The sequence below is a fragment of the Priestia sp. 3CA3 genome, from assembly GCF_056836725.1.
The window spans coordinates 55393-113063 of record NZ_JBXENJ010000007.1; the positions used below are offsets into that span (position 1 = coordinate 55393).

Here is a 57671-nt window from a genome sequence, read left to right on the forward strand (position 1 = left end):
ATACCTGCTACAAATGTTTCAATAATTGAAATAAGCGACGTTAACCCTGCTAATGTTAAGGAAGCAAAGAATAACATGCTAAACAGCTGTTTAAAGGCTGGAAATTCATTAATAATTTGCGGGAAAACAACAAAGGCTAGTCCTACGCCTCCCTGAACCACCTTATCGATTGGGATACCTTGCTGAGTAGCCATAAAACCAAGTGCGCTAAACACACCGATTCCTGCTAGTAATTCAAAAGCGGAATTACCGAATCCAGTAATAAACGCATTATTAGTTAAATCAGATTTTTTTGGAAGGTAACTGGAATAAGTGATCATAATAGCAAAACCAACAGATAAACTAAAGAAAATTTGACCATATGCTGCAATCCAAACCTTTCCATCTCCAATTGCGCTCCAGTTTGGTTTAAAAAAAGCGTGCAGACCTTCCATCGCTCCGTCCAATGTTACTGCTCGAATGACAATGATTAAAAATAGAACAATTAGTGTTGGTAAAAAGATTTTATTTGCCGCTTCAATTCCTTTTTTGATTCCTTTTAATAACACACCTAACGTCACAATCCATACAAGTACAAGCGGAATTAAAACATGTAATACGATGCTTCCTGTTTGTCCTGGTGCTTCGGCTAACTTTAAGTAATCTCCATATAAAAACGCTTCCGTATCCTTTCCCCAGCTTAACTTAAATGAAAAGATAAAATACGACATCGCCCATGCGATAATAACGGAATAGTAAACTGAAATAAAAAAGGAAATAGCTACTTGCCACCAGCCTAGCCACTCAGCCTTTGGACTTAGTCTCGCTAATGATAAAGGAGAAGAACCTTTATATTTATGACCTATAGCAAACTCCATGATTAAAATAGGAATCCCTGCCGTCAACAAAGCAAATAAATAGGGAAGAAAAAATGCTCCTCCTCCGTTTTCATATGCAGTAGCTGGAAACCTCCATATATTCCCTAGTCCAATTGCTGAACCTGCTGCTGCTAAAATAAACCCTGCTCTTGATCCCCACTGCGGCCTATTTTCCACCGTAATTCCCCCTCTTGTTCTCTCCCTACTCTCTTTTTATCGCAGATCAACGAGAATTTTTATAATTTTTAGATTATTCTTTCTATAACTTCCTATCTCAAATTATAGAAGGGAGAAGATAGTATGTCAAAATATTTTTTATAGAAAATTCAGACAAATTAACCAATGAATAAAAGCAGGTATGAAAGTCTTTTTGAACTTCCGTACCTGCTTTTTCAATAATACTTTATCACGTTAATATAATATTGTTAATTTTTCTTCGGAAGTTCAATCGCCGGAGAAGACGAGTTTCCACCGTTAAAATAGTCAGGAACATTTCCAGGAATAACGGTGCCTCCGACTGGGATTGTAGCCGTAACGGTTGTTTTTTTAGTTGCAAATGGGATAATGATTTGCATGTTTACTTTCACTTTGATAGATACTTCAAGAAACGCATTATTTATTCCATACTCCTCGATTTTTCGCACTACGTCTGTTTGAACGTCACCAATAGCATGAAATTTAACCGGAATCAGCGGACCCAGATTTCCAAGCAGCGCATTATTAGTCGCTTGCCCAAGCGGAACTTGGTAGACAATTCCTTGATTCCGCAACTTTTCATTTTTTTCAATACGAATATCTGTTGGAAGTTCAAGTGCATCTAAATTCCCTTTCTCTGCTTCTTTTAAGTTAGCCTGGACAAATGACGTAGTTTGAGCTCTAACTCGGTTCACAAGCGCTGTGTCAATTTTGGCTACTTGACCGTTAGGTGTAGATTCCACTTTAATGACATCTACGTCGAGCTGATCGAGTACCTGTTTATTCACCGCTTTATTAATAACTAAAGTTGCAATCTCTTTTGTTTGTGCTTCAGCATATTTCATCAACGTTGGTTCAATCCCTCTATTAATTAGCCATAATCCTACCCCTGTGGAAAGCATAAAAAAAAGAAAGGTGAGCAACAGAACGTAACGAAAAGGAAGCGGGCCTTTTCTTGTTAATTTCCGACGAAGTTTAACCAAAAAAAATCCCTCCTTACAAGCTATATGTATGCATGTATAAGGAGGTTCACGCTTCTTTTAAAAAGTTTTATCTTAAATTCTCGACTATATTAAAGCATTTTCAATAAAGCATCTTTGCCAATTGTGCCTTTAAAAATCCCTCTTTTTTCAGCTTCAAGCGTTACAGATTCAAGCGGCGCTTCAAGAAGCTGCTCAATTGTACGTACACCTACAGCTCTTCCAGCTATTATTTGACGATCAGCTAATTTATCATTTAATAGACCTACGTCTAGTGCTCCGCACATAATGTAGCCTTTATCTGATGAAATGGTTAACAAAGTTGTTTTTGGCAGCAATACGGTAACTGCATTAAACGTATGACCTTCAATTACGATAGGCGCTAAGGTAATCATAGTAGCTCACTCCTTTCTTAATCAATTTATGATTTTGAAAGAAAAAAGTGAGGTTTTACATATACTTTTCTACCTATTTAACGTTTAGAGTAATCCTTATACATTTTATAGACCTCGGTGCTAAAATTCGTTAAAAAAATCTAGTTGCTTAGGAGCTAAATTCTCATATTCAATATTTAATAAGCTCATGAGCTGTTTGGCATTATGTACAGCATCTCCGCCGGAGTTATTATTAAATAACAGGTAAATGTCCTTCGTTTGTTTTTGCAGCTTTTCAAGACGTTCTTTCCACTCTAGAAGCTCTTTTTCATTGTAACGATACAAAAACCTTACCGCTCGCCAATTGCCTTCTGCGGGCTTATTCCAACCGTGTACGTTTCGTCCATGAAAACGTATAAGTGTTTTCTGTTTATCTGTAGCATGAATCACAATGGGAATAGATCCTTCTCCTGCCTGCGGTTCATCACAAATACCATGAATCCACTTCTCTTGTTCCATAAACGTTAACGTTTTATCATAGAAAAATGGTTTAAACCAAGATTGATTTCGAAACTCCAGTGCTACTGGCAAATCTCCAAACTTCTCACGGCTATACCTCAAATAGGCTACGTTTTCTTTTGTACAGTCAAACCAAGGCGGCATTTGAAATAAAATCATACCAAGCTTATTTGAACTTACGTACGGCTTCACTGATTCTAAAAATGCATGAAACATTTCTTCTTTGCTATCAAACGGATTTCCTTCTCTCATATGCCCCGTCATGCCTTGATAGGCTTTTACCACAAAACGAAAAGATTCCGGCGTATCATTCATCCACTTTTCTACATTTGACTTAGGTTGAATGGCGTAAAAAGATGAATCGACTTCAACAATTGGAAAATGGCCTGCGTATACGGCAAGCTTGTCTCTTGATGAAACACCCGCTTCATATAATGAATCATGATCTCCCCAGCCTGTAACTCCAATATAAATCATGCCATTCCTCCTCTATTTTCTTAGATTGCTTTTCTTTATTTTAATACAAACGATACAAAAAAACTCGTTTGCTTAAACAGCAAACGAGTTTTTATCTATTATTAACCGATTGAACCTTCCATTTCAAATTTGATTAGACGGTTCATCTCTACTGCATATTCCATTGGAAGCTCTTTTGTAAATGGTTCAATAAAGCCCATTACAATCATTTCTGTCGCTTCTTCTTCAGAAATACCGCGGCTCATTAGATAGAATAATTGTTCTTCAGATACTTTTGATACTTTCGCTTCGTGTTCAAGTGAGATGTTGTCATTTAAAATCTCATTGTACGGAATTGTATCAGAAGTTGATTGGTTATCCATAATTAGCGTATCACACTCAATGTTCGCACGTGCACCTTCTGCTTTACGGCCAAAGTGTACGATACCGCGGTATGTTACTTTACCGCCTTGTTTTGAAATTGATTTTGATACGATCGTTGAAGATGTGTTTGGTGCTAAGTGAATCATTTTTGCACCAGCATCTTGGTGCTGTCCTTTACCAGCGAGGGCAATAGATAATGTCATACCGCGTGCGCCTTCGCCTTTTAAGATAACAGCTGGATATTTCATTGTTAACTTAGAACCGATGTTTCCATCAATCCATTCCATTGTTGCGTTTGCTTCACAAACTGCACGTTTTGTTACAAGGTTGTATACGTTGTTCGCCCAGTTTTGAATTGTTGTATAGCGGCAATACGCGTCTTTTTTGATGATGATTTCTACAACGGCACTGTGAAGAGAGTTTGTTGTATAAACAGGTGCTGTACAGCCCTCTACATAGTGGACGTGTGAGCCTTCATCAGCAATAATTAACGTACGCTCAAACTGTCCCATATTTTCAGAGTTAATACGGAAATAAGCTTGTAATGGTGTATCTACTTTTACGCCTTTTGGTACGTAAATGAATGATCCACCAGACCAAACCGCTGAGTTAAGAGCAGAGAATTTGTTATCCGTTGGCGGGATAACTTTTCCAAAATGCTCGCGGAAAATATCTTCGTTTTCTTTTAGCGCCGTATCTGTATCTTTAAATACGATACCTTGCGCTTCAAGATCTTCTTTCATATTGTGATAAACAACTTCAGATTCGTACTGAGCTGATACACCCGCAAGATATTTTTGCTCTGCTTCAGGAATACCAAGTTTATCAAACGTTTGTTTAATTTCTTCAGGAACTTCATCCCAAGAGCGTTCAGACTTCTCAGATGGTTTTACGTAGTACGTAATTTCATCAAAGTCTAAGCTTGCCATGTCTCCGCCCCACTGTGGCATTGGCATGTTGTAGAAGTGCTCTAGAGATTTCAAACGGAAGTCAAGCATCCATTGTGGTTCCTCTTTCATACGAGAAATTTCTTCTACGATTTCTTTTGTTAAACCGCGTTTAGAGCGGAAAATTGATACGTCTTTATCGGAAAATCCATATTTATAATCGCCGATTTCTGGCATTTTTTTAGCCATCTTTTATTACCCCCTACTTGATAGGATTGGGAATGAATGAAGGTCTTATTTTTGTTCGTTAAGACCTTTTTCCATCGCTTTCCACGCTAGTGTTGCACATTTAATACGCGCAGGAAATTTTGCTACACCTTGAAGTGCTTCAATATCTCCTAAATCTATACTATCATCATACTCTTTACCTTGCATCATGTCAGAGAAGATATGGGCCATTTTAAACGCTTTGTCTACTTCTTGACCTTTAATTGCTTGTGTCATCATTGAAGCTGATGACATTGAAATTGAACATCCTTCACCTTCGAACTTTGCATCCACCACTTTGCCGTCCTCTACTTTTAAAGAAAGTTCAATGCGGTCTCCGCACGTCGGGTTATTCATATGAATGTTCACAGTATCTTCATTCAATGTTCCACGATTACGCGGGTTTTTATAATGGTCCATAATTACTTGACGATAGAGAGTATCTAAATTATTAAAAGCCATTTGTAAAATACTCCTTCGTTTTTATTAATGATGACACCAATTTATCTACTTCTTCTTCCGTGTTATACAGATAGAAGCTTGCACGTGCAGTAGACGATACGTTTAAATATTTCATCAGCGGCTGCGCACAGTGATGACCTGCACGAATCGCAATTCCATCAGCGTCTACTACTGTTGCAACGTCGTGCGGATGCACATCTTCAATATTAAACGTCACAACACCCGCTCGCTCTTTCGGTCCGTAAATCGTAATTCCATCTACTTGCGATAAGCGATCCAGTGCATATTGTGCTAGCTTGTGCTCATGTGCTTGAATGTTATCTAAACCAACTTCTTCTAAGAAATCAATCGCTGCACCTAAACCAATTGCACCTGCAATGATTGGCGTACCTCCTTCAAATTTCCAAGGAAGCTCTTTCCACGTTGATTCGTATAAGTTTACGAAGTCAATCATTTCGCCGCCAAACTCGATTGGTTCCATTTTTTCAAGAAGCTCTTTCTTTCCATAAAGAGCGCCGATTCCAGTCGGTCCGCCCATTTTATGTCCAGAGAAAGCAAAGAAATCACAGTCTAAATCTTGTACATCCACCTTCATGTGAGGCGTACTTTGCGCACCATCCACAACCATTACTGCACCGTTAGCGTGTGCAATTTCTGCAATTTCTTTTACTGGGTTAATTGTACCCAATACGTTAGATACTTGCATAATCGATACAATTTTTGTGTTAGATGTAATCGTGCTTTTTACCTCTTCTAGTGAAAGTGCATGATCTTCTGTTAATGAAATATATTTTAACGTTGCACCTGTTTCCTTGGCAACTTGCTGCCAAGGAATGATGTTACTGTGATGTTCCATATAAGTAATCACAATTTCATCACCAGGTTTAAGATTCGCACGGCCATAGCTTGCAGCTACTGTATTAAGAGCTGTCGTTGTACCGCGCGTAAAGATAATCTCTTCCGTTGATTTTGCATTAATAAACTTACGAACCTTTTCACGAGCGCCTTCGTATCCGTCTGTTGCTCTTGTACCAAGCGTGTGAACACCTCGGTGTACGTTTGAGTTATATTCTTTGTAATACTTCTCAATTGCTTCAATTACAGCAAGCGGCTTTTGTGAAGTTGCTGCACTGTCTAAATAAACGAGTGGGCTGCCATTTACCTCTTGGTCTAAAATAGGAAATTGTTTACGAATATCAGAGATATTCATTATCGAACTTTCCTTTCAATTAAATCCGTTAATTGTTTTTTAACCGTTTCGATTGGCAACTCGTTTACCACTGGTGCTAAGAACCCGTGAATAACTAGACGTTCTGCTTCTGTTTGCGGAATACCGCGGCTCATTAAGTAGTAAAGCTGAATTGGATCTACGCGCCCAACAGATGCAGCGTGTCCTGCTGTTACATCATCTTCATCAATTAGAAGAATTGGGTTTGCGTCTCCACGTGCTTTTTCACTTAACATTAACACACGGGATTCTTGCTCAGCGTTTGATTTAGATGCACCGTGTTCAATTTTACCGATACCGTTAAAGATTGAAGACGCGCTTTCTTTCATAACGCCGTGTTTTAAAATGTAGCCTTCAGAATGTTTTCCGAAGTGTACGATACTTGTTGTTAAGTTTTGAGACTGCTCTCCACGTCCAACTGTTACCGTTTTTGTATCTCCATATGAACCGTCGCCCATTAGATACGTTGTATTTTCTGAAACTGTATTTCCTTCACTCATTAAGCCTAAAGCCCACTCAATGCGACCATCTTTGCCCGCTACGCCGCGGCGGTTCACATAAGTAGTTGTACCTTTAGCTAAGTAGTCAACAGCTCCAAACGTTACTTTTGCATTGCTGTTAGCGAATACTTCCGTCACGATATTGACAACACCGCGTGACTCTTCAGCAGTAGCAATGTAGTTTTCTACATATGTTACTGAGCTGTTGTCTTCAGCTACAACAATAACATGGTTGAATAAAGCTGCTTCTTCATCTTCACGGACAAATACAGCTTGAAGAGGCTCTTGTACTTCTACATTTTTAGGAACGTATACAAATACACCCCCGTTTAATAACGCTGCGTTTAATGCAGTTAAACGGTGCTCATCTACTTTAACTCCGTCTTTCATGAAGTACTTCTCAACAAGGTCGCTATGCTCTTTAGCAGCTGTTTGAATATCTGTAAAGATAACGCCTTGAGATTTTAGCTCTTCTGTTAACGTTGAGTATGCAGCTGTTTGGTCACGCTGAACATATAGATTTTTAACCGCTTCTGTATCAATCAGTGCTTTAACCACTTCTGGAAGCTCGTCTACAGATGAGATTGTGCTTGCCTGTGAAGTGTGCTTGTCAAAAGCAGTAAAGTTCCATTTCGAAATGTTTGTTTTATCTGGCTTTGGAAGTGCAAGATCTTCTGCTTTCGCAAGAGCTTGTAAGCGAAGATCTAGCAGCCAACTTGGTTCATTAGCTTCTTTTGAAAAGCTGCTGATGTACTCTTGATCAAATGGTAATTTCGTATCAATAGTCATAGAGATCCTCCTAACTCTTAAGCTTCTTGCTCTACAGTTTCGTCTTCAATACCTAATTCTTGTTTGATCCAGTCATAACCTTCTGCTTCTAGACGCTGCGCTAATTCTGGTCCGCCTGATTTTACAACACGACCTTGCATCATAACGTGAACTTTATCTGGTGTAATGTAGTTTAATAAACGTTGGTAGTGAGTGATCATTAAGCAACCAAACTCGCTGCCGCGCAGTTCATTAATACCTTTTGATACAACTTTTAACGCATCGATATCTAAACCAGAGTCGATTTCATCTAAAATTGCAATTCCTGGTTGAAGCATCATTAATTGAAGAATTTCGTTACGCTTCTTCTCACCGCCAGAGAAACCTTCGTTTAGGTAACGCTGAGCCATGTCTTGATCCATTTCTAAGAAATCCATGTTTTTGTCTAATTGACGGATGAATTTCATTAGTGAAATTTCTTCGCCTTCTTCACGACGAGCATTAATTGCTGAACGTAGGAAGTCTGCGTTTGTTACCCCGCTGATTTCACTTGGATATTGCATCGCTAGGAATAGACCTGCACGAGCGCGCTCATCTACTTCCATCTCAAGTACATCTTCGCCGTCTAGCGTGATGCTTCCTTGTGTAACCTCGTATTTAGGATGTCCCATGATTGCTGAAGATAATGTTGATTTACCAGTACCGTTTGGTCCCATGATTGCATGGATTTCGCCGCCCTTAACTTCTAAATTAACACCTTTTAAAATTTCTTTACCTTCAATTGCAACATGAAGATCTTTAATTGTTAAAGTTGACCCTGCCATATTAAAACCTCCAGTTATAGACGTATATAGTAAAAAACGATATACCTATATCTTTTTAATTATTCTCATTTTATTCTCATTACAATCTTATAACAAATGAAAACTTATAGCAACCTTTTGACCCAAAAGGTTTTAAACCATTATGTACGTTTTTTAAGACTAAATCCACTCATAAAAAAGTTGCCTTAAAAGACTCGATAGAGCCTTCTAAGACAAGCTTTTTACCCACTTTATTTACTTAGTGCGTGTGGCTAGTCAGTTCTGAAACACACTCTTGGACAAGCGTAACGGACTGACTCATCGCTGCGCCTCCGCCAAATGCCGCTGATACTCCGCATGCTTCTAAAATTTCTTGCTCAGTTGCACCTTGATCAATGCAGCCTTTTGTATGATAAATCATACAGTACTCGTCTTGAGCTACTACGCTGATTCCTAGCGCGATTAACTGCTTTTCTTTTTTAGAAAGAGAACCTTCTCCAAAACATGCTTCAGTAAACGCATTAAACGTTTTTGTTACTTCCGGCAATTTTTCGCTAAATTTCCCAACACCCATTTTATAATCATGAAGTGCTTGCTCAGTTGAATGACGTGCTTCTTGCTGCATAACGTCAGCTCCCATCATCAGTAAAGTTTTCACGGTTAGTATGCGTGAGAAAAATAAGAGTTATTCGTTTTGATGCATACAAAAAAGCACTTGCCCAGAGTGGGCAAGCGCTTTTCTTCTATTATTTATTTACCGGCAATACTCCGCCTTTGTATTTTTCTTTAATGTAGTCTTGAATTTCTTTAGAGTGAAGAACTTTTACTAAAGCTTTCACTGTATCTTTATTTTCGTCACCTTTGTGAACCGTAATGATGTTTGCATATGGGTTGTTTTCTTTGCTTTCCACTGCGATTGGATCTTTTACTGGATCTAAACCAGCATCGATAGCATAGTTAGCATTGATAACAACAGCGTCACCTTCATTGTTTTTGTACATTTGAGGTAACAATCCGCCTTCAACATCGGCTTTAAATTTTAAATTCTTAGGGTTTTCTACAATATCTTTAATTTGTGCGTCTGTTTTCTTTACGCCTGGTTTTAATTTGATCACGCCAGCTTTTTCAAAAATCGATAAAATACGTCCTTGCTCTGCTACTGCATCACGCATAATAACTGTGCCGTTTTTCGGAAGATCTTTTAAGCTTTTGTATTTTTTAGAGTAGATACCAATTGGTTCAATGTGAATGGCACCGGCACTTACGAAATCATACCCTTTTTCACCTTTATGATCTTTTAGCACTGAATTCATATAAGGAACGTGCTGGAAGTAGTTGGCATCAATTTCATTGTTTGCAAGAGCTGTGTTCGGTAAGATGTAATCTTGGAATTTTTTAATCTCTAAATCAATTCCTTGTTTTTCCAAAATAGGTTTTGCTTGTTCTAAAATTTCAGCATGAGGCGTATTAGATGCACCCACGACAATTTTCTTTTCATCTTTTGATCCATTGTTAGATCCACACGCCGCTAATCCTACTACTAGCGCAGATGTTAATGCTAAAGCTGAAAGCCATTTTTTCATAATAAATAATCCTCCCTTTATCTTTTATCAATTTTTGCAGTAATCGCATCTCCAATAAGTTGGATAATAAATACAATAATCAAAATTAAGATCGTAGCGGCTAGCGTTACGTCATTATGACTGCGCTGGAATCCTTCTAAATATGCAAGGTTTCCAAGACCTCCAGCTCCAATCACACCCGCCATTGCCGTATAGCCGACTAACGCAATGGTTGTTACTGTCAAACCGGAAATCAAAGCTGGCAGCGATTCAGGTAACAGCACTTTAAAGATAATAGTGCTTGTTGTGGCTCCCATTGATTTAGCAGCTTCAATAACACCTTTATCAATTTCACGCAGACCAATTTCTACAAGACGCGCATAAAATGGTGCTGCTCCAACAATTAAAGCCGGTAACGCTGCATTAGCGCCTAAAATACTTCCTACCAATGCTTTGGTAAATGGAATCAGTAAAACAATTAAAATAATGAATGGAATGGAACGAAAGATATTTACAACCGCCGACACAATGGCATATAAAGGTTTGTTTTGCCAAAGCTGTCCTTTGGACGTTAAAAATAAAAGCAAGCCCAATAAAATACCTAGAACAAATGTGGCTACAACTGAAATAGCCGTCATATATAGTGTTTCATTTGTCGCTTGAATAAAATCATCTAAAATAACGTTTGGAAATAGTTTCTCAAGCATTTGTCATTACCTCCACTTCTACCTGCTGCTCATGAATGTATGCAATGACTTTTTCAACTTCTGTTAATTCTCCGTCTAAATGAACGAACAACGTCCCGTATGAACCTGTTTGTGTATGAGAAATCTTTCCTTGCAAAATATTAATCGTTACATCAAACTGTTTTAAAATCGTTGTAATGAGCGGTTGCTCTGCTTTTCCGCCAACAAACGTCAGCTGAATAATTTGCCCGCTTGGATACAGCTCTTTTACTTGTTCAATCGTTTCAAACGTTTCCTCTGGTTCAGAAATCTGTTGAACGAATCGTTTTGTAATCGGCTGCTTAGGTTTTCTGAATACTTCTAGCACTTGTCCTTCTTCTACTACTGCCCCATTTTCCATAACGGCTACTCGATGACAAATTTTACGAATGACGTGCATTTCATGAGTAATTAATACAATGGTTAACCCTAGCTTCTCATTAATATCTACTAACAAATCTAAAATAGAATCTGTCGTTTGAGGATCAAGCGCTGATGTTGCTTCATCACAAAGCAATACTTTTGGATTGTTCGCTAGCGCTCGAGCAATCCCAACACGCTGCTTTTGTCCGCCGCTAAGCTGTGATGGATAAGCATCTTCACGCCCTTCAAGCCCGACTAGCTTAATAAGTTCGTCTACTCGTTTCATTCTTTTTTCTTTTGAAATCCCTGCTATTTCTAACGGAAAGGCAATATTTTCTCGTACCGTACGCGACCACAAGATATTAAAGTGCTGAAATACCATACTAATTTCTTGTCTAGCTTTTCTGAGTTTTCCGCCTTTAATTTTTCCAATATCATTACCTGCTACTTCGACCGTTCCTGTCGTTGGTGTTTCTAATCCGTTTAGCAAGCGAATCAAAGAACTTTTCCCCGCTCCGCTATAACCAATAATTCCGTAAATTTCACCTTGGTTAACGGTTAGATTCACATTATCAACAGCTGTTACTTGACCGCTTTTGGCCTGATAAATTTTTGTAACGTCTGTTAATGTAATCATATTTCTTCACCTTCTTTAATAAAAACTTAATTATGTTAGGTTGCCCTATAGGATGAAAAAGCCGTAAAACAATTTTCCCCATTAAAAAAGCCTCTCTGCGCATGACAGAAAGGCTCGATATTTAATCCTTTCTCTCATCTTTCAAAGCGCATAGCTTTGCAGGAATTGGCACCATTTCAGTTAGTCTGACGGTTGCCGGGTTTCACAGGGCTCAGTCCCTCCACCTCTCTTGATAAGAGTTCGCAACAATTATTTTGTTTTTGGGAAATATTCATTCATTTATGAACATTCATGAGTGTGATTTTAGCATGTGTCAGATAGGCTGTCAACAGATTTTGTTCTTGGGATAATATCCCAAGATTTCAACAGCCCCAACGGTTCGCTCTCTTTCCACTTCTTCATTTTAAACAAACGTTTGATTATCGAAGCTCCTCGAGTACGTGCTCGATGGAATGAAACGCGTAGAGTTTTTTTACCATTTCACCATTTTCCACTTCAATCAAACAAGGTACGCTTTCAATAGAAAATAATTCTGCTTTTGAAGGCATATAATTTAAATTGCTCATTCCGATGGTTACATCCGGCAGCATCGCTTCTGCCACGGTTAACATTTTTTTTGCCAGCTGACATGTCCCGCAAAAAGGCGTATGGAAAAAGATAAAGGCTCTTTCTCCTTCTTTTAACTGATCATCCAGCTGTTTTTCGCTCCATTCTTGCATGTTGCTCATTCCTTTTATGTTAAAAATTCTGCATTAACATCGATATTGGCACTCAGCAATACTGTTGCTATGTGATGTCTAGGGGCGGCAGCAACTTCTCGGTACATTTTATCAATATATAGATGCTCTGCTTCCGGAAGCTCTCGTTTAAATTGTTTTCTCAGCTTATTCCCTGAATCATCAGAGTCAACGAGTATGTATACCTCTTTGTTAAACGTACAGTCAATAATTTCATCCAGCTTTGATAAACTAATCGTACCGTTTGTACAAATAATTTCAATTGGTTCTCGAATGATATCTTGAATACGCTTTTTATCTGACTTTCCTTCGACAATAATTACTTTTTCAATTTCAATTAGCCCCATTTTCATCACCCATAATCGTCAGTTGTATAGTAACATCATTTCTTTATGCTATACAATATTCGTTAATGTATCACAGTTCACCTGTTTTTTAAAAGAAATTTGCAAGAAAGAACTCTTTTAAAAGGCAGTTTAGGCCATATTATCTCTATAAAACAAGAAAAACAGCGGCAGTTGCCACTGTTTAGCACCATCCTGCTTCTTCATCGCAGTCTGTATATTTTTGCGTTTCACCTTGTTTTTGTACGTCCGCGTATTGATAGAACTTATTATTTTCTTGCGAATATCCTTCTTCAAAGCGGTATTCATTGCCGCTTGTTCCGTAGCTAACTTCACCAATTGGCTGCTTATCAACGTATAATTTCATACCGCCGTCATGAAATTTAGCTGTAACGCGATCTGTAACGTCCATTTTTTGTTTTTCAAACATAAAAAGACACTCCTTTAGCTTGTTTACTAATAGAGTGTCCAGTCAAAAACTTTTCATAAAGACAATTTATGGAGGAATATTATCCTTCGTTTGTCATTTCTTCGTATTGCTCTGCTGTCATCAGCTTGTCTACTTGAGAAGCATCAGATGGTTTGATTGTAATCATCCATGCTTCTTCGTATGGAGATTCATTAACAAGTTCAGGACTATCGCCTAAGTTGTCGTTTACTGCTACAACTTCACCGCTAATTGGTGCGTAAAGCTCAGAAACTGTTTTTACTGATTCAACGCTACCAAACGGTTCGTCAGCTTCTACTGTTGCTCCTACTTCTGGCAGTTCAACGAATACGATGTCTCCAAGCTCAGCTTGAGCGAAATGTGTAATACCTACGCGGACAACGTCTCCTTCTGTTTTTACCCATTCATGCTCTTCAGAATAACGCAAATCTTTTGGTGTACTCATCTTAATCCCTCCAAAATATGTATCGTAATTTGTTTATATAAAAAGCGCCTTCAACGTGGAGAACACTTTCTACAACCTAAAATAACTTCCTATTAACAGTGTAACGTAAAAGGTAAAAATTTTCTATTTGAAAACTTACTTCCACACGTCCTCAAACTGCTCTTCTTTGAAACCAAGCGTTACTTTTTGTCCATCTGTTAGCAGCGGACGCTTAATTAACATGCCATCTGACGCAAGAATAGACAGAAGTTCGTCTTCACTCGCACTGCTTACTTTATCTTTAAGACCTAACTCGCGATATTTTTTACCGCTTGTATTAAAGAATTTTTTTAATTCTAGGCCGCTGTTCTGATAGTAAGCTTGCAGCTGCTCTTTTGTTGGCGGATTTTCTACAATATGAATTTCTTCATATGCTACTCCGTTATCATCGAGCCACTTCTTTGCTTTTCGGCACGTACCGCACTTTGGATATGAATAAAAAAATAATGACATTTCGTCAACCACCCTTTATTTTAAGCTTTTTTCGTATTTTAACACATCCTTTATCATTTACCTAGATAGAGGCTTCTTAAACAAAAAGGAGCTCGCAAAACGAGCTCCTTTTTCCTTAAACTGTGAACTTCTCTACTTCTAGAAGCGTTTTTGCAACCTCGCGCTTTACGCTAATTACATTGATTGGTGTATAGCGAGTTAATTTGCGAAGAGACGAAAGCATGACTCTAAGCGTATCACCTTGTTCAACGCCAATTAACGTTTCTTTTGCATCTGCTTCGATTCGATTAAATGCTTCTTGGCAGAATACTTGCGTGTATTTTAATTTTAAGCTGTTTTGATCTACTCCTGTTTTGGAAATGGCTTTTTCAGTACGTAAAACAGTAGATTCCATTGCATATACGTTACTAATCATATCAGAAATATTAACGAGAATTTCTTGTTCTTTTTCTAATTCTTTGCCATACTTTTGTGCAGCTAATCCCAAAAGCAAGAGCGCAATTTTCTTCCCGTTTTGCACAAGCATTTTTTCTTGATCTAAGGGCTCATTTCCTACTTCCTGCGGCATAAGCATCATCAATTCTTCTTGAAGCGTTTGTGCTTTTTGAAGCAGTGGAAGCTCTCCTTTTAACGCTTTGCGTAAATATGTGCCTGGTACTAAAAGACGGTTAATCTCATTTGTTCCCTCAAAAATACGATTAATGCGAGAATCGCGATACAGACGCTCAATTTCATACTCGCTCATAAAACCGTAGCCTCCATGAAGCTGCACGCCTTCATCTACAATGTAGTCAAGAGCTTCCGTGGCAAACACTTTATTTAATGAACATTCGATAGCATATTCAGCAATAGAAGCAGCAATTTGTTTTCCGTCTTTTTGCTGTTCTTCTGAAAGCTGGCCCATATGGTCTTCAAAAAGTCCTACCGTACGATATACGGAGCTTTCAGTTGCATACAATTTAGAAGCCATTGTGGCTAACTTTTCTTGTGTTAATGAGAATTTAGCAATTGGCGTTTTAAACTGCTGACGCTGGTTAACGTATTGAGACGTAATTTCTAACGCACGTTTCCCTGCTCCAACTGCTCCAACTCCAAGCTTATAGCGCCCAATATTTAAAATGTTAAAGGCAATCACATGGCCTTTTCCAATTTCACCTAGCACGTTTTCTTTTGGAACAAGCGCATCTTCAAGAATCAACGTTCTGGTTGATGAGCTTTTGATTCCCATTTTCTTCTCTTCCGGGCCAACCGAAACGCCTGGAAATTCGCGCTCAACGATAAAAGCAGAAAATTTATCGCCGTCAATTTTTGCGTACACCACGAATACATCAGCAAATCCAGCATTCGTAATCCACTGCTTTTCTCCATTTAACACATAGTGTGTACCTTCTGCGTTAAGGCGAGCTGTTGTTCGAGCACCGAGAGCATCCGAACCAGAACCCGGTTCAGTCAGCGCATAAGCCGCTATTTTTTCCCCTACCGCTAAAGCAGGTAAATATGCTTGTTTTTGCTCTTCTGTTCCAAATAAGACGATTGGCAATGACCCAATTCCTACATGAGCACCATGAGTGATGGAAAATCCGCCTGCTCGAGACATTTTTTCAGCAATTAAAGCCGAGGTAATCTTATCTAAACCAAGCCCACCGTATTCTTCCGGTACATCTGCACCAAGCAAGCCTAATTCACCAGCTTGTTTTAATAGCTTTACAGAACGGTCAAATTCATGCTTTTCTAAATATTCCACTTGCGGAAGGACTTCATTTTCTACAAATTCATCTGTCGTCTTGGCAATCATCTTTTGTTCAGATGTATAATCCTCCGGCGTGTAGACGCGGCTTGCATCGCCTTCTTCAATTAAAAAACTTCCACCTTTAATCATTTGTTTTGTTTTATTTGACATGTTCATATCCCCCTTTGAAATGATTATGCTAACAATTCAAATACACCAGCAGCTCCCATTCCTCCACCAATACACATGGTGACAATTCCAAACTGCTCATTTCGACGCTGCATTTCGTGCATTAAGCTAAGAGTCAGCTTAGCTCCAGTACAGCCTAATGGATGACCTAAGGCAATAGCGCCTCCGTTTACATTTACTTTATCTTCATTAATATTTAATTCACGAATAACGCCAAGTGCTTGAGAAGCAAATGCTTCATTTAATTCAAACAATCCGATATCAGAAAGCTCCAGCCCTGCTAGTTTAAGAGCTTTAGGGATGGCAGCTACCGGGCCAATCCCCATTACTTCAGGCGGAACTCCTCCAACTGCAAATGAGCGAAACTTAAGCAAAGGCTTTAAGCCTTCTGCTTCAGCTTGTTCTTTATCCATTAGAAAAACGGATGCAGCTCCGTCACTTGTCTGCGAAGAGTTTCCAGCTGTGACGGATCCTTTAATCGAAAAGGCTGGACGAAGTTTACCTAATACGTCCGCAGTTGTGCCAGGACGAACTCCTTCATCTTGAGAGAACATCAGCTTTTGTTCACGTAGCTTATTGTTTTCATCGATTTTCCGAAGCGTCACTTCCACGGGAACAATTTCGTCGTTAAACTTCCCTTCTTGAAGTGCTTTTGCTGCTTTTTGATGGCTGCGTACGGCAAATGCATCCTGGTCTTCACGTGAAATGCCGTATTTCATCGCCACTTGTTCTGCTGTATGTCCCATGCCCATATAATACTCCGGCGCATTTTCAACCAGCTGAACATTCGGACGCGCTACGTTTCCAAACATCGGAACAAAACTCATTGATTCTGCTCCTCCAGCTAACACTGCTTTGGCTTGCCCTAGCATAATTCGTTCTGCACCGTAGGCAATACTTTGCAAACCTGATGAACAATAACGATTAATCGTTATTGCTGGCACCGTATAAGGCAAACCTGCAAGAGCGCCAATATTTCGAGCCATATTCAAACCTTGTTCTGCCTCAGGCATCGCACAACCAATAATTAAATCATCAATCGGCCCTTCGTATCCGCCTGCTCGGCGAAGAGTTTCTTTAACCGCAATAGCTCCCAAATCATCAGGTCTAACACTTGCCAATGAACCTTTTTTTGCTTTTCCGACCGGTGTCCTAGCACCTGCTACAATAACTGCTTCTCTCATTTTTTCTCCCCCTTAATTGCGCAGTGGCTTTCCTTTAACTAACATGTGCTGCATACGTTCTTGAGACTTCGCTTCTCCAACAAGGCTTAAAAATGCTTCTCTCTCTAAATCAAGCAAATACTCTTCATCCACTTCGGAACCAAACGCTACGCGTCCTCCAGCTAATACAAATGCTAACTTACTAGCAATTTTGTAATCATGTTCTGATATATATCCTGAATATTTCATGGATTGAGCTCCTAGCAGTAACGTTGCATATCCTGTTTCTCCAACGACAGGAACTTTAGTTTTTACAGGCGGTTTATAGCCCGTGTCGTGTAAAGCAAGGACTGAGTTCTTTGCATCATTCAGCAAGTGATCTCCGTTTACACTGATAGCATCATGGCGGTTTAAAAAGTTTAGCTGCCTAGCTTCTGCAGCAGAAGTAGATACTTTTGCAGTAGCAATTGTTTCAAATGTTTTATTGGCAATTTGCTGAAGATCGAGCGTTACACCGTTCGGTAAACCATTTAGCTGTTTGATATAAAGCTCCTTGTTACCTCCTCCGCCAGGAATTAACCCGACTCCTACTTCTACAAGGCCCATGTAAGTTTCAGCAGAAGCTTGGATTTTAGCTGACGGTAAGCAAATTTCTGCTCCGCCTCCAAGAGTCATCGCAAATGGAGCTGCAACAACCGGCTTTTCGTTATATTTCACCTTCATCATTGCCTGTTGAAATTGTTTAATGACAAGCTCAACTTCAAAATAATTGTCATCTTGTGCTTCCATCAAAATCATAGCTAAGTTAGCGCCAACGCAGAAATTTTTTCCTTGGTTTCCTATGACCAGCCCCTTATAATTCTTGTTCACTTCTTCAAGAGACTGATTCAATAAGCTGATAATATCTAGCCCAATCGCATTGTTAGGAGAAGTAAACTGCAGGCATGCCACATCATCTCCTAAATCAATTAAGCTCGCTCCGCTGTTTTCTAAAATGACATTATTTTGAGAGCGTAAAGATGACAGGTGGATCACCTTTTTATTTTCTTTTACTGCTTTATACTCATCCTCTTCGTAGTAAAGCGTTTGACCTTCCATTTCTTTATAAAAGCTTGTAAATCCATTTTCCTGCATTTGTTTTACCCACTGCGGGATGGCTAAGCCAGACTGCTCCATCTTCTCAATTGATTTTTCTAAACCAATTGCATCCCACGTCTCAAAAGGACCCATTTTCCAGCCAAATCCCCACTTCATAGCTTGATCAATGGCGACGATATCGTCGGCGATTTCATTTTTCAACTGTGCTGCATACACAAGAACGGGGCTGATAATGTTCCAAAGAAGCTGTCCAGCACGATCATCAGAATATATAAGCGCTTTCATTTTGTTTTGCAGCCCTTTTGCCTGCTTACTTAATTCGGTAGAAGCTGTTTTTAACTTCTTTCTTTCGACGTATTGAAGTGTATTAGGATCAAGTTCTAAAATTTCCTTGCCTTTCTTTAAAAAGAAGCCTTGCCCCGACTTGCTTCCCAGCCAGCCATTTTCCTGCATTTGTTTCATAAATAAAGGCACGTCGAATACCTCTTTTTCTTTGCCTTCCACTTTGTCAAACACATTGTTGGCCACATGAATAAATGTGTCTAGTCCCACTACGTCTAACGTTCGAAACGTTGCGCTTTTTGGTCTTCCAATTAAGGGACCCGTCACAGAGTCAACTTCTCCCACGCTGTAATTACCTTTTAACATTTCTTGAACGGTCACAAGTAAACCGTACGTACCGATACGGTTGGCGATAAAGTTAGGCGTATCTTTTGCAATAACTACTCCTTTACCCAATACATCTTCACCAAACGTTTTCATATATTCAACAATTTCTGATTTTGTGTCATGAGTTGGAATAATTTCTAATAACTTTAAATAACGAGGTGGATTAAAAAAGTGCGTTCCTAAGAAATGCGCTTTAAAATCTTCTGAGCGTCCTTTAGCCATTTCGTGGATCGATATTCCTGAAGTATTTGAACTTACAATACTTCCTTTTTTTCGTACGCCGTCAATTTTTTCAAACAACTGCTGTTTAATATCAAGACGTTCCACTACTACTTCAATGATCCAATCGCAGTCGCTTAACTGCTGTAAATGATCTTCAAGGTTTCCCGGCGTAATTAACGATAGTGACGACTTCGACGTTAAAGGTGCCGGTTTTTGCTTCGTTAATTTAGCTAAAGCAGTTGTGCTCAACCGATTTCTGACTTGCCTATCTTCAAGCGTTAGCTGTTTTTTTTCCTCGTCTGGTGTTAATGAAGCTGGAACCACATCTAGCAAAAGCGTTGGAATTCCTACATTCGCTAAATGAGCTGCAATTCCAGAGCCCATAACTCCTGAACCTAAAACGGCGGCTTTTTTTATGTTCATAATTATCCCCACATCCCCTTTGATATATTGAATGAATGGTCATTCATTTTATGTGTAAAAAAAGAGAGTCACTGTTAATCTCTGTTTTTACTATAAAGCATTTTTTAAATTTTCGCAATATATTCATAATATTATCTCTAACTATTTTTAATGTGTTTGGTTATCTTAATACACAGGAGGTGATTTTGTGAGTAAATTAAAGAAAGATCCATCTTCAGCAGGCGTAAGCGCAGCAAGCGTTAAAGGAAATGCTGGACCGGTTAATGAACCGCACGGACGCGGCAAAAAGACATCTCAAAACCAGCAGTACACAAAGCATAATACACAAGGACATTAACCTCAAAATCGAACATGAGTAATCGAATCATGTTCGATTTTTGACTATTTCTTATTCTGTCATCACGACCATTTCATGGTTATTTTTTTACGATTCCTTTTAAGACAAATGCGACATTTGCAGGTCTTTCTGCAAGGCGCCTCATAAAGTACCCATACCAGTCCGTTCCATAAGGAACGTACACTCTCATTTGATATTGTTCTGCTACGAGCTGAACCTGCCTTTCTGGTCGAATACCGTATAGCATCTGGAATTCAAACTGATTCATTGAAATTCCATGCTTTTTAACAAACTCTTTTGTATACTGAATGATTCGTTCATCATGAGTAGCAACTGCTGTGTAGTGACCGTTTAATAAATGAAGTCCAATTATGTTTTTGAAGTTTTCGTCTACGTCTTCTTTATCAGGAAAAGCCACGTCTGCCGCTTCTTTGTACGCTCCTTTTACTAACCTTAATTTAGGGGCATAAGCATCTAATTCGCGAACGTCACTTTCTGTTCGATATAAGTATGCCTGAAGTACCGTCCCTACGTGGTCATACTCACTTTTTAATTGTTTAAACAGCTTAATCGTCTTGCTGCATCGCTTATAATCTTCCATATCAATCGTCACGAACACGCTATATTTTTCCGCTTCATTTAGAATATGACGCATATGATGAAGCGCCAGATCTTCAGAAATATCAAGTCCCATAGACGTTAATTTCAAAGAAATTTCTGAATCTAACCTTTCTTTGTGTATAAGATGGATGGCCTTTATGCATTGAGCCACAGCATTATTGACTTCAGCTTCACTTTCCACAAACTCTCCGAGATAATCAATCGTTACTTTTAATCCCTGTTCATTTAGCTTTTTTATCACACTAACAGCTTCATCGATAGTTTCCCCTGCAACAAACCTTGCTGCCCCAAAACGTAAACCATAGCGCTTAGCCAGCTTTGTTAACTTTTTGCTTTTTGATAACAATAAAAAAAAGTTTCTTATCGTTTGTTCCAAAGCAACCCCCCGCCTTCACTTGTCATGCACCTCACAAATTTTATCTAATTATCATTAATTTTACCATTTTATCAACCAGATAGATAGGCACCCTTCATTAACATATGCACACTAGATCAAAAAGCTACCTGGAGCTTTTTTGATAAAAAAACATTCATCAGCTTCGTGATGAATGTTTTTATTCTGGTTTTCGCTGTGACGCTCGATGCGCTTCATTCAGCTCTTTTATTTCCTTCACAATTTCAATCATTTCCGCTTTTGCGTCTGGATATAATTGATTCCAATGCTTTGTTAAAGGCGGCATAGATTTTGAGATATGGTTGTAAAGTGCCCACATTTTCACTTTTTCCTGCAGCTGTTCATCACTTTCTCCAACCATTAGTTCCGTATACTTTTCAATCAAACCGTCGAATTGCTCTTGAAAGGTTTTACTCATGCGCAGTCACTCCTTTCTTTGGTTTACAAATAACCGGACACGTTCGACAATAAGTCTCTTTGGCTCCTGTTTGGTAGGACAAACAGCACGTTTTTCGTACTCTTATCTCCTGCTTTTGTTTCTCTATATATTGAGGAGGTGAACTGTACCGAGCAAGCGGATTGTTATGATATGAACCAAAGTGACGTCCCTCAGCTTCTTCTAACACGTATCGTAAATTCTTTTGCACTTTCACATTGTCTATTTCTTCGTTTGCTAAAAGCAAATCATAAAGCCAGTGAATATAAACAGCTACGTTTTCCCACAGCGTCAGCTTTGAGATTTTTGTCACTTTACGCAGTACTGACCACATCGGCTCAATTTGATGAGCAAACAATTCATCAAGAAGTTCATCAAGAAGAATTTCGCGATTATCCTCTGTTACTTCTGTCGTCTCAATTTCTGAGATAAACACTTTTGGAAGCCACATCGTTTCAACTTGTTCGGTATGCAAAGATACATTTTTAGTCGATGCATTTATCTTTTTTTGAAACACAATAAATGAATACAAAGCCGCAACCACAACAAAACTATACCGCTTTGCTAACATTGAAGCAGCTGCTCTCAAACTAGCGGCCTCCATCGTCTCTTGAATCCATAATAGCTGCACCTTCACCTTATTTTCATCCATGCAGCTGGCAGGAGAAAACCTGTACAGCGAGTTATCTTTAAACGTACAGCGGAATTTTTCTGCTAACTCGCTTTGCTCATTCCTACTGAGCATGCTGCGTTTCAACTCGCAGCTTATTCACAATACATCGTCCGCGCCCATGGGGAATACAAAGAGGCGTTCCAAATAACGGATCAACCGTCACTTCACAGTTCATATTAAAGACTCGCTGTACTAAATCGCAGTTAATGACTTCTTCTGGTCTTCCCTGTGCATAGATTTTTTTATCTTGAAGCGCCACAATATGATGAGCATAGCGGCAAGCTAAGTTTAAATCATGCAGCACCATTACGATGGTACGATTTTCTTTTTCATTCAGTTCAAACAACAAGTCCAAGATCTCAATTTGATGCGTCATATCTAAATATGTTGTCGGTTCATCAAGTAAAATAATATCTGTATCTTGCGCTAGTGTCATGGCAATCCATGCGCGCTGACGCTGTCCCCCAGAAAGCGAATCAACTTGACGATCTGCCAAGTCTGCTAAGCCTGTTGCTTCCAGTGCATTTTGCACTTTTTCTTCATCCTCTTGAGACCACTGGCGGAACCAGTTTTGATACGGATAGCGCCCTTGTTTAACAAGCTGCAGCACAGTCAGACCTTCAGGTGCAACAGGACCTTGAGGAAGGATTGCTAGCTGCTTTGCAATTTCCTTGGTAGGAAGAGAAGAAATCTTAGAACCTTCTAGTAAAATAGAGCCTGCATGTGGCTTCAATAACCTTGCCAGTGAACGCAGCAGCGTAGATTTTCCGCATCCATTACTGCCGATAAAAACCGTAATCTCACCCTTTGGGATGGTAACGTCAAGCTCATCTATAATCATCGCTTCTCCATATGATAATGTTAGCGACTTTGTTTCTAACGAATGCATGCGAATCGCTCCTTCTACAAAGAATGCTATACGTTTCTTTGTTTGTATAGTAAATAAATGAAGTATGGTGCGCCAATTGCAGCTGTAAATACACCTGCTGGCACTTCGATTGGCAAGAAGAATGTTCGGCCAATTAAATCTGCTGCTGTGATTAAAATCGCTCCGATTAGTGCCGATAGCGGTATTAAAGCGCCGAATGACGAACCTACAAGCTTTCGGGCAATATGTGGAGCAAGTAACCCTACAAAGCTAATTCCACCGGCAAATGCAACGGCGCTCCCGGTTAAAGCTGTGCTCATCAGCAATAGTGCCAATCGATTTTTTTGAACGCGACTTCCAACGTTAGTCGCAATTTCTTCACCTAATTCTTGAACATTTAAATTTCGAATCATTAAAATCGTAATTATAACCAGCCCTGCAGTAACTGGAACTAGTACGGAAACACTGGCCCAATTTGAACCATACACCGTTCCGGTAATCCAAATATTTGCCTGGCTAGCGCGGTAGATAGGACCCATAATCATAAACAGCGTGGTCATAGCTTTCGTTAACGCTGTTAATCCAATTCCTATTAATACTAGTGTAATAGGAGAGACACCATTTTTCCAGGCAAACACATAAAGTAAAAGCGCCACTGCCACGGCACCTAAAAATGCGCTAACAGGCATCCAATTAATACTTACGGTTAACGAGTTGCTTTTATCACTAAATAGTGTCAAAAATAACACTACACCAACTGACGCTCCTCCTGTTAATCCAATTAAGTCTGGTGAAGCAAGCGGATTTCTCACAAGCCCCTGCAAGATAGCGCCCGCAATAGCTAGACAAATACCAGCACAAATGGCAACAATAATACGCGGCAGTCTAAAAGATGTAACAACTAATCGTTCAAACTCCAACCCATGACCCGCTAAAATTTTAATTACACGAAATGGATTAATAAATAAGTCACCCGTACCTGCACTTAACAAAAAGAGTGCAACAAGGACAGCTGAAAATCCGGTAATGATTAGAGCAGCTTTTATATTAACTAAAAATGAAATTCTCTTTAAGCGAAGAGATAAGTATGTTTTCATGACGTCTTCGCCCCTTTCCTTGCCATATAGATAAAGAAAGGTGTACCAATAACAGCAGTCATGACTCCAACAGGGATTTCTTGAGGCATAATGACGTACCTTGCGCCAACATCAGCTAATAAAATTAAAATCCCGCCGACAACCGCACTATAAGGAAATACCCAGCGATAATCTTGTCCTACGATTGCTCTTACAACGTGAGGAACAATGATTCCTACAAAGCTAATGGGACCGGCTACTGCAACGGCTCCCCCCGCTAAAATCGCAATAATGATGCCGCTTATAATTTTGACAAGAGCTGTTCTTTGACCCAATCCTTTGGCTACGTCTTCACCAATCGTTAAAATATTAATTTTTGAAGCGATAAAAAAAGTAACAATAATTGCTGGCACTACATAAGGCAGTATGCCATACAACATTTCAACCTTGCGTCCTTGCACAGACCCTGCCAGCCAAAAGAGGACTTGATCAAGCGAAGATTCATCCACAGCTAACAGTCCTTGTGTTAAAGAAGAGAAAAAGGCTGCAATAGCCGCTCCTGCGAGCGTCAGTTTGATAGGCGTTAGCCCTTCTTTTCCAATGGACCCAAGAAAATAGACAACCACTACGGTTAGTGCCGCTCCTACAAATGCAATCCATGTAAAAGCTTGAAGTGAATTGACCGAAAAAATCATCACTGCAACAACAATAAAAAAGCTGGCCCCAGCGTTCACACCGATAATATCCGGTGAAGCAAGTGGGTTTTTCGTTAACGCCTGCATCATTGCTCCTGCAATTCCTAAACAAATACCTACCACAGCACCGATTATAGCGCGCGGCAATCGAATATTTTGAATAACTATGTGCTCATTCGAACCGTTAAACGCTTGAAAAGCTTCAAATGCTGTTTTGATACTTGTATCTGTGTATCCGAGTACGATACTTAATCCAATACAGATTAAAAGCAGCATGATTCCAATGATGAGCCCCATTACTTTCATTTGAACACTGCGTAGCATCATTTTCATTGCTCTCCTCTAAGATGATTCCTATATATATCTAACCTTTAGTTTAGGAAACATTGAAAAAAGTGTCAATGATTTTGAGAATCATTTTCAATTTTTAATTGACACCGCTTAAAAGTTAGAATATTATCTTAATTGTTAATGAAAATCATTATCACTTACGAGGGGGAAAAGATGTGAATACATATTCTAAAGGCAAGTTGTCATATTTGTTGTCCATTCTTACCATTATGACACTGCTTGTGCTGGCAGCCTGCGGTAATTCAAACGGCGCTGATAGCGATAAAAAAGAAAAAACTGAGGGTTCTGGCGAAACTTACACAGTAAAACACGCAATGGATAAAACCGATATTAAAGGAACGCCTAAACGAGTGGTTGTTTTAACGAACGAAGGTACTGAAGCTCTTCTTGCAATGGGTGTAAAGCCTGTGGGCGCTGTTCAATCATGGTTAGGAAACCCGTGGTATGACCATATTAAAGGTCAGATGAAAGGCGTTAAAAGTGTGGGTACAGAAAGCGAGCCAAGCTTAGAAGCAATCGCTGCTTTAAAGCCTGACTTGATTATCGGAAATAAAATGCGACAAGAAAAAGTATACGATCAGCTTAGTCAAATTGCTCCGACTGTATTCTCTCAGGAGCTGCGCGGAGATTGGAAATCAAACTTTAAGCTATATGCAAAAGCTGTAAACAAAGAAGAAAAAGGTAAAGAAGTATTAGCTGACTATGACAATCGCGTAGCAGATTTAAAGAAACGCCTTGGAGATCAGTTAAAACAAAAAATCTCAGTTGTACGCTTTACAGCTGGAGACGTTCGTATCTATCATAAAGATTCATTCTCAGGTGTTATTTTAGATCAGCTTGGATTTGCTCGCCCTGAGTCTCAAGACAAGGATGATTTTGCTGAAATGAATGCAACAAAAGAACGCATTCCGGCAATGGACGGCGATCAGCTATTTTACTTCTCTTATGAAACGGGAGACGGTGAAGCAACAAAGCTTGAAAAAGAATGGATAAACGATCCTCTCTTTAAAAAGCTAAAAGTGGCTCAAGAAAATCATGTTCATAAAGTAGATGACGCTACTTGGAATACAGCAGGCGGTGTGTTAGCAGCTAATATCGTCCTTGATGATATTGAAAAAATCTTCTTAGATAAAAAACAATAATAATATGAAAGAAAGAGCTTCGACGAATCGAAGCTCTTTCTTTCATGTATAATGTATTTCCTTTCATCGCACACTAACCGTGGTCTCACTTTATTAAATAGGAGTGGTGAAAATGAATTCAAAAAAACAGCCTAAAAAGCAGCCAGATACAAATGAAATGGCTGACCGTCAGTTCGAAACAGAAGATTATAACCGACAAGATGCACTCCCACAAGGTCTAGCAGAAACACATGAGCAAATAAGCGACGCCTATCAAGAAGGATCATTTGAAGATACAGATCGTTAATAAAAAAAGAGCTGACTCTAAGTCAGCTCTTTTTTATTTTGAATGCTGCCATGCCGTTTTAGGCAATGACATGGACATCCACTGCTGGCGCTTTGATTTATCAATCGTCACTTTCTTTGCTTTAATTCCTTGTTGAATCAGCTGTTTCATTAGTTTATCAATTGACTTCATCGCTATTCACCTCAAAAGCGGAAATTTGTCTTGCTTCTACTCTTTTACTTTTTTGCGCTTAAACTTCATAAAAAACTCATAGACAATTGGAACGATAATGAGCGTAAGCAGCGTAGAACTTGTTAGTCCTCCAATCACGGTAACCCCTAGCCCTTTTGAGATAAGGCCTCCACCTTCAAATCCAAAAGCTAATGGAAGCAGTGCACCAATCGTTGCAATAGCTGTCATTAAGATCGGGCGAAGACGTGTCATTCCAGCTTCTAGTAAAGCTTCACGCGTTGAAAGACCCTCTTGCTCTTTATGAATCACGCGGTCAATCAGAACAATCGCATTGGTTACCACAATTCCAACCAACATAAGAGCTCCAATCATCGAAGAAATACTAATCGTTTCCCCAGAGATTAAAAGTGCCACTAGCGCACCAATGAGTGTAAATGGAAGTGAGAATAAGATAGCAAATGGCGCTAAACCTCCACCAAATGTCAGTACAAGTACGAAGTACACGATACCAATGGCTGCGAGCATGGCAATTCCTAATTGACTAAATGAGTCATTAATTTGCTCTGATGCTCCGCCAAAGTTAATGTCCATATCACTTGGCAAATCAATTTTCTTCACTTCTTTTTGGACGTTAGAAGAAACACCGCCTACATCGTCACTCTTAATATCGGCACTTACCTCTGCATAAATTTTATTATCACGGCGAGTTACCGTATTCGACGTTTTACCTTTTTTAATATCGACAACTTCATTTAATGTAACTTCCTGTCCAGTTTGAGAGGTCACTTTTGTGCTTGAAAGTTCGGCAAAAGTAGAGAAATCCTCTTTTTCTTTTGGAAGGTATACGTTAATTTCGTTTCCGTCTTTTTGGATAGTTGTTAATACTTCACGCTGTCCAAGGTTGGAAATTTGCATTCCGATTTGACTAGCAGACAAGCCGAGTTCAGCGGCTTTCTTTTGGTTCGGTACTAGCGTATATTCATCAAACGTATCTGAAAGCGTAGAATCGACATTTTTCAGTTCTTTATGCTGTTCTAAAACGCGCTGAACTTTGTCAGCATAAGGTTTGATTTCGTCTAAGCTATCTCCGTAAATAAGGACGTTTAATGAATTATTGCTGCCGCTAGACGCCGTATTCATGGAGCCCCATTCACCTTGATTCGCTTGTTTATTAAGAGCTTTTAATACTTTATCCTGCTCTTTATCAAAGTTTTGTGTATCCTCGTCATATTGCACAAATGTTAAAACGTTATTTTTGCTTCCCGGATTAAAAGAGTTACCTTCACCGAACGAATACTGAACCGTTTTGACACCATCTCGCTTCATCAAGTACGCTTCTGCGCGATTCGCTGCTTTTTCCACGTCGCTTTGAGACTGTCCGGCTTTCGGTGTATACGTAAGCGTCAGCGTTTTTTCTTGATCGGATGATAAAAAGCTAACCCCAATAGAAGGAACTAAAAATAAACTTCCTACTAACAGTAGTACGGCTAATCCAAAGGAAATAAGCTTATGGTTTAGCGTCCAGTTCAAAATTCGCTTATATCCGTGCGCTAGTTTGCTTGGCTTTTCTTCTTTGACTTTTACATTTGTTTTAAATAACGAATGAGCAAGCATTGGCACGAGTGTTACCGCTACTAGCAGTGATGCTAACAGTGCAAAAACAACCGTTAACGCAAACGGTAAGAATAGCTCTCCTACCGGTCCTTCTACGAGACCTAACGGTAAGAATACGGCCACGGTTACGACTGTAGAAGAAAAAATTGGAACAAACATTTCTTTCGTCGCCGCGACAATTAAATCTTTTCCTGTAAGCTTTTCTTCCTGATAAGCCATGCGGCGGTAAATATTTTCAATAACGACAATGGAATCATCTACAACCCTTCCGATGGCTACAGTCATCGCTCCAAGCGTCATAATATTTAAAGAGATATCCATTGATTTGAGCGCCAAAATGGCGATTAATAGCGAAAGTGGAATTGAAATAACGGCAATAATCGTTGAACGAATATCACGTAAAAATAAAAGAATAATAATAACCGCAAAGACCGCACCGATAATAGCTTTATTTAGCATCGTATGAACAGAATCTTCAATCGGTTTACCTTGATCAAAAATATTGTCAACGTGAAGGTCTTTATTTTTCTTTTCTAGGCTATTCATTTTTTCTTTAATATCATTTACAACATTTACTGTGTTCGCATCCTTCGCTTTGACAACTTGTACAGCAATTGAAGGTTTTCCGTTCGTGCGAGAAATGGATTCTGCTTTCCCCGTCACTTTAACATCCGCAATTTCTTTTAATTTCACAGTTGGAATCGAAGCTGCGGACGGCGCCTGCTGCACGGCTCCTTGTGTTTGCTGCTGGCTCATTCCTTGTTGCTGACCTTGAGCAGCTCCTTGACTAGGCACAGCTGGAATCTCTAAGTTTTCCAAATCTTTTTCTGTTGTCATCTTTCCGTCTACCACAACAGATTTTTGAGATCCATCCATCGTATACGTACCAGCCGGCACTTTTGCATCGGATGCTTGGATCAGCTTTTTCACCGTATCTTCATCGAGTCCCAGCTGCTTGAGCTTGTCTTGTTTGAATACAAGTTCTGCTTCTTCAACTTGTTCTCCTGACACGCTGACCGAAGAAATGCCTTGCACTTTTTCAACTTGTGGAACAACGGTATTTTTTACATACTTCGTTAAGTCTTCTAATGATTTTTTATCATCTGAAACACTTAATGAAATAATCGGAAAATCACTGATGCTTTGTCTTGAAACATTTGGTTCCTCTACATCATCTGGCAGATCCACGTTTGAAAGAGCTCGTCTGACTTCGTCTTCTGCCTTCTCCATATTTTTACTAAAGCCATATTCAACTTGAATGGTAGCCATATTTTCATAAGAAGACGAGCTAACTGTGTCAACGCCGCTCAGTCCCTGAAGCTTTTGTTCAATTGGCTTACTCACCTTGTCTGCCACTTGTTCCGGAGTGGCGCCCGGATAAGTTGCACTGACTGTTACAACAGGCGTTGATATATCAGGAATAGTCTCTAGCTTCATATTAAATCCTGAATACAGCCCTGCAATAATGACAAAGAGTGTTAACAGCCATACTGCAAATTTATTTTTCAATGAAAATTTAATAAACTTCCCCAATGCATATCCTCCTTCAAATATATGTATACTAATAAAATTGACTGATCGGTCACAACAACTTAAAATATAAATGACTAACTGGTCAGTGTCAACCCTAAGCAGTCTCTCTCCTAATATGTTCATAATAAAGACATATTTACGATAAATCTTTTTTAGAGGAACTGACTCCCGTTCTTAACTTTGATATATACCTTTATCTTTTTTAGTGTATGATACTATTATCTAACGAAATGAATGGTCAAATTGTTCAATAAAGGAGGTAGAATACTTGAAAGAAAAAGAAAAAAGAATAATTGAAGCTTCGATTAAGCTTTTTGCAAAAAAAGGATTTAATGCTACCTCTGTGCAAGAAATTGTAGATGAATGCAACATTTCAAAAGGTGCATTTTACCTGCACTTCAAATCTAAGGATGCACTTTTATTATCAATTCTAAACTTTTACTATGAAAAGCTCTTTAGCTCTGTTTATGCTCTCGACGAGGAAGTAAACGATGCCCGCAGCCGCTATATGAATCAGCTCATCTATTTCTATGAATTTATTACAGAGCACAGAGATTTTATTATCATGCAAATCCGTGAAAAATCGATTCCATTTAACAAAGAAGTGGAGACCTTTGTTCATAAAATGCAGCGAGAAACGTTTTACTTTCATCGCAAAAGCCTCGTTAGCGTATACGGAGAAGACGTAACTCCTTATATCTCCGATTTAACGAAAATGATTGAAGGTATTCATCATTCCTTTTTAGAAATTATTATCTTCAATCAATACGAGCTTACCTTTAAAGAAGTCGCGCAGTACATAATGGAACGAGTTGATGTATTAGTAGAAGATTTATTAGCTAGAAAACCTCGTCCCCTTATTCCCGCTTCTTTTGGTGAAGATATATACGGAAAGGAACGAACGACTTTTCTAAGTAAAAATGAGCAGGTAAAACAAGCTCTTGAGGAAATTAAACATCTGCTAGACACCAGTGATCATATTTCTGATGAACACGCAGACAGCTTTCACATTTTACAAACGGAGCTAAAAAAAGATAAGCCTACCGCTGCTATTGTAAAAGGCATGGTTGGAAATTTAACGGAACTTAAACCGTTGGAAGAACCGCTTAATCTTTTAACAGCTTTACTCCAACAAAAATAACAGAAGGCTTGAAGCCTTCTGTTATTTTTCTGCTTTTGAACTAGATACTCCCCCAGATAACACGAACTTCATTGCTTCTTCCGGCTTAATATCTAACCATTCAATTTCTTCTTTTGGAATCAAAAAAGTAAAACCGGCTACTTGAAAAGTTTGTGGAACATAGACAGCGACATGGTCTTTTAACGAGTGAATAACCTCTTCTACTTCTTCAGAGGTCACAAACCCTATGACTTTCATTGACGTGCCGGGCATTGGCACTAAAGCTACTTTTGAAAAAGACTTTTTCTCTCCAAGAAAAGATTGAAATGTATCTTTAATGACACTATATAGCGTTTTAACAAGCGGTATTTTTTCTAACAATCGATCAATTAAGTTAATAATTTTCCCAGCGAAAAAACGGGTAGATAACCACCCTAAGAACGTAATTAAGACAAGCGTTGCTAAGATTCCAATACCAGGTATATAATCCTGCTTCATATAGGGCTTCAATACGTTCCCTAAAATGCTGTCTAAAAAATTAAATACTCTTACCAAAATATAAATAACAAGGATAATAGGGACAATCGTTAAGAGTCCATTGATAAAACTTTTTATGATTGCTTTCATGCAAACACCTCATTTTTCCTGACATACTGCTGTTCATTATACAATGGATTTGTTTTGCTGCGTCTTTTTATTTCTATTCACATACGTATAAACTAGCGACGTTTTATCAAAATAATAGATGGGTACATGAACATACATACTTATATATTTATTTTTTCGGAGGGATACAATTGGGACGTTTAGAATCAAAAATTGCTGTTATTACAGGGTCAAGCTCTGGTATAGGAAAAGCAACTGCTGAGCGCTTTGCGAAAGAAGGAGCGGTTGTTATTTGTGCCGATATTAATTTGGACAGGGTAAAAAAAGTAGCAAAAGAAATTAAAGACGCTGGCGGTGAAGCATACGCCTACTATATCGATGTAGCTGAAGAAGAAAAAGTAAAAGAGTTCACAGCGGAAATTGAAAAGAAATTTGGAAAAGTGGATATTCTTTTTAATAATGCGGGGACAGACACAGAAGGCGGCAAGCTTCACGAATACCCTGTAGAACTTTGGGATCGCTTAATGTCGGTAGATTTACGTGGAACATTTCTTGTAAGCAAATACGTTATTCCGCTGATGTTAGAAAATGGCGGGTCGATTATTAATAATTCATCCGTATCCGGACTGGCAGCAGACTTAGACCGTTCTGGCTATAACGCGGCGAAAGGTGCTATTACCAACTTAACAAGAACCATGGCAATTGACTACGCTCGTGAAGGTATTCGCGTTAACTCAATTGCTCCTGGAACAATTGAAACGCCTCTTCTTGATGATTTATCAGGCGCTGAAGAAGGAAAAAAATTCAGAAAAGCATATGAATGGGTCGATCCCATGGGCCGTTTAGGCAAACCAGAAGAAGTAGCCGGTGCCGTATTATTTTTAGCATCCGATGACAGCTCATATGTAACGGGTGACTGCATTACGGTAGATGGCGGTCATATGGCGTATACATGGCCTGGAAAAATGCTTTACGATAAAATGTGAGAATACAATTAGCTCTATACCTTAATGTATAGAGCTTTTCCGTTTGCATTTTTTCTTTAAAATAGACGTGACATTATGTCAAGACAGGTGTAAACTTAAAGCAAAATTCTTTGCTTCTAGGAGGAAGACATGAAAACAAAACAATTATCAGAACGTCAGCTTCTTGGCATCGCAGGGCTAGGATGGCTCTTCGATGCAATGGATGTTGGCATTTTGTCTTTTATCATTGCAGCTCTTCACGCTGAATGGGGACTTTCCCCTACTGAAATGAGTTGGATAGGCAGCGTTAACTCGATCGGGATGGCCGTTGGAGCTCTCGTGTTCGGGCTGCTGGCTGATCGAATTGGGCGAAAAACCGTTTTTATTGTGACTCTTGTTCTTTTTTCAGTGGCAAGCGGACTTTCGGCTCTTACTACTACCCTTGCTGCTTTTTTAGTATTTCGATTTTTAATTGGAATGGGTTTAGGAGGAGAGCTGCCTGTTGCTTCTACCCTTGTGTCTGAGACCGTGGCGCCGGAAAAACGCGGTAAAGTGGTCGTCTTGTTAGAAAGTTTTTGGGCGTTCGGCTGGCTACTGGCAGCGCTTATTTCTTACTTTGTAATCCCAGCTTACGGGTGGCAGCTAGCTCTTATCCTAACGGCTATACCAGCATTTTATGCCATTTATTTGCGCATCAAACTGCCAGATTCTCCTCAATTTTTAGAGGCGACAAAGGAAAAGAAACCGTCTATTGCGGACAATGTAAGAAGCGTGTGGTCTAAGCCTTATCGTCAATCTACCGTTATGCTGTGGGTTCTGTGGTTTTGCGTTGTATTTTCATATTACGGCATGTTTTTATGGCTACCTAGCGTCATGGTCATTAAAGGATTTAGCTTAATCAAAAGCTTTGAATATGTATTGATTATGACATTAGCTCAACTGCCTGGCTATTATACGGCTGCTTGGTTTATTGAACGCATGGGCCGAAAATTCGTATTGGTCACATATCTGTTAGGTACGGCTGCCAGCGCATATATCTTCGGAAATGCAGAGTCACTTTGGCTGCTGCTAACAGCAGGTATGCTGTTGTCTTTCTTCAACTTAGGCGCTTGGGGAGCTTTATACGCGTATACACCTGAGCAATATCCGACATCTATTCGAGGCACAGGGGCTGGAATGGCAGCTTCTTTTGGACGAATTGGAGGAATTTTAGGACCGCTGTTAGTTGGGTATATGTCAACCCAAGGTGCGTCTTTAACGATTACGTTCTCCATCTTTTGTGCAGCTATTTTAATCGGTGTTGGTTCGGTTGTTTTTCTAGGAAAAGAAACCAAACAAAAGCAGCTCGCATAAAAAAAAGACGCTCTTTTAGAGCGTCTTTTTTTTTGCTTATTATTTATTTTCTACTAGCTCTTTTTCGCCTGTATCTACTTCCACGTCACGCTGAGCGAATACTTTCTTGGCTACGCTTAAAGCATTTAACACGCGAGGGAAACCCGTATATGGAATTAATTGAATGATGCTCTCCACAATCTCATTCGGCTCTAGTCCAGCTGTTAAACCTGTGTTTAAATGCAGCTCAAGCTGAGGCTCTGTACCCTGAGTAACCAATGACGAAATGGTAACTAAAGCTCGCTGCTTATTCGTTAAACCTGGTCGTGAATAAATGTCTCCATAGGCAAATTCAATAATATATTTCCCAACGTCAGGAGCTAGGTCTTTTAAGTCTTCCGTAATTTTTAAATGAGTCGAAATATCATCGTTACTCGTTAACGTATATTCCATTAATTTATCTAAACCTTTTTGATAACTATTTTGTGCCATGTAAAATCAGCCTCCGTATTTTTTACTGACACCGCGCGGAATCAATGTTTGTTTTCGTGTATGTTTTCTACACTATCTACTTTAACGCACATTCTTTCTTTCGTAAAATACATATATTCAATACAACATATGCATTTTATCTATATAAAACAGAATGCTGTTCATTCATATAGTGAAGGAATTGTTTAGAGGCATATGAAATATATTTATCTTTTTTTAAAATCAATCCTAAATCCCATGAAATTGAAGGATTGGTAATAGGAATTGCTTTTACAACAGCAGAATCCACTTTTGCTGCAATGGACTGTGGAAAGATAGATACACCTAAGTTTTCCGCAATCATTTCACCAATAAAATCCCATTGAGAGCTCTCGTAAGCTACGTTAGGTTCAAATCCTGCTTGTTGACACGCCTGAATAAGCCGGTCGTGAAGCGTAAAATCTTCATTAAATAAAATAAATTTCTCTTGGGCTAGTTCATTAATTTCCACATGAGTTTTAGAGGCCAAAGGATGAGAATGGTGAACATATAAAAGCATTTTTTCAGAGATAAAAGGATTAATATCAAAAAGATGTTCATTTACTGGAAGCACCGCTACACCTAAGTCTAACTCTCCTTTTTCTACTGCTTTTTGAACACGATTGGCTCCGTATTCAATAAGTTTAATTGTGATATCTGGATAGAGCTGCTGAAACCCTTTAATAATCTTTGGAAAGAACAGGACTCCAATCAATGGAGGAATTCCAATTTTAATCATGCCTTTTTTCAGATTCATCACATCATATAGATAAGTCGATAGCTCATCAATGGATGCCATAACTTTTTGTCCTTGCGCATACACAACTTCCCCGGCATCCGTTAAATCAATCTGTCTTGCGGACCGATCAATTAATTCTACTTCCAATTCTTCTTCTAAGTTTTTCACCATTTTGCTCAAGGTCGGCTGTGAAATATGAAGACTTTGAGATGCTTTAGTAAAGCTCCTTAATTTAGCGACTTCTAAAAAATAATTAAGCTGACGAATATCCATCTCTGCTCCTCCTATAGATAAAGCGAATATATTTTATCTTATTTATTCATTTTACCTATTATTTTTTAAGATATACAGATAAAAAATATAAAGAAAAGATGGACACATAATAAATCAATTTACTCTAAATAAGGACAAATGGGATAAAGGCGCTAGTATGGACCGCTTGTGACACGGCTGTTGATTTCCGTGCAAGGCTTCGCTTTCCGCGGGCGGGCGCTGAGCCTCCTCGTCACTTGCGCTCCTGCGGGGTCTCACCTGTTCCGCTTTTCCCGCAGGAGTCTTCGCCTTGCCCTCCAATCAACACCTAAAAGCTACTACATGCACGAAACCTACGCTTACCATAACATCAAAAAATCCGAACGATTTATCGTTCGGATATACCTTCACCTAAAATACTTTTGTCCTGTCCTTTTTTACTACGGTTATTTAAAATATTTTGGCTGCTTGTGCTGCTTGTTCTAAGCCACTTTCAATAATTTCTTGAGCACGATCCGGAAACTGATTATGTCCTTCAATAATAACGGAGTTCACGTCCGTGATTCCAAAGAATTGAAGTACGCTGCTAACATATTTAACAGCCATTTCGACCTCAGCTGCTGGACCTTCTGAATATACTCCGCCACGCGCGTTTAATAACATCACCTTTTTATCGCCCAGTAATCCCACAGGACCTTCTGGCGTATACTTAAACGTTTTGCCTGCTTGATTTAAATAATCAAAGTACGTATGAAGCACGGCCGGCACAGTAAAATTCCAAAGAGGAAAGGCAATGACAATTTTATCAGCTTTCACAAATTGTTCTAGGTAACGATTAGCAATTTCTGCTGCTTTGTTTTCCGCTGCCGTCACTTCTAGCCCTCTTGCTAATTTAAACTGACCGTTTATCATGTCAGCACCTAAATAAGGAAGTTCTTCTTTGAACAAATTTAGCTCCATTATTTCTTCACCTTGGTGCGATTGTTGATAGCTTTCTAAAAACGCATCATATAATTTTACGCTGACCGCTTCACTTGCCGATCTGTCATTTGCTTTTATAAAAAGAGTATAACTCATACTAAAACCTCCACTGATTGTTGATACTCTTATTTTATTCGCTTTGTCCTTGCGTTTCGCACGACTTTATAATGAAATACTTTCATACTTTAGTCTGAGAAAAATGAAAAGATCCAAACGATTTATCGTTCGGATCTTCCTTCCCCTAAACTAATTTTTTCTAATCTCCTCATTTTACAGATGAAACGGGAAGATGAATCACAACTTCCGTTCCTTGTTTTTCTTCACTTTTAATAAAAATCTCGCCTTTATGCTGACGGACAATAGTTTGTGCAATCGATAGTCCAAGCCCCGTTCCTCCCGTAGCTCTGCTTCTAGCTTTATCCACTCGGTAGAAACGTTCAAAAATATGTGCAAGATCTTCTTTTGGAATACCAATTCCATAGTCTTTCACTTTGATAATGACATCTTCCTGCTTTTTTTCCACGGTCACTTCAATTTTATTCGTACTGTATTTAATTGCATTATCAAGCAAAATAATCAGCACTTGCTTCATTTTCAGTTCATCCACTTGAATCATAATGGGCGTTTGATCATAATGAAGAACTAATTCTCTTTTGTATACCTGCTGCAGCTGCTTAACGATTTGTTCAAAAATAAGAACAAGATCTGTTTGCTTCATATCAAGCGTTTGTTCTTTTTCCACACTTGCCAGATCAAGCAGCGTTTCAATCATTTTTTGCATTTTGGTTGCTTCCGCATAGATGGTGTCGATCGCATCCAGCGTAATTTCTTCATTTTTAATCCCTCTTCTTCTTAATAAATTAGAATAACTGCGAATAACGGTTAGAGGGGTTTTTAATTCGTGAGAAGCATCAGAAACAAACTGATTTTGCTTTTCAATATTTTCTCGCAAGCGGTCAATCATATGATTAAACGTAACGGTCATACCCTGCAGTTCATCTCTCGTCTCCGTTTGAATGAGAACTTTTTTAGGAACACCGCTCTCTTCAATCTCTTTCATCGTTGTGACCATATTTTTAATAGGATGCATAATGACGCGTGATAACCATCTTCCTCCTAAAAGCGACAGTAAAATGGACACAAGAGAACAAAAAATCAAAATTGATAGCAAAATATCTTTGCGGGTTTCAAAACCAGTCAGGAGCTCACCAATCTCAAGCGTTTCAACGACTTGATTATTGACTTTGACAGGCATGCGAATAACCAATACTTGTTTTTCTCTAATTTTGCGAAGCTTCACTTTTTTTTTCTTTGAAAATTCGGGCTTAATTTTCACCAGATGAGGATCATTTGATACTTGATTAATGACCGTAGAATTTTCTGAGACTGTTCGGATAAATGAATGGTTGGTCAAATAAAATTTTAGTAACTCTGGCGAAAGCTCCACGGAATGATCTTGCTGACCTTTTTGAATAATCTCGCGTGCTTTTTCGAATAAAATGTCCTGTTCCATATTCACCGTAGATTTAGTGAAGGAGAAAAAAACAACGATGTTCATGATTAATAAAATAACCACTAGCCATGCTGTTGTCAGCAAATTAATCTTCGTCGTGATCTTCATGTTTCTCCTCTTTCATCATATATCCTACGCCCCGCACCGTATGAATGAGAGAAGTAGAAAAACCTTCATCTACTTTTTTTCTTAAGTGGCGAATATACACATCAATTACGTTTGTTTCTCCTTCATATTCATATCCCCAAACGTTTGTGAGAATCCCTTCTCTCGTGACAATTTTATTTTTATTCGTAAGCAAATACACGACTAAATCATACTCTTTCGGTGTCAACGTAATGGATTCATTGTTTCTTAGGACTTCCCTTGTTTCAAGATTAATGGTCAAATCACTGATCGTTAAGAGCTCTGCTTCAGCTTCTTTCGTTCCTGATGCTTCTACGAGCGAACGATAGCGAATACAAGAGCGAACTCGTGCTAACAGCTCTTCAATTTCAAACGGTTTTGTAACATAATCATTAGCCCCTTGGTCTAACCCCATTACCTTATCTAACGTCGTATTTCGGGCAGTTAATAAAATAACTGGCGTAAACACTTCCGCTTTCCGAAGTCTTCTTAACACCTCAATACCGCTCAGACTTGGAAGCATCACGTCGAGCAAAATGAGGTCATATTGAGCGGATATTGCCGTCTCTAAACCCGCTTTCCCGTCGTACTCAACATCTACTTCATAATCTTCAAATTCCAATTCAATCTTTAGCACTTTCGCAATTTGCGCTTCATCTTCCACAATTAAAATTTTCTCTTTCATATTATGCACCTCTCACCACATGTCTTAAGTGAAAGAATAGCTTCTTTAGATAAAAAAACAACACCTTTTTCAAAAGATGTTTGTTTTTTTATCTAAACCCTACTTTTTCAACATACTTGTTCTTTAGCTTATCCTTATTGTTTGTAAACATGAATGTTTTACGCATGAAGACCAATCGTTTGCTTTTCACCTAGAATCCAATTGACTACTGCTAAAAGTTCTTCAGGCGTTTGTGCTTCGATTCCTTTATGGTAAGCAGCAATCGCGTTATACAATGTGCTCATTTTATCAGCATCCTGCAGCACTGTCTGCAGCTGACTTTCTAACGATTGATCCGCCTTTAGTTCTTGAACTAAGTTTCGCTCTGTTAAATAGCGTAAATTCACCTCTTCTTGACCCGGTAAAGCAGAATGAACAAAAATCGGTAAATTTTTGCGAAGAGCTTCACTGACCGTGATACCACCTGGTTTTGTTACAATAGCATCCACTCGCTCATACAGTTCATTCATTTCTGTGCGTGATGAAATGTACGGAATTGGTGTAACGTGTTGTAGTTCCCACCCTTTGATTTCTTCATATAACTTTTGATTTTTGCCGCATAAGACAAAGTAATGAAAATGGCGCGCGTCTTTTAAATCATTGTAAAAATCCATAATATTGCCTAGACCGCTGCTGCCTCCGGCAATTAAAATATTTCGGTTACCATGATGCTTAACAGTTCTTGTTTTTGTTATTTCTTCATGTACCGGTATCCCTGTGACCATCATATTTTGAAGTGGAATTTCACTTTGAGCACGAAGCCCTCTTTTTACTTCTTCACTAGGAAGAAAGTGAAAGTCAATCTCTTCTTTTCCCCATAAATTATTAATAAAGAAATCCGTGTAGACATTTATAATAGGAACATTGCACTTGCCTTTTGCTTTTAATTGGCTGAGCAAATAAGAAGGAAATCCATGTGTGCATATAATTAAATCCGGATTTTCTTCTTTAACTAAGTGCTCCATTTTTTTTGCGAATACGTGATGATACCATTTGAATGAATGAACAGGCGGTTCATAAAAGAGATGTTTGTATGCCATATTGTATGTTTCTGGAGCATAACGAATCCATTTCAAATATGTGCCTGTAACCACTTTTTCTAATAGTTCGTTTGTATAACTTAATAAATCTATTTTTTTATAACAAATATTTGTTGTTCTTCTTTCCAATATATCCATTAACGCCTCTGCCACTTGATGATGGCCAGAAGGCATTTTTAGAAGAGGTAAAAATAAAACCTTTTTCAACTGTTTCATCTCCTATTCTAAAAGCAGTTTCTTCCTCTCCTTTTTATATCATTAAATGCCCTTGAATTTCGGATTTTAATTGATTTTTAATGTGAAATTCATCGTTTTTTTAGAGTGTCAATCTAAACTAAGAGTGAAAAGTACTGCATAAGGAGAAAACAAATGAACCTCAATTACGAAGTATTTCAATGGATTAACTCGTTTGCTGGTAAATCCAGCGCAATGGATTCTGTCATGGTTATCATTACGAATAGCGTTCCTTATTTTATAATGGCCTGTTTGCTTTTGCTTTGGTTTAGCGGAAAAACAGAAAGAACAATTTATCACCGTTATACGGCTTTATACATGTTGTTTACAATTGTCCTTTCTCTTTGTATCAATGAAGTCATTCACCTGGTGTATTACCACCCGCGTCCGTTTGTGACTCATCATGTTCATAAGCTGATTCCGCACCCGGCTAATTCATCTTTTGTCAGTGATCATTCGATTTTAGTCTTTTCTGCTGCTTGGATCATGTGGTTACGAAAAAACAAATGGAGAAGCGTCATTTTTATATGGGCTGCCATCTCAGGCCTTTCACGCATTTACGTAGGTGTCCACTATCCAGCAGATGTACTTGGAGGCATGGTAATTGCGGGAGCTATCAGCTGCTTTGTTATCTATCTTTCAGATAAAACAGCTCCTCTTATCCAGCGATTATTCTGGATTCACGATGTGATTATCAAGCGTATTCCGTTTCTGTCTCCTTACACGCATGAACAAATTAGTAAAAAAAATCATTCAGCTTAAAGACGCTGAGACAAAAATAGTATAGTTGAAGTGAAAAACGAACCACTAATCAAACCGTTTGATCAGTGGTTCGTTTTTTTTGGTTACAATGAACGTAGATTTTATCTGTTTCGTTCCTTCTGGCAGTTGATTGGAGGACAAAGCGAAGTCTTGCACGGAAATCAACTACCGTGTCACAAGCGGTCCATACGAGCTCATTTATCCGATTTGTTCGTCTTTAGATTGCATTGATTTCGTTATATCTCAATCTCTTTTTATTATTTATAAAAAAAAGATTGTTCACTTTCTTGACTTTCACTTTTATTTACTTTATATTAGTTGATGTATCAAACATTGATGTATCAAATATTAATCCATCAATAAATATCATAGAAAAAAGGGAGCGACTTTCTTGTCACATTCATGTTCTGAAAAAGCAAATGTTCTGTATGCTCTGCAAGAAGTTAATAAACAAATTAATCAAAAGTTTGAGCATTGTACCGGTGTTAGCCAATCACGTCTTGATATTTTACATCAGCTTTATGAAACAGGTGAAATGAGTCAAAAGGCGCTTCAACAGCAAGTAAACATTGATAATGCTGCAATTACAAGGCATTTAAAGCAGCTAGAAGAAAGAGATGTTGTATCACGCCGTAAAAATCCTGATGACAACCGCGTAACATTTGTAAAGCTTACGAAAAGCGGACATGAAAAAATCGGTGCATTTCGAAACGAAAAAGCTCGCTTTATTGATGAAGCATTTAAAGATTTCAGCGAAGAAGAACAGCTGCTGCTTTCAAAAATGCTTGAGCGTTTAAAAGTAAACATTTCGGCCATTGAACGGTCATAACATTTTTAACATAAAGGAGAGTTCATCATGACACAAACAAAAACACTAAACAATGATTTCCAAGATATTATTACAGGGCGCAGATCTATTCGTTATTACGATCCATCTGTCAAAATCAGCCGTGAAGAAATGAAAGAAATTTTAACAGAAGCGACGCTAGCTCCATCTTCTGTTAATGCACAGCCTTGGCGCTTTCTAGTAATTGATAGCCCTGAAGGAAAAGCAACACTAGCTCCGCTTGCTAAATTTAATCAATCACAAGTAGAAACATCGGCAGCTGTTATTGCGATATTCGGCGATTTAAAAAGCGAAGAAAATTTAGATGAAATTTACGATAAAGCTGTTGAACTAGGCTATATGCCACAAGAAATTAGAGATATGCAAATTCCAAAAATCAAAGCGCACTACGCAGCTGCTTCTGAAGAATTAAATAAAGAAACGGTATTAATTGACGGCGGTTTAGTATCTATGCAGTTAATGCTTGCTGCACGTGCTCACGGTTATGATACGAATGCTATTGGCGGTTATGAAAAAGATCAAATTGCCGAAGCATTCGGTTTAGACAAAGAACGCTATGCACCGGTTATGTTACTTTCAATCGGCAAAGCAGCAAATAGCGGTTACCCTTCTGTACGTTTACCAATTGAAAAAGTAGCTCAATTTAGATAATAAAAAAGGTGCTGTGTATTCAGCACCTTTTTTTATCCTCCACTAACGGGTGGAATAAATGCAACGGTATCTCCCGTTCCAATGATTTCTTCATCTGTTACAAACTCTTCGTTGACTGCCGTCATCGTTTGATTCAGAGAGGACAGCTTATATGTTTTTTGTACATATTCCTTTAATTCCTTCACTGTTATATCTTGCTTATCAACTGTTACTTGTTCCACTCCAGCCTCTTCACGTATAGCAGCGAAAAATAAGACGTTAATCATTTTTACATCTCCTTCAATGGCTTTCCTTCAGGATATTCTTTTGTTTCTAACTGATCGCCAATCCATTTTGTTCCATCTTCCCAAAATTCCTTTTTCCAAATTGGCACAATTTGCTTAATACGTTCAATAGCATACTCATTTGCTTCATAAGCTGTTTTGCGATGCGGAGAAGAAACCGCAATAACTACTGCGACTTCTGTTATATCAAGCTTTCCGATTCGATGAGTAATAGCTGTCAAAGCATCCGGCCACTTTTCCTGAATTTCGTCACCAATTTGGCTGAGCATTTTCACTGCCATTGGCACATAGGCTTGATATTCAAGAGAGAGCGTCTTTTTGCCTTTTGTAAATTCTCTTACCGTTCCAATAAATGTCGTAATAGCTCCCGCGTCTCTTCTAGAAACTTTTTTAATTATTTCATCTACCGCAATTGGCTGATTTACTACTTCAAATAAGTGCTGGTTCATCTTCTTTCCCCCACTTCTTTCAATAAAAAATTAAGATAAAGCTCGTCTTCTTGTAAGTGAAACATTGGACATGCTCGCTGCACTTCGTTTTTAAGCGGAATGTGACTAATCACGCATATGATATTGGTTAGAGAGGAAAGCAGAACAAGATCTTCTTCACTTCGAATCAAGACTGCTTTTGGATAGGATTCTTTTTTATATCCTTCAACAAAAATGACATCTGGCGAGAAAAATTGATAAAAATCAATCAGCTTTTTTAGGCTCCAGTCTTTACTGTTTGCCGTAAGCTGAAGGATCCCACCTCCTTCTACACCTGCCACATCGGCACCTGCTTGCTGGTGGCGATGACTGTCTTTTAGCTCACTGCTGCTATCTGGAGGTCCGCCGTGTCCATGGTGCTTAATAGAACCTACACGTAGATCGAATTGTTTCGCTTTTTTAATTAGCTTTTCCACTAAAGTCGTTTTTCCGCTGTTTTGAAATCCAACTACTTGTAAAACGGTGCAACTTGCTGCCAAGGCCATTCACTTCCCTGCACGTCATCTAGCAATAAGACGTCAACCAGCATTCCTTCTTTGTACCCTCTCGTCCCTCCGGGAAATATAATTAACGTATCCGCATGAGCTAAAGAAGAAACAGCACTAGATTTTGTAAAGCTTAATGGAGAAGCAATCAGCTGTCCTTCCCTGTATGAAAGCCTGCCAGATACAAATCGCATAAAAGGATTTGGCTTTAAGAAGTCTTTTCCTAACAAAGCTTTTTCTTTCCGGAGGTGAGGGGTTCTTTTCCCCGCATATATACTGATGACCGGACGAGCTAGCAGTTCAAAACCAACGTAGCAGGCCGTAGGGTTTCCCGATAGACCAAATAAAAGCTTGTCTTCCATACGTGCAACTGTTGTGACACTGCCTGGTCTCATCGCTATTTTATTAAAAAGAACTTCGGCCTGTAATTGCTTATACACCTCTGGTAGATAATCATAATCTCCTACTGAAACGCCCCCCGTTGTAATCAGCATGTCCACTTCTGATAGCGCAGATTTTACCGCGCTGTAGCACTGACTTAAATCATCGGGCATAATACCAAAATAGTTTACTTCTCCTCCAGCTTTTTCAATTTGGGCACGAAGCATATGAGCATTGCTATTACGAATTTTCCCTCGCTGAACAGGATCACGTACTTCCACTAGTTCACTTCCCGTTGCAAGTAATCCAACTACAGGCTTTTTGAAGACAGCTACGTTACTATAACCAAATGTGGCTAGAAGAGCAGCTACTCCCGGAGTGATATACGTTCCTTTTGAAACTAACATAGTGCCTTTTTTTGTTTCTTCTCCTTGAAACGAAATGTTATCTCCGCTGTTAAACGACCGCTTGATTTGAACGACGGGCTGGTTGTCTTTTGTATATTCTTTTGTTACTTCAAGCATTGCCACCGCATCGCAGCCTTTTGGAATAGGAGCTCCTGTCATAATACGCACAGCCTGCATCGCGTTGACTGTATGTTCAAAAACAGAACCCGCTCCTATCTCTCCTCGAACATCCAGTTCTACTGGATGAAGTGATGATGCTTTTTTCGTATCTTGTGACCGAATAGCAAAACCATCATATGGAGAACGATTAAAAGCAGGAACATCATGATCTGCCATTAAATCTTCTGCTAAAAATCTGCCGTGAGCTTCTTCAAGCGCAATGATTTCTTGCTTTCCGCTTTTGACATACTGCATCACTCGCCCAACGCATTCTCCGACAGGGATAGGAGTTCGCTTTTCTCTCATTTTTTCACTCCTTTACTCATCCTAATAAACGATAATATAAACTTCTCGCAAATTGAATATCATTCGTTCCATGAATAAATACACGGCCATCTTGAAAAATAACAAAGCGCTGCTCTGGAAGCTGACATGACAGAAGATATGGGTTGCGGTCTACTTTCCCTTGGTTTTTTAAACGCTTTTCCAATTCATCAAAGTTGTGTAAATGCTGCTGCGAGGGTCTGATCTGAACCGTCTCTCTGCCGCAAAGAACTTCTGTTTTAAGCTGATTTTCATACGCTAAGTACGGATATGTGCGTGCCGATCCGCAAGAAGAACATTCATAACTTTTCATTTTACCCGTCTTAAATTCAGCGTGCTGATTATGCCAGACGTCAAAAGTTAGAAATGTGTGTCGCAAAGCTTCAACGTCTCCCACTAAAATTTTTAATGCTTCGGTTATTTGATAGGCTGCCACAATTTGAACGGCTGGACTGATAATTCCTGCTGTCTCACACGTCGCTCCTCCCACAGGCACTTTTTTCAATATGCAGTGCAGACAAGGGGTTACGTTTGGGATAACGGTATAAGTGGTGCCATAACTCCCTACACATGAGCCGTAGATCCAAGGAACTTCATACTTATGTGACAAATCATTTAAAATAAAGCGAATGTCGAAATTGTCTGTCGCATCGATAATCAAATCAGCTGTTTGGACGATACTTTCTAAATTAGCAGGCTGAGCATCCATCACCAGCGCTTCGATTTTCACTTCTGTGTTTATTTGACGCAAACGATTTTTGGCTGCTACAGCTTTAGGCAGTTTGTTTTGCGCATCTTGTTCTGTATAAAGCTGCTGACGCTGCAGATTGCTCCATTCTACATAATCACGATCTACAAGAGTCAATTTTCCAATTCCAGCACGCACGAGAGCTTCTGCACTAGCGCTGCCTAGAGCCCCTGCGCCTACAACTAAAACATGCTTACTTCTAATTTGCTGCTGCCCTTTGTTTCCAATGGGCTGGAAAAGCTGCTGACGTGAATAACGTTCTGTCACTCTTTTCTCTCCCTTTCTCGTTCAATCTATGACTTCACTATCTATTCCTTCGTCAAAGATATTTCTTTAAAAACATGCTATTATACACATAAAGCTAAGCTGCTTTACGGACGCTTATGTGCATAAATATACAAATATATTTTGATGGAGGTATTTAATAAATGTCCATTGCCGGCATTGTATTAGCAGGAGGAAAATCTTCTCGCTACGGTCAACCAAAAATGTTTGAAACCTATAACAAGAAATCATTTTACGAATATAGTATAGATGCATTAAAAGAAAATTACGTCACACCTATACTTGTGTCTACCAACCAAGATTTACTTCCTTATTTTCAAAGAAAAGATGTTTCATTTGCAGTTGAAAAATGCCCGTATCAAGGACCTTTGTATGCAATTCATCATGCTTTAACTGCAATTGATTGCCGTGCTGAATGGTTCTTTATTCTTTCGTGTGACATTCCTTTTGTTAATGCTGAGTTTGTTCATAATATGATTACCCTAACTCAGGCGAACTCAGCTGATATTGTTCTTCCTGTTCAGCCAAATCACATGCACCCGCTTCTAGCCCTCTATCACCGTAGAACGCTTCCTCTTATTGACCAACTCGTTACACAAGGTGAAAGAAGGCTTACAGGATTGTTGAATCAGGCAAACGTCCTTCGCGTGCCTTTTTCAGCAGAAGATCCTACTTTTATAAATGTGAATCATCGCAGTGATTGGCATTCATAAGGCTTTTTTTGAATTATCCACCAATATGAGACATTTCCACTTTCTCAGCGCCTTGGACCTGTCTTCCGTTAGCCCGCTCATCTGAGTAACGATCTTTCCGATGATTCCAGATATCAGAAATGGTGTCACAAACAGTATGATCAGATGCTTGTGATCGTATCAGTTTCCGGAGGTCGTACCCTTTTGACGCAAACAAGCAGGTATAGAGCTTTCCTTCAGCCGATACTCTTGCGCGTGAACAAGTCGAACAGAATGAATCTGTCACGGATGAAATGATACCAATTTCCTCTTCTGTCCCAACATACCGATACCTGGTAGCTACTTCTCCCGTGTAATGAGGCGGAATTTCTTCAAGAGGCATTTCTTGTCCAACTATATCAAGAATTTGTTTCTTTGTTATAACCTCATCCATTTTCCATCCGTTTGAATTTCCAACATCCATGTATTCAATAAAGCGCAGCGTATGTTTTTTGCCTTTAAAATATTGGGCCATCGGAAGGATATCCTGCTCGTTCTTGCCTTTTTGGACAACCATGTTTATTTTGACTGAAATCCCCGCAAGAGCTGCTGCCTCTATTCCTTCTAACACTCGTTTGACGCTTCCTCGATTTCCGTTCAGCTCTTGAAATCTCACTTCATCAAGCGAGTCTAAGCTGACGGTTACTCTTGATAATCCCGCTTTTGATAAGGCTTCTGCATGCTTCTTTAACAGTGAGCCGTTTGTTGTTATGGCAATATCATCTATACCCTCAATTTGCTTCAGACGATTGATTAGATCTGGCAAGCCTTTTCTTAGCAGTGGCTCTCCTCCCGTTATACGCACTTTTTTTACTCCTAGCGATGCGAATAATCTCGTGAGTCTCTCTAATTCATCAAACGAAAGAATATTTTCGGCAGGTAAAAATGGATAGTCTGCCCCAAAAATTTCTTCAGGCATACAATATCGACAGCGAAAGTTACAGCGATCTGTTACGGACAAACGCAAGTCTCGTAAAGGGCGCTTTAACGTATCAACTATAGTGTATGACATCTGCCTCATCTCTCCTCTCTAGCTGTCAGCTTCTCCACAGCAGATTAACTTTCTCTTAAAATTCTTTCCGGGCATGTATAAATATTCAACGAATCACTTCGGATAAACCCTACCGTTGTAATTCTCAATTCTTCTGCTAGATTTAAAGCAAGTTCAGTCGGAGCGGATTTTGAAAGAACCACTTCACACCCGATCTTCGCTACTTTCAACAAAATTTCTGAAGAAATACGGCCGCTGAAAACGACTACTTTATCCCTAATTGAAATATGGTGTTTTAAGCAATACCCATATAGTTTATCTAGAGCATTATGCCTGCCAATGTCCATTCTGCTAAGCATGAAACCATTTTTATCACAAATGGCAGCGTTATGAACGCCACCCGTTTCTTGAAACGTAGCAGCAGATTGCTGCAGCTTATTCATGAGTTGAAAACAATCCTTAATTGAAAGTTCTACCGATATATCATTCATTTTTTTAGCAGTCAGCGCATCATTTATAAAGACAAACCCTTGTCTGCTCGCCCCGCAGCAAGACGTGATATATCGTTTATTTTGAAGGTTTTGAAAATACGGGTTTAATTTATCTATTGTAACATGAACATACCCTTCTTTTTCTTGAACCCATATGTTTTTAATGTCTTTGTATTCTCGAATAACCCCTTCAGATGCTAAATAGCCAATTACCATATCTTCAATGTATTGAGGGCTACATACCATCGTGACAAACTCTTCTTCATTAATTTTCACAGTCACAGGAAACTCCGTTACAATTTTATCTTCCACGCTTTCCATTTCACCATTTTTAAATCTAAGAACTGTACGCTTCTTAACGGTCGAATTCATGTGATGTCTCCTTTTTTAAATAATGTTTTTATCAAAAACAAATACGGAAACCGCTATATTTTCTTTTATTTTCATATCTGAAAATAAATTAACCAGCTTTGCTCCTACCAATTCTTCTAGCCCTTCCGGCGGATTCGATGCATATACATCTTGAATCATTTTTGTTCGAGCTAAATGAACCATGTCACACCCTTCAGAAGTGCTTGCAATAAATGTTTCTGTCGGAGTTAAATTTCCATACAGTGTTGAGACAGCCATATTTTCAACAAAAACCGTATGTATTCTTTCCGGTCCTTTTCCAAATAAATCTTTTCGAAGCTTCCGAATAATATCATTAAATTCATGAATTGTTTTTGACATAATCAACGCTCTCCCACCGATTAAAATTAAATTGTGCATTTTATTCCTACAGTTTTTTTATCATAAATCAACACTTCAAAAAATAAAAGCCTAAAATCTTTGCAGCAAAACTTTTGAAGAGAGTTGGGTATTTAAAAAAGTTGTGCATTTAAAAACGTAGCGATATAATTATAAATAACCGAGATGGAATAATAATAATAATAATGAATTGTTATTACTCTATCACTTTTTCTTAACGATATAAATGGGCCGGATTGGCATATTAGTAAGACCTGCTAGTAAACTATTCCACCATGATTGCACTTCCCTTATTTAATTAGGCATGTGTATTCATGGTGGTTTTTTGTTTTATATAAAGGAGGAAAACAAATGAGTCGTGAAATCATCACTGTTCATATAAATGGCAACGAATACAAGGCAGCTTCAGGTTCTACCATACTCGAAATTATTAACCAGCAAAACATCGAGCATCCTCAGATTTGTTATGTGCCTGAAGTAGACCCTATTCAAACTTGTGACACATGTATTGTTGAAATGAATGGCGAGTTAGTTCGTTCTTGTTCTACAAAAGCTGAAAACGGCATGAAGATTGAATTACAATCAGCACCCGCAAAAGCGGCACAGACGGAAGCAATGGATCGCTTATTAGAAAATCATTTGCTATACTGCACCGTTTGCGATAATAACAACGGAAACTGTAAATTACATAATACAGCCGAAATGATGGAGATTGAACATCAAAAATACCCCTATACGCCAAAGGCCTCAGAGGATGAAGTCGATATGTCTCATCCATTTTACCGTTATGACCCTAATCAATGCATTGCTTGTGGACAATGTGTAGAGGTTTGTCAAAATCTTCAAGTTAATGAAACGCTCTCTATCGACTGGGAAGCGAAACGTCCCCGCGTTCTCTGGGATGATGGTGTAGCAATCAATGAATCTTCTTGTGTGAGCTGCGGTCAATGTGTAACAGTATGTCCTTGTAATGCCTTAATGGAAAAATCTATGCTCGGAGAAGCTGGATTCATGACCGGACTTCCAAAAAGCGTTTTGAATCCAATGATTGATTTAGTTAAAGAAGTGGAACCAGGGTACAGCGGAATTTTTGCTGTTTCAGAGGTGGAAGCAGCTATGCGTGAAACTCGGACGAAAAAAACAAAAACCGTCTGTACATTTTGCGGAGTTGGATGTTCATTTGAAGTGTGGACAAAAGGCCGCGAAATCCTTAAAGTTCAACCTAGCTCAGATGCTCCCGCAAACGCTATTTCAACCTGTGTGAAAGGAAAATTCGGCTGGGATTTTGTAAACTCTGAAAAACGTATTACTAAGCCTTTAATCCGAAAAAATGGCGCATTTGTAGAGTCGTCATGGGAAGAAGCGCTCGATTTAGTAGCAAGCAGGTTAAACTCCATCAATCAGCAGTACGGACATGGATCCGTTGGTTTTATCTCTTCTTCTAAGATTACAAACGAAGAAAACTATGTTATTCAAAAGCTGGCTCGCCAAATGTTTGAAACAAATGACGTAGACAACTGTTCTCGCTACTGTCAGTCTCCTGCAACCGATGGATTATTTCGAACAGTCGGAATGGGAGGCGATGCCGGCACGATAAAAGACATCGCAAAAGCTGGACTGGTTATCATCGTCGGAGCTAACCCTGCCGAAGGTCACCCTGTATTAGCAACTCGTATCAAACGCGCGCATAAGCTTCATGACCAAAAACTAATCGTCGCAGATTTGCGCAAAAACGAAATGGCTGAACGCTCTGACATTTTTATCAGTCCAAAACAAGGTACGGACCAAGTATGGCTAATGGCTGTAACAAAATACATGATTGATCAAGGATGGCACAACGAAAAATTTATCCAAGAAAACGTCAACTATTTTGAAGACTTTAACTCTTTACTTGAAAAGTACACGCTTGAATATGCTGAACAAATTACGGGTATTTCAGCAGCAACACTCATTCAAATAGCTGAAATGATTCGAGACGCCGATGGAACCTGTGTGCTGTGGGGTATGGGCGTGACGCAAAATACAGGAGGCTCTGATACATCAGCGGCTATCTCAAACCTGTTGCTTGCTACTGGAAACTATCGACGCCCTGGTGCAGGCGCTTATCCACTCCGAGGCCACAATAACGTGCAAGGCGCATGCGATATGGGAACTCTTCCCGCTTGGCTTCCAGGTTATCAGCACGTCACGGACTCAGTCGCTCGAGAAAAATTTGAAAAAGCATACGGCGTGAAAATTAAAGACAAGCCGGGTCTTGATAATATCCAAATGCTTCATTCAATTGATGAAGGAAAAATGAAAGCTATGTACCTTGTAGGAGAAGATATGGCTCTTGTCGATTCGAACGCTAATCACGTACACGAAATATTATCAAATCTAGATTTTTTTGTTGTCCAAGACATTTTCCTTTCAAGAACGGCTCAATATGCTGATGTTGTACTCCCTGCTGTTCCTTCTCTTGAAAAAGACGGAACGTTTACTAATACGGAGCGACGCGTACAAAGATTGTATCAAGCATTGCCAACGCTTGGTGATTCGAAGCCGGATTGGTGGATTGTTCAAGAGATTGCAAACCGCTTAGGTGCAAATTGGACGTATACACACCCTGGTGACATCTTTTCAGAAATGGCTAGTCTATCACCTCTGTTCAGCCAAGCCAGCTACGAAAACCTTGAAGGCTGGGATAGCTTCTTATGGGGGAGCTTAGAGGGGAAAAGCACGCCTTTACTTTACGTCGATGGGTTTAATTTCCCAGATAAAAAAGCGCGCTTTGCTTTATCAGATTGGGTTCTTCCTGCTGAATTTCCAGAGGAATATGATTTGCACATTAATAACGGACGAATGTTAGAACATTTTCATGAAGGGAATATGACCAATAAATCGAGCGGTATTCAATCAAAGGTACCGGAAGTATTTGTAGAAATTTCACCTCAGCTTGCCAAGGAGCGTGAAATTGAAGACGGTTCGCTTGTCAGATTAATCTCACCGTTTGGAGCAGTAAAAGTACAGGCATTAATTACAGAGCGAGTAAAAGCAAATGAGCTGTATCTTCCGATGCACTCCGTTCATAAAGATTCGGCTATTAACTTCTTGACGGGACCTGCAGTCGACCAACGAACAAATACGCCGGCTTACAAACAAACAAAAGTACGGATGGAAGTATTAAGCAAAGGTGGAAAAACGCCTTTACCGTCTACAAATCCGCGTAACAAAAAACGTCATCCTCAAAATGGGGTCGAGGTTCAGCGTAAATGGAGTCGTCCTGGCTACGTCCATTTAACAAGTAAATAGGAGGAGAAAAGATGGCACAACCTATTACAGAAATTAAAAAGCCTCTTCTAAGCGAGGAAGAAAAAAAACAGCGAAAATTAGAAGACTTGACTTCTCTGCTGGCAGATAATGAAGAAGCGCTGAATCGTATTCTCGGTATTGTCGGAGAACTTAACGACATGGGTGTTCTTGAAGCTGCTGATTCAATGATTCAAGCAAAAGAAAAAATCTCAAAAATTGCGCTTCATCAAATTTCTAGAGAACCCGTAACCAATTTAATTAATACCCTTATGGGTGCAAGCAGCGGTTTGATGAAGGCAGACCCAGAGGTAACTGCTAAACTTGTTAACAGTGCAACAGCTGGTATGAACGAAGCAAATGAATATGTAAAAACAGGAAAAAAAGTAAGTGCGTTAGCTCTTATAAAAGCGCTAAATGATCCAGATGTTAATCGTGCAATTGGATTTGGACTTCACTTTTTAAAAGGAATGGGCAAAGCGTTGGAAGAGTAAATAAGGCAGCGACTTGAAAGTTTTTCCCTTTCAAGTCGCTGTTTTCTTTTTAGGAAGTCCTTTTCTAAGTGAACGTGATATAGTTATACTAAATTGCTCTACTAAAACTAATTGAGGTGACACGATGCAACAATACTTTAAACCCTTATTCGCACTATTATTTTTAATTATGTTTACTGCTGCTTGTTCGAACGGAACAAATACGAGTCAATCAGCGGCTCAGCACCAAAACGTCAGCTTAACGATATCCGCTGCAGCCAGCTTAAAAGATGCGCTTACCGATATTCAAAAGCAATATGAAACAAAGCATCCGAATGTCGACTTAAAATTTAATTTTGGGGCTTCAGGCTCGCTGCAACAGCAAATCGAAAACGGCGCACCGGCTGATTTGTTTTTTTCAGCAGCGGAAGATAAGTTTGATGCACTGGTAAAGTCAGGAGTTATTTCTAAAGAAAATGGAACTGACTTGGTTGGCAACGATCTTGTGCTTATCGTCCCAAAGAATAATTCGGCTGCCATCAAAAATTTTGAAGATCTATCAAAGCCTGCTGTTCAAAAAATTTCACTTGGCATACCGGAATCCGTTCCTGCCGGACAGTATGCAAAAGAGACTTTTGAACACATGAATCTGTGGACAAACATTGAGCCTAAAACCGTCTATGCAAAAGACGTACGCCAGGTGCTTTCCTATGTGGAGACAGGAAACGTTGAAGCTGGAGTTGTTTATAAAACCGATGCGTTGATTTCAAAAAAAGTGAAGATTGTCGCCACTGCAGATCATAGCACTCACAAACCAATTGTATATCCTGTAGGCGTTATTAAGGATTCGAAACATCCACAAGAAGCAAAGGATTTTTATCAATTTTTACAAAGTAAGACGGCTCTTAACACGTTTAAAAAATACGGTTTCACTGCGAATTGAGATTGCTATGATTCAAGAGTTTTTATCTCCTCTTCAGCTATCGCTTAAAATTGCATTAGTAGCGGGATTTGTCGTGATTATTCTAGGCACTGTTATAGGAAAACTGTTATCAAGGAAACACTTTAAGGGAAAAGTGATGGTTGAAACGGTGTTGATGCTACCATTGGTCCTGCCTCCGTCCGTTGTTGGATTTTTATTGATTGTCATATTCGGAAAACACAGCCTACTCGGCCGAGCAATTGAATGGGTCTTTCAACAACCCGTTATTTTTACGTGGTGGGCAGCTGTTATTGCATCCGTTGTCGTTGCGTTTCCCCTTATGTATCAATCTGCCAAAACGGGCTTCCAAGGCGTTGATCATGAAATTGAAGACGCAGCTCGAGTAGATGGTGCAAGCGAATGGAAAGTCTTTTTCTTTATTTCCATTCCTTTAGCTTCTAAAGCTATCGTAACAGGAGGTGTGTTAAGTCTGGCAAGAGCACTCGGAGAATTTGGAGCCACTTTGATGTTTGCTGGCAATATTCCAGGTGAAACTCAAACTGTTCCTACCGCTATCTACGTCGCGATTGACTCTGGAAACATGAATCTCGCTTGGCTATGGGTTATCTCGATCGTCTTTCTTTCCTTTCTTATGCTGCTTTTTGTTCAGCTTAAACAAAAGTAAAAGGATGCCTCTTACACAAAGAGGCATCCTTTTATTTTTGTACCGCTTTTTCAATTTTACATACATCATAAATTAAAAAGGAGCTAATCAAATGTAGATCATACATTTGATTAGCTCCTGTTATAAGTAAGGTAAGCCACCAAAAATATGTATTTGGTGGAGACGGTGGGAGTCGAACCCACGTCCAGAAATATCGCCACTTAAGCGTCTACGAGTGTAGTTGGCATATTGATCATTCGCGAGCTGTTCTGCCTACCAACAGGCGTCCCAGTCGCTAGTCTGATTATTCTCTTCCTTCGTCCTCAGACGGCGAACTCCGGCGTAGCCCACTTAAAGTGAGTCCCTTACCCTACCACATGGGCGATGGAGGGAGGAACCGCTAAGCTACTATTATGCAGCTAAAGCGAAGTTATTGTTAGATTTGCCAGTTATTATTGGCGTTGATGTTTTAACGAGGCCATCTCCTCGACTCGCAACCTAAGCTCGAACTATCCCTGTCGAATCCGTAACGTCCCCATATAAAAGGGAGTCGGAATGTGTAAGAAAAATTCTTACATCAGATAGCGACTTCAGTGTGCAAAATGAAATCTAACTGATAACAATATTTATTATATCACAAAATGAGCATTTTGCAATTGTAAGATTTTGTAATTTTACATCTTTTGACGATCACGAAATGCTCGTTCGATATCACGCTTGGCTTCTTTACGCTTTAAGTCTTCACGCTTATCATATTTCTTTTTACCCTTACCAAGCCCTAGTAAAACCTTTGCGTATCCATTTTTCAAATACACTTTTAACGGAACTAGTGAATAACCTGTTTCTTTTGAATAGCCAATTAGCTTGCTGATTTCGCGTTTATGCAGCAATAGCTTTCGTGTACGAAGTGGCTCATGATTGTATCGATTTCCTTGTTCGTAAGGACTAACGTGCATATTGTGTAAAAATACTTCTCCGTTTTGCACACGAGCAAAAGAGTCCTTTAAATTCACACGACCATTACGAATTGATTTAATTTCCGTTCCTTGTAGAACAATACCCGTCTCATATGTTTCTTCAATAAAAAAGTCGTGGCGGGCTTTTTTGTTTTGTGCAATTAATTTCCCTTCACCTTTTGGCATAAAACGTTCCTTCCCTTCAGCCGTACTTACGTATATGTATGATATTATGTATCATTTTACTGTATGGAAATCTAAACAACAACTAAAACGTTTAATAGAGCTGTTTTGAAGCAGAAGGTCTATCCTTCTGCTTCACTGCTGTCGATTATTTGCGCTTTTTCTTTTTGCGCTTAACGTTTGGAGCGCCTTCGAAGAATCTTTTTTTCTTTTTCTTCTTTGGTTTTTGAGTAGACCACTCTTCATTTTTGCTTCGGCTGCCCTCTCGACCTTTTCCTTTATCGTCTTTGCGTGACTTTTGTTTTGCCTTAATCACTTTAGGACGATCTTTAGATAAGCGTTTGCGGCCTTCTTTCATTCCCACAATAACAAAGTCCACTGAACGCTCGTCTTTATTCACATCGGCAACTTTCACTTCAATTTCGTCTCCAATTCGGAAGACGTTGCCCGTTCTTTCTCCAATCATCGCATAATGACGTTCGTCGTAACGATAATAGTCATCCGTTAAGTCACTAACATGAACTAACCCTTCAATCGTATTTTCCAGCTCCACGAACATCCCAAAGTTTGTAACAGAGCTAATAATACCATTGAATACTTCCCCAACTTTATCAGCCATAAACTCAGCTTTTTTCATATCGTCCGTTTCTCGCTCAGCGTCAACTGAACGACGTTCCATATTAGAAGAATGCTCAGCAACATCAGGCAGAAGCTCGCGCCATTTTTCTTGCGTTTGCTGATCTGTTTTTCCTTCAATTAAATACGTACGAATGAGACGATGAACGATTAAATCCGGATAACGACGGATTGGAGACGTAAAATGCGTATAGAATTCAGCTGATAAACCAAAGTGGCCTAAACTTTCTGCTTCATATTTCGCTTGTTTCATCGAACGAAGCATAACAGTTGAAATAACCATCTCTTCAGGCGTACCCTTTACTTCTTCTAAAATATCTTGCAGCGCACGCGGATGAATATCGTTGCCTGTCCCTTTCACTGTATAACCAAAGTTTGTAATAAACTCTAAGAAACGAGTAAGCTTCTCTGCATCTGGATCTTCATGAATACGATAAATAAACGGTACGTTCATCCAGTGAAAATGTTCTGCTACTGTTTCATTCGCCGCCAGCATAAATTCTTCGATTAGCTTTTCAGCAACTGAACGTTCACGCAAAATAACATCGTGAGGATGTCCATCATCATCTACCAATACTTTTGCTTCTTTGAAATCAAAATCAATGGCACCGCGATCCATTCTCTTTTTACGAAGAATAGCTGCCAGCTTTTCCATACGCTCAAACATCGGAACGATTGGCTCGTAGCGTTCTAACACTTCTTCATCTTTATCCACTAAGATTTTGTTCACATCTGAATACGTCATTCGTTCTGTCGTTTTGATGACACTTTCAAAAATCTCATGTTTTACTACTTCACCTTGTGGATTAATTTCCATCTCACAAGAAAGTGTAAAACGGTTAACTTTTGGATTTAATGAGCAGATTCCGTTAGATAAACGGTGAGGAATCATCGGAATAACTCGGTCTACTAAATAGACGCTTGTTCCGCGCTCTGCTGCTTCTACATCAATCGGAGAACCTTCTTTAACGTAGTGACTTACATCTGCAATATGAACACCTAATTTGTAGTTTCCGTTTTCAAGCTCTGTAACCGTTACAGCGTCATCCAAATCTTTTGCATCTGCTCCGTCAATGGTTACAATAACTTGATCCCGAAGATCGCGACGGTTACCGATATCTTTTTCATCAATCGTCTCAGGTGTATCAATTGCTTGCGTTAAAGCGTCAGCAGGAAATTCTTGAGGAAGACCGTGCTTATGGATAACAGAAATGATATCGATCCCCGGATCGTTTTTATGTCCAAGAATTTGAACAACTTTTCCTTCTGCATTCATGCGGCCTTCCGGATAGGTTGTGAGCTCTACTACTACTTTATGGCCTTCAACTGCACCGTTTCTTGCTGCTTTGGGAATAAAGATATCACCTGCAATTTTTTTGTCATCCGCAATCACAAAGCCGAAATTCTTGCTTTGCGTATACGTACCTACAATTTGCTGGGTACCTCGTTCTAAGATTTTTACAATGGTTCCTTCACGACGAGCACCTGATGATTCTGATA

General features: G+C 39.1%; 60 protein-coding genes, 1 other RNA gene, 1 pseudogene and 1 riboswitch (2 of these 63 only partly in view). Of the genes and pseudogenes, 14 read left to right on the plus strand and 48 right to left on the minus strand.

The features are described 5' to 3' along the window. The 21 genes from AC1VNJ_RS18775 to AC1VNJ_RS18875 form a co-directional block, all read right to left on the minus strand. On the minus strand, positions 1-1034 hold the 5' portion of the coding sequence (locus AC1VNJ_RS18775; RefSeq protein ID WP_482641175.1) for a sodium-dependent transporter. Its footprint begins 481 nt before the window's first position; the window shows 1034 of its 1515 coding nt (coding positions 1-1034); the start codon lies at positions 1032-1034; its stop codon lies off the left edge, out of view. Positions 1035-1282: 248 nt separating this feature from the next. Beyond that, complete coding sequence (gene yunB, locus AC1VNJ_RS18780; protein WP_034264201.1) at positions 1283-2035, minus strand: sporulation protein YunB; 753 nt, start codon at positions 2033-2035, stop codon at positions 1283-1285. 89 nt (positions 2036-2124) lie between these two features. After that, positions 2125-2427, minus strand: coding sequence for a YunC family protein (locus tag AC1VNJ_RS18785; protein WP_013059641.1), 303 nt, complete (start codon positions 2425-2427; stop codon positions 2125-2127). 120 nt (positions 2428-2547) lie between these two features. After that, complete coding sequence (locus AC1VNJ_RS18790) at positions 2548-3402, minus strand: DUF72 domain-containing protein (RefSeq protein WP_033580447.1); 855 nt, start codon at positions 3400-3402, stop codon at positions 2548-2550. Between the two features lie 101 nt (positions 3403-3503). Continuing rightward, positions 3504-4901 carry a Fe-S cluster assembly protein SufB gene (sufB, locus tag AC1VNJ_RS18795; protein WP_013059643.1) on the minus strand — a complete coding sequence of 466 codons (1398 nt, stop codon included), beginning with the start codon at positions 4899-4901 and terminating at the stop codon, positions 3504-3506. Positions 4902-4946: 45 nt separating this feature from the next. Then, entirely contained in the window at positions 4947-5381 is a 435-nt protein-coding gene (gene sufU, locus AC1VNJ_RS18800) for a Fe-S cluster assembly sulfur transfer protein SufU (protein ID WP_013085338.1), read from the minus strand. Further along, the gene (locus tag AC1VNJ_RS18805; RefSeq protein WP_013059645.1) at positions 5371-6591 is read right to left on the minus strand and encodes a cysteine desulfurase; all 1221 of its coding nucleotides are present in this window, start codon (positions 6589-6591) and stop codon (positions 5371-5373) included. Before AC1VNJ_RS18805 ends, sufU begins: the two co-directional genes overlap by 11 nt. Then, positions 6591-7898: a Fe-S cluster assembly protein SufD gene (gene sufD, locus AC1VNJ_RS18810; RefSeq protein ID WP_328173989.1), complete on the minus strand. Its 1308-nt coding sequence runs from the start codon at positions 7896-7898 to the stop codon at positions 6591-6593. The genes AC1VNJ_RS18805 and sufD overlap by 1 nt, the downstream gene beginning before the upstream one ends. Positions 7899-7915: 17 nt before the next feature. Further along, positions 7916-8701: a Fe-S cluster assembly ATPase SufC gene (gene sufC, locus AC1VNJ_RS18815; protein ID WP_013059647.1), complete on the minus strand. Its 786-nt coding sequence runs from the start codon at positions 8699-8701 to the stop codon at positions 7916-7918. A 238-nt stretch (positions 8702-8939) separates the two neighbouring features. Then, the gene (locus AC1VNJ_RS18820) at positions 8940-9305 is read right to left on the minus strand and encodes a carboxymuconolactone decarboxylase family protein (protein WP_016765828.1); all 366 of its coding nucleotides are present in this window, start codon (positions 9303-9305) and stop codon (positions 8940-8942) included. Between the two features lie 121 nt (positions 9306-9426). Further along, on the minus strand, positions 9427-10263 hold the full coding sequence (locus tag AC1VNJ_RS18825; protein WP_014457885.1) for a MetQ/NlpA family ABC transporter substrate-binding protein: 837 nt from the start codon (positions 10261-10263) through the stop codon (positions 9427-9429). Positions 10264-10280: 17 nt separating this feature from the next. After that, positions 10281-10949 (minus strand): methionine ABC transporter permease, encoded by a 669-nt coding sequence (locus AC1VNJ_RS18830; RefSeq protein ID WP_016765829.1) that lies wholly within the window; start codon positions 10947-10949, stop codon positions 10281-10283. Continuing rightward, entirely contained in the window at positions 10942-11967 is a 1026-nt protein-coding gene (locus tag AC1VNJ_RS18835; RefSeq protein ID WP_034264210.1) for a methionine ABC transporter ATP-binding protein, read from the minus strand. Before AC1VNJ_RS18835 ends, AC1VNJ_RS18830 begins: the two co-directional genes overlap by 8 nt. A gap of 131 nt (positions 11968-12098) precedes the next feature. After that, positions 12099-12206: riboswitch (SAM riboswitch) on the minus strand. Positions 12207-12386: 180 nt separating this feature from the next. Continuing rightward, positions 12387-12686 carry a thioredoxin family protein gene (locus AC1VNJ_RS18840; protein WP_033580445.1) on the minus strand — a complete coding sequence of 100 codons (300 nt, stop codon included), beginning with the start codon at positions 12684-12686 and terminating at the stop codon, positions 12387-12389. Positions 12687-12700: 14 nt separating this feature from the next. After that, on the minus strand, positions 12701-13051 hold the full coding sequence (locus AC1VNJ_RS18845) for a toprim domain-containing protein (RefSeq protein ID WP_025752660.1): 351 nt from the start codon (positions 13049-13051) through the stop codon (positions 12701-12703). 181 nt (positions 13052-13232) lie between these two features. Next, positions 13233-13478 (minus strand): YusG family protein, encoded by a 246-nt coding sequence (locus tag AC1VNJ_RS18850; protein ID WP_014457881.1) that lies wholly within the window; start codon positions 13476-13478, stop codon positions 13233-13235. Positions 13479-13557: 79 nt separating this feature from the next. Further along, the gene (gene gcvH, locus AC1VNJ_RS18855; protein ID WP_014457880.1) at positions 13558-13941 is read right to left on the minus strand and encodes a glycine cleavage system protein GcvH; all 384 of its coding nucleotides are present in this window, start codon (positions 13939-13941) and stop codon (positions 13558-13560) included. Positions 13942-14076: 135 nt separating this feature from the next. Beyond that, positions 14077-14433 carry an arsenate reductase family protein gene (locus tag AC1VNJ_RS18860; RefSeq protein WP_028412087.1) on the minus strand — a complete coding sequence of 119 codons (357 nt, stop codon included), beginning with the start codon at positions 14431-14433 and terminating at the stop codon, positions 14077-14079. A gap of 115 nt (positions 14434-14548) precedes the next feature. Beyond that, positions 14549-16333 (minus strand): acyl-CoA dehydrogenase family protein, encoded by a 1785-nt coding sequence (locus tag AC1VNJ_RS18865; RefSeq protein ID WP_033580444.1) that lies wholly within the window; start codon positions 16331-16333, stop codon positions 14549-14551. Positions 16334-16356: 23 nt separating this feature from the next. Then, positions 16357-17535: an acetyl-CoA C-acetyltransferase gene (locus tag AC1VNJ_RS18870; RefSeq protein WP_014457877.1), complete on the minus strand. Its 1179-nt coding sequence runs from the start codon at positions 17533-17535 to the stop codon at positions 16357-16359. A gap of 12 nt (positions 17536-17547) precedes the next feature. Further along, positions 17548-19929 (minus strand): 3-hydroxyacyl-CoA dehydrogenase/enoyl-CoA hydratase family protein, encoded by a 2382-nt coding sequence (locus tag AC1VNJ_RS18875; RefSeq protein WP_176344946.1) that lies wholly within the window; start codon positions 19927-19929, stop codon positions 17548-17550. A gap of 184 nt (positions 19930-20113) precedes the next feature. On the opposite strand from AC1VNJ_RS18875, the gene AC1VNJ_RS18880 reads away from it, so the two are divergent. Continuing rightward, the gene (locus AC1VNJ_RS18880; protein ID WP_013059660.1) at positions 20114-20263 is read left to right on the plus strand and encodes a YuzL family protein; all 150 of its coding nucleotides are present in this window, start codon (positions 20114-20116) and stop codon (positions 20261-20263) included. 79 nt (positions 20264-20342) lie between these two features. On the opposite strand, the gene AC1VNJ_RS18885 is transcribed toward AC1VNJ_RS18880, so the two are convergent. The 6 genes from AC1VNJ_RS18885 to AC1VNJ_RS18910 all read right to left on the minus strand — a co-directional run bounded on the left by AC1VNJ_RS18885 (position 20343) and on the right by AC1VNJ_RS18910 (position 25353). After that, positions 20343-21260, minus strand: coding sequence for a proline dehydrogenase family protein (locus AC1VNJ_RS18885; protein WP_028412084.1), 918 nt, complete (start codon positions 21258-21260; stop codon positions 20343-20345). Between the two features lie 178 nt (positions 21261-21438). Beyond that, positions 21439-21696, minus strand: a complete 258-nt coding sequence (locus AC1VNJ_RS18890) for a YusU family protein (RefSeq protein WP_028412083.1) — start codon at positions 21694-21696, stop codon at positions 21439-21441. Continuing rightward, positions 21689-22459, minus strand: coding sequence for an IucA/IucC family C-terminal-domain containing protein (locus AC1VNJ_RS18895; RefSeq protein WP_482641176.1), 771 nt, complete (start codon positions 22457-22459; stop codon positions 21689-21691). Before AC1VNJ_RS18895 ends, AC1VNJ_RS18890 begins: the two co-directional genes overlap by 8 nt. Continuing rightward, positions 22449-23276 (minus strand): ABC transporter ATP-binding protein, encoded by an 828-nt coding sequence (locus AC1VNJ_RS18900; protein ID WP_013059664.1) that lies wholly within the window; start codon positions 23274-23276, stop codon positions 22449-22451. The genes AC1VNJ_RS18895 and AC1VNJ_RS18900 overlap by 11 nt, the downstream gene beginning before the upstream one ends. A 26-nt stretch (positions 23277-23302) precedes the next feature. After that, the gene (locus AC1VNJ_RS18905; RefSeq protein ID WP_028412081.1) at positions 23303-24352 is read right to left on the minus strand and encodes a FecCD family ABC transporter permease; all 1050 of its coding nucleotides are present in this window, start codon (positions 24350-24352) and stop codon (positions 23303-23305) included. Next, a complete protein-coding gene (locus AC1VNJ_RS18910) occupies positions 24349-25353 on the minus strand; it encodes a FecCD family ABC transporter permease (protein WP_028412080.1) in 1005 nt (334 codons plus the stop codon). Before AC1VNJ_RS18910 ends, AC1VNJ_RS18905 begins: the two co-directional genes overlap by 4 nt. 179 nt (positions 25354-25532) lie before the next feature. Here AC1VNJ_RS18910 and AC1VNJ_RS18915 point away from each other — a divergent pair, with 179 nt between their 5' ends. Both AC1VNJ_RS18915 and AC1VNJ_RS18920 read left to right on the plus strand, forming a co-directional pair. After that, positions 25533-26519, plus strand: coding sequence for an ABC transporter substrate-binding protein (locus AC1VNJ_RS18915; protein WP_080974295.1), 987 nt, complete (start codon positions 25533-25535; stop codon positions 26517-26519). Positions 26520-26631: 112 nt separating this feature from the next. Next, positions 26632-26805 carry a YozQ family protein gene (locus AC1VNJ_RS18920; protein WP_482641177.1) on the plus strand — a complete coding sequence of 58 codons (174 nt, stop codon included), beginning with the start codon at positions 26632-26634 and terminating at the stop codon, positions 26803-26805. A 33-nt stretch (positions 26806-26838) separates the two neighbouring features. On the opposite strand, the gene AC1VNJ_RS18925 is transcribed toward AC1VNJ_RS18920, so the two are convergent. Together AC1VNJ_RS18925 and AC1VNJ_RS18930 are read right to left on the minus strand one after the other, a co-directional pair. Next, entirely contained in the window at positions 26839-26976 is a 138-nt protein-coding gene (locus tag AC1VNJ_RS18925) for a hypothetical protein (protein ID WP_014457868.1), read from the minus strand. A gap of 36 nt (positions 26977-27012) precedes the next feature. After that, positions 27013-30123, minus strand: coding sequence for an efflux RND transporter permease subunit (locus AC1VNJ_RS18930; protein WP_482641178.1), 3111 nt, complete (start codon positions 30121-30123; stop codon positions 27013-27015). Between the two features lie 268 nt (positions 30124-30391). Between AC1VNJ_RS18930 and AC1VNJ_RS18935 the strand changes: the two genes are divergently transcribed. Continuing rightward, complete coding sequence (locus AC1VNJ_RS18935) at positions 30392-31264, plus strand: TetR/AcrR family transcriptional regulator (RefSeq protein WP_028412077.1); 873 nt, start codon at positions 30392-30394, stop codon at positions 31262-31264. Positions 31265-31285: 21 nt separating this feature from the next. Here AC1VNJ_RS18935 and AC1VNJ_RS18940 read toward each other — a convergent pair whose 3' ends face one another. Further along, positions 31286-31870: a DUF502 domain-containing protein gene (locus AC1VNJ_RS18940; protein WP_028412076.1), complete on the minus strand. Its 585-nt coding sequence runs from the start codon at positions 31868-31870 to the stop codon at positions 31286-31288. A 170-nt stretch (positions 31871-32040) separates the two neighbouring features. Between AC1VNJ_RS18940 and AC1VNJ_RS18945 the strand changes: the two genes are divergently transcribed. Further along, positions 32041-32835 (plus strand): SDR family oxidoreductase, encoded by a 795-nt coding sequence (locus tag AC1VNJ_RS18945; RefSeq protein WP_482641179.1) that lies wholly within the window; start codon positions 32041-32043, stop codon positions 32833-32835. A gap of 129 nt (positions 32836-32964) precedes the next feature. Continuing rightward, positions 32965-34167 (plus strand): MFS transporter, encoded by a 1203-nt coding sequence (locus tag AC1VNJ_RS18950; protein WP_033580435.1) that lies wholly within the window; start codon positions 32965-32967, stop codon positions 34165-34167. Between the two features lie 39 nt (positions 34168-34206). Here the strand turns inward: AC1VNJ_RS18950 and AC1VNJ_RS18955 are convergent, their stop codons facing one another. The 7 genes and pseudogenes from AC1VNJ_RS18955 to AC1VNJ_RS18985 form a co-directional block, all read right to left on the minus strand. Then, positions 34207-34638, minus strand: a complete 432-nt coding sequence (locus AC1VNJ_RS18955; protein ID WP_033580434.1) for a carboxymuconolactone decarboxylase family protein — start codon at positions 34636-34638, stop codon at positions 34207-34209. A gap of 136 nt (positions 34639-34774) precedes the next feature. Continuing rightward, the gene (locus AC1VNJ_RS18960) at positions 34775-35668 is read right to left on the minus strand and encodes a LysR family transcriptional regulator (protein ID WP_033580433.1); all 894 of its coding nucleotides are present in this window, start codon (positions 35666-35668) and stop codon (positions 34775-34777) included. A 124-nt stretch (positions 35669-35792) separates the two neighbouring features. Then, positions 35793-35972: pseudogene (locus AC1VNJ_RS18965) on the minus strand (hypothetical protein). A gap of 125 nt (positions 35973-36097) precedes the next feature. After that, entirely contained in the window at positions 36098-36724 is a 627-nt protein-coding gene (locus AC1VNJ_RS18970; RefSeq protein ID WP_048021813.1) for an FMN-dependent NADH-azoreductase, read from the minus strand. Between the two features lie 169 nt (positions 36725-36893). After that, positions 36894-38249, minus strand: a complete 1356-nt coding sequence (locus AC1VNJ_RS18975; protein ID WP_482641180.1) for a sensor histidine kinase — start codon at positions 38247-38249, stop codon at positions 36894-36896. After that, positions 38227-38952, minus strand: coding sequence for a response regulator transcription factor (locus AC1VNJ_RS18980; protein WP_025752630.1), 726 nt, complete (start codon positions 38950-38952; stop codon positions 38227-38229). Before AC1VNJ_RS18980 ends, AC1VNJ_RS18975 begins: the two co-directional genes overlap by 23 nt. A 158-nt stretch (positions 38953-39110) precedes the next feature. Beyond that, positions 39111-40238, minus strand: coding sequence for an MGDG synthase family glycosyltransferase (locus AC1VNJ_RS18985; protein ID WP_482641181.1), 1128 nt, complete (start codon positions 40236-40238; stop codon positions 39111-39113). Positions 40239-40400: 162 nt separating this feature from the next. Between AC1VNJ_RS18985 and AC1VNJ_RS18990 the strand changes: the two genes are divergently transcribed. The 3 genes from AC1VNJ_RS18990 (at position 40401) to AC1VNJ_RS19000 (ending at position 42525) form a co-directional block, all read left to right on the plus strand. After that, positions 40401-41027 carry an undecaprenyl-diphosphatase gene (locus AC1VNJ_RS18990; RefSeq protein WP_028412069.1) on the plus strand — a complete coding sequence of 209 codons (627 nt, stop codon included), beginning with the start codon at positions 40401-40403 and terminating at the stop codon, positions 41025-41027. Between the two features lie 391 nt (positions 41028-41418). Next, positions 41419-41856 (plus strand): MarR family winged helix-turn-helix transcriptional regulator, encoded by a 438-nt coding sequence (locus AC1VNJ_RS18995; RefSeq protein WP_013085370.1) that lies wholly within the window; start codon positions 41419-41421, stop codon positions 41854-41856. A gap of 27 nt (positions 41857-41883) precedes the next feature. After that, complete coding sequence (locus tag AC1VNJ_RS19000; RefSeq protein ID WP_013059680.1) at positions 41884-42525, plus strand: nitroreductase family protein; 642 nt, start codon at positions 41884-41886, stop codon at positions 42523-42525. 32 nt (positions 42526-42557) lie between these two features. On the opposite strand, the gene moaD is transcribed toward AC1VNJ_RS19000, so the two are convergent. The 5 genes from moaD to AC1VNJ_RS19025 are packed head-to-tail and all read right to left on the minus strand — an operon-like array spanning position 42558 to position 46068. After that, on the minus strand, positions 42558-42791 hold the full coding sequence (gene moaD / locus AC1VNJ_RS19005) for a molybdopterin converting factor subunit 1 (RefSeq protein ID WP_028412068.1): 234 nt from the start codon (positions 42789-42791) through the stop codon (positions 42558-42560). A 2-nt stretch (positions 42792-42793) separates the two neighbouring features. Further along, on the minus strand, positions 42794-43258 hold the full coding sequence (locus tag AC1VNJ_RS19010; RefSeq protein WP_025752620.1) for a molybdenum cofactor biosynthesis protein MoaE: 465 nt from the start codon (positions 43256-43258) through the stop codon (positions 42794-42796). Continuing rightward, positions 43255-43782 carry a molybdopterin-guanine dinucleotide biosynthesis protein B gene (gene mobB, locus AC1VNJ_RS19015; RefSeq protein ID WP_482641182.1) on the minus strand — a complete coding sequence of 176 codons (528 nt, stop codon included), beginning with the start codon at positions 43780-43782 and terminating at the stop codon, positions 43255-43257. Before mobB ends, AC1VNJ_RS19010 begins: the two co-directional genes overlap by 4 nt. After that, positions 43746-45035, minus strand: a complete 1290-nt coding sequence (locus tag AC1VNJ_RS19020; RefSeq protein WP_482641183.1) for a molybdopterin molybdotransferase MoeA — start codon at positions 45033-45035, stop codon at positions 43746-43748. The genes mobB and AC1VNJ_RS19020 overlap by 37 nt, the downstream gene beginning before the upstream one ends. 16 nt (positions 45036-45051) lie before the next feature. After that, complete coding sequence (locus tag AC1VNJ_RS19025) at positions 45052-46068, minus strand: molybdopterin-synthase adenylyltransferase MoeB (RefSeq protein WP_482641184.1); 1017 nt, start codon at positions 46066-46068, stop codon at positions 45052-45054. 161 nt (positions 46069-46229) lie between these two features. Between AC1VNJ_RS19025 and mobA the strand changes: the two genes are divergently transcribed. Further along, on the plus strand, positions 46230-46799 hold the full coding sequence (mobA, locus tag AC1VNJ_RS19030; RefSeq protein ID WP_482641185.1) for a molybdenum cofactor guanylyltransferase: 570 nt from the start codon (positions 46230-46232) through the stop codon (positions 46797-46799). A 13-nt stretch (positions 46800-46812) separates the two neighbouring features. Here the strand turns inward: mobA and moaA are convergent, their stop codons facing one another. Genes moaA through AC1VNJ_RS19045 form a run of 3 tightly spaced genes read right to left on the minus strand, consistent with a single transcriptional unit; the run spans position 46813 to position 49031 of the window. After that, on the minus strand, positions 46813-47829 hold the full coding sequence (gene moaA, locus AC1VNJ_RS19035; protein ID WP_028412063.1) for a GTP 3',8-cyclase MoaA: 1017 nt from the start codon (positions 47827-47829) through the stop codon (positions 46813-46815). Positions 47830-47873: 44 nt separating this feature from the next. Then, a complete protein-coding gene (gene fdhD / locus AC1VNJ_RS19040; protein ID WP_033580428.1) occupies positions 47874-48671 on the minus strand; it encodes a formate dehydrogenase accessory sulfurtransferase FdhD in 798 nt (265 codons plus the stop codon). A gap of 15 nt (positions 48672-48686) precedes the next feature. After that, a complete protein-coding gene (locus AC1VNJ_RS19045) occupies positions 48687-49031 on the minus strand; it encodes a Na-translocating system protein MpsC family protein (protein WP_013059689.1) in 345 nt (114 codons plus the stop codon). 369 nt (positions 49032-49400) lie between these two features. On the opposite strand from AC1VNJ_RS19045, the gene fdhF reads away from it, so the two are divergent. The 4 genes from fdhF to modB all read left to right on the plus strand — a co-directional run bounded on the left by fdhF (position 49401) and on the right by modB (position 54417). Continuing rightward, positions 49401-52340, plus strand: coding sequence for a formate dehydrogenase subunit alpha (gene fdhF / locus AC1VNJ_RS19050; RefSeq protein ID WP_482641186.1), 2940 nt, complete (start codon positions 49401-49403; stop codon positions 52338-52340). An 11-nt stretch (positions 52341-52351) separates the two neighbouring features. Beyond that, positions 52352-52831: a helical membrane plugin domain-containing protein gene (locus tag AC1VNJ_RS19055; protein ID WP_154990601.1), complete on the plus strand. Its 480-nt coding sequence runs from the start codon at positions 52352-52354 to the stop codon at positions 52829-52831. Between the two features lie 124 nt (positions 52832-52955). Next, entirely contained in the window at positions 52956-53753 is a 798-nt protein-coding gene (gene modA / locus AC1VNJ_RS19060; protein ID WP_033580425.1) for a molybdate ABC transporter substrate-binding protein, read from the plus strand. 7 nt (positions 53754-53760) lie between these two features. Then, entirely contained in the window at positions 53761-54417 is a 657-nt protein-coding gene (modB, locus tag AC1VNJ_RS19065; RefSeq protein ID WP_034264255.1) for a molybdate ABC transporter permease subunit, read from the plus strand. Positions 54418-54571: 154 nt separating this feature from the next. On the opposite strand, the gene ssrA is transcribed toward modB, so the two are convergent. The 3 genes from ssrA to rnr all read right to left on the minus strand — a co-directional run. Next, positions 54572-54933: a transfer-messenger RNA gene (ssrA, locus tag AC1VNJ_RS19070) on the minus strand. A gap of 137 nt (positions 54934-55070) precedes the next feature. Then, a complete protein-coding gene (gene smpB / locus AC1VNJ_RS19075) occupies positions 55071-55538 on the minus strand; it encodes an SsrA-binding protein SmpB (RefSeq protein WP_013059694.1) in 468 nt (155 codons plus the stop codon). Positions 55539-55683: 145 nt separating this feature from the next. Beyond that, positions 55684-57671, minus strand: partial view of a ribonuclease R gene (rnr, locus tag AC1VNJ_RS19080; RefSeq protein ID WP_028412057.1) — the 3' portion only. The gene runs 355 nt beyond the window's last position; 1988 of the gene's 2343 nt are visible here — the last part of the coding sequence; its start codon lies off the right edge, out of view — the gene reads right to left on this strand; its stop codon occupies positions 55684-55686.

What these genes read in the sequence shown, in the direction of transcription:
- AC1VNJ_RS18960 (WP_033580433.1), bottom strand. Translation starts at nt 35,668, where the DNA reads ATGGATATTCGTCAGCTTAATTATTTTTTAGAAGTCGCTAAATTAAGG.
- AC1VNJ_RS19055 (WP_154990601.1), top strand. Translation starts at nt 52,352, where the DNA reads ATGGCACAACCTATTACAGAAATTAAAAAGCCTCTTCTAAGCGAGGAA.
- gcvH (WP_014457880.1), bottom strand. Translation starts at nt 13,941, where the DNA reads ATGAGTACACCAAAAGATTTGCGTTATTCTGAAGAGCATGAATGGGTA.
- AC1VNJ_RS18805 (WP_013059645.1), bottom strand. Translation starts at nt 6,591, where the DNA reads ATGAATATCTCTGATATTCGTAAACAATTTCCTATTTTAGACCAAGAG.
- AC1VNJ_RS18890 (WP_028412083.1), bottom strand. Translation starts at nt 21,696, where the DNA reads ATGAGTAAAACCTTTCAAGAGCAATTCGACGGTTTGATTGAAAAGTAT.
- sufU (WP_013085338.1), bottom strand. Translation starts at nt 5,381, where the DNA reads ATGGCTTTTAATAATTTAGATACTCTCTATCGTCAAGTAATTATGGAC.
- AC1VNJ_RS18940 (WP_028412076.1), bottom strand. Translation starts at nt 31,870, where the DNA reads ATGAAAGCAATCATAAAAAGTTTTATCAATGGACTCTTAACGATTGTC.
- mobB (WP_482641182.1), bottom strand. Translation starts at nt 43,782, where the DNA reads ATGGCCTTGGCAGCAAGTTGCACCGTTTTACAAGTAGTTGGATTTCAA.
- smpB (WP_013059694.1), bottom strand. Translation starts at nt 55,538, where the DNA reads ATGCCAAAAGGTGAAGGGAAATTAATTGCACAAAACAAAAAAGCCCGC.
- sufC (WP_013059647.1), bottom strand. Translation starts at nt 8,701, where the DNA reads ATGGCAGGGTCAACTTTAACAATTAAAGATCTTCATGTTGCAATTGAA.
- moaA (WP_028412063.1), bottom strand. Translation starts at nt 47,829, where the DNA reads ATGTCATACACTATAGTTGATACGTTAAAGCGCCCTTTACGAGACTTG.
- AC1VNJ_RS18950 (WP_033580435.1), top strand. Translation starts at nt 32,965, where the DNA reads ATGAAAACAAAACAATTATCAGAACGTCAGCTTCTTGGCATCGCAGGG.
- fdhD (WP_033580428.1), bottom strand. Translation starts at nt 48,671, where the DNA reads ATGAATTCGACCGTTAAGAAGCGTACAGTTCTTAGATTTAAAAATGGT.
- AC1VNJ_RS18975 (WP_482641180.1), bottom strand. Translation starts at nt 38,249, where the DNA reads ATGAAGATCACGACGAAGATTAATTTGCTGACAACAGCATGGCTAGTG.
- AC1VNJ_RS18860 (WP_028412087.1), bottom strand. Translation starts at nt 14,433, where the DNA reads ATGTCATTATTTTTTTATTCATATCCAAAGTGCGGTACGTGCCGAAAA.
- modB (WP_034264255.1), top strand. Translation starts at nt 53,761, where the DNA reads ATGATTCAAGAGTTTTTATCTCCTCTTCAGCTATCGCTTAAAATTGCA.
- AC1VNJ_RS18870 (WP_014457877.1), bottom strand. Translation starts at nt 17,535, where the DNA reads ATGAGAGAAGCAGTTATTGTAGCAGGTGCTAGGACACCGGTCGGAAAA.
- AC1VNJ_RS18900 (WP_013059664.1), bottom strand. Translation starts at nt 23,276, where the DNA reads ATGCATTCGTTAGAAACAAAGTCGCTAACATTATCATATGGAGAAGCG.
- AC1VNJ_RS18835 (WP_034264210.1), bottom strand. Translation starts at nt 11,967, where the DNA reads ATGATTACATTAACAGACGTTACAAAAATTTATCAGGCCAAAAGCGGT.
- AC1VNJ_RS18980 (WP_025752630.1), bottom strand. Translation starts at nt 38,952, where the DNA reads ATGAAAGAGAAAATTTTAATTGTGGAAGATGAAGCGCAAATTGCGAAA.
- AC1VNJ_RS18970 (WP_048021813.1), bottom strand. Translation starts at nt 36,724, where the DNA reads ATGAGTTATACTCTTTTTATAAAAGCAAATGACAGATCGGCAAGTGAA.
- AC1VNJ_RS18790 (WP_033580447.1), bottom strand. Translation starts at nt 3,402, where the DNA reads ATGATTTATATTGGAGTTACAGGCTGGGGAGATCATGATTCATTATAT.
- AC1VNJ_RS18910 (WP_028412080.1), bottom strand. Translation starts at nt 25,353, where the DNA reads ATGATGCTACGCAGTGTTCAAATGAAAGTAATGGGGCTCATCATTGGA.
- modA (WP_033580425.1), top strand. Translation starts at nt 52,956, where the DNA reads ATGCAACAATACTTTAAACCCTTATTCGCACTATTATTTTTAATTATG.
- AC1VNJ_RS19010 (WP_025752620.1), bottom strand. Translation starts at nt 43,258, where the DNA reads ATGAACCAGCACTTATTTGAAGTAGTAAATCAGCCAATTGCGGTAGAT.
- AC1VNJ_RS18955 (WP_033580434.1), bottom strand. Translation starts at nt 34,638, where the DNA reads ATGGCACAAAATAGTTATCAAAAAGGTTTAGATAAATTAATGGAATAT.
- mobA (WP_482641185.1), top strand. Translation starts at nt 46,230, where the DNA reads ATGTCCATTGCCGGCATTGTATTAGCAGGAGGAAAATCTTCTCGCTAC.
- AC1VNJ_RS18825 (WP_014457885.1), bottom strand. Translation starts at nt 10,263, where the DNA reads ATGAAAAAATGGCTTTCAGCTTTAGCATTAACATCTGCGCTAGTAGTA.
- AC1VNJ_RS18920 (WP_482641177.1), top strand. Translation starts at nt 26,632, where the DNA reads ATGAATTCAAAAAAACAGCCTAAAAAGCAGCCAGATACAAATGAAATG.
- AC1VNJ_RS19045 (WP_013059689.1), bottom strand. Translation starts at nt 49,031, where the DNA reads ATGTCAAAAACAATTCATGAATTTAATGATATTATTCGGAAGCTTCGA.
- AC1VNJ_RS18820 (WP_016765828.1), bottom strand. Translation starts at nt 9,305, where the DNA reads ATGCAGCAAGAAGCACGTCATTCAACTGAGCAAGCACTTCATGATTAT.
- AC1VNJ_RS18850 (WP_014457881.1), bottom strand. Translation starts at nt 13,478, where the DNA reads ATGTTTGAAAAACAAAAAATGGACGTTACAGATCGCGTTACAGCTAAA.
- moaD (WP_028412068.1), bottom strand. Translation starts at nt 42,791, where the DNA reads ATGATTAACGTCTTATTTTTCGCTGCTATACGTGAAGAGGCTGGAGTG.
- AC1VNJ_RS18840 (WP_033580445.1), bottom strand. Translation starts at nt 12,686, where the DNA reads ATGCAAGAATGGAGCGAAAAACAGCTGGATGATCAGTTAAAAGAAGGA.
- AC1VNJ_RS18830 (WP_016765829.1), bottom strand. Translation starts at nt 10,949, where the DNA reads ATGCTTGAGAAACTATTTCCAAACGTTATTTTAGATGATTTTATTCAA.
- AC1VNJ_RS18925 (WP_014457868.1), bottom strand. Translation starts at nt 26,976, where the DNA reads ATGAAGTCAATTGATAAACTAATGAAACAGCTGATTCAACAAGGAATT.
- AC1VNJ_RS18895 (WP_482641176.1), bottom strand. Translation starts at nt 22,459, where the DNA reads ATGCTCAGTAGGAATGAGCAAAGCGAGTTAGCAGAAAAATTCCGCTGT.
- AC1VNJ_RS19020 (WP_482641183.1), bottom strand. Translation starts at nt 45,035, where the DNA reads ATGAGAGAAAAGCGAACTCCTATCCCTGTCGGAGAATGCGTTGGGCGA.
- sufD (WP_328173989.1), bottom strand. Translation starts at nt 7,898, where the DNA reads ATGACTATTGATACGAAATTACCATTTGATCAAGAGTACATCAGCAGC.
- AC1VNJ_RS18905 (WP_028412081.1), bottom strand. Translation starts at nt 24,352, where the DNA reads ATGAAAACATACTTATCTCTTCGCTTAAAGAGAATTTCATTTTTAGTT.
- AC1VNJ_RS18845 (WP_025752660.1), bottom strand. Translation starts at nt 13,051, where the DNA reads ATGGGGCTAATTGAAATTGAAAAAGTAATTATTGTCGAAGGAAAGTCA.
- AC1VNJ_RS18785 (WP_013059641.1), bottom strand. Translation starts at nt 2,427, where the DNA reads ATGATTACCTTAGCGCCTATCGTAATTGAAGGTCATACGTTTAATGCA.
- AC1VNJ_RS19000 (WP_013059680.1), top strand. Translation starts at nt 41,884, where the DNA reads ATGACACAAACAAAAACACTAAACAATGATTTCCAAGATATTATTACA.
- fdhF (WP_482641186.1), top strand. Translation starts at nt 49,401, where the DNA reads ATGAGTCGTGAAATCATCACTGTTCATATAAATGGCAACGAATACAAG.
- AC1VNJ_RS18990 (WP_028412069.1), top strand. Translation starts at nt 40,401, where the DNA reads ATGAACCTCAATTACGAAGTATTTCAATGGATTAACTCGTTTGCTGGT.
- AC1VNJ_RS18865 (WP_033580444.1), bottom strand. Translation starts at nt 16,333, where the DNA reads ATGTCAAATAAAACAAAACAAATGATTAAAGGTGGAAGTTTTTTAATT.
- sufB (WP_013059643.1), bottom strand. Translation starts at nt 4,901, where the DNA reads ATGGCTAAAAAAATGCCAGAAATCGGCGATTATAAATATGGATTTTCC.